Origin of the sequence: Raineyella sp. LH-20, from assembly GCF_033110965.1 — a bacterium.
GTDB lineage: Bacteria > Actinomycetota > Actinomycetes > Propionibacteriales > Propionibacteriaceae > Raineyella.
The window spans coordinates 3166798-3224468 of record NZ_CP137003.1; the positions used below are offsets into that span (position 1 = coordinate 3166798).

Below are 57671 nucleotides of genomic sequence, written 5' to 3' on the forward strand. Positions count from 1 at the left end.
GTCCTCGCACACCTCGGCGTGGATCACCAGCCCCGCGACGTCCTCGGCGGCGAACAGCAGGTCGGGACCGATCGGCACCGTACGGCCGGCCAGCGTCAGCTCGCCCCGGATGTCGTCGCCCGGGGCGAAGTGCCGCCGCTCGTAGAACTCCCGGTAAGTGGGGACGTACGCCTTGGGCACCAGGCCGAGCAACTCACCGCGGTGCACCACCGCCGCGACGTTGAGCAGCCGATGGCGGTGGCGCACCGGCAGACCCACCATCAGCACCGGCAACAGGTCCCGGCTCGCCTCGACCAGGTCGGCCAGTGCCTGCTCGGCGGCGTCCTGCAGCGGGCTCTGCAGCAGCAGATCCTCCAGCGAGTAGCCGGTGAGACACAGCTCGGGAAACACGGCCAGCCCGACGCCGCGCCGGGACAGCTCCTCGGCCGCCTCGAGGACGGCCGCCAGGTTGCGGTCCGGCTCGGCGGCACTGACCGGGACGGTGACCGCGGCGACCCGGACGAACCCCTGGTCGTACGCCGATGCGAACTGCACTCCGGACTCCTCGGGTCGATAGCTGCTGCGGAGACCAGCCTAACGACCGACGGACGCCCCAGCGGCCCGCCACCCGGACCTGGGCGACGGGCCACCGTGGACCGCGCGTAGGAACCCCCGGCCGACCCGCCGAAGACATCCCGCTGCGTTCGCTGCCGCCCTAGGATGGCCATCACCATCGGATCAACCACCGGGAGGACGCGATGAGCACCGACGACGACGGCATCTCCGAGGTCGACCGCGCCGACAGCGTCGAGACGGATCCGTACGATCCTGACGCCCGCGAGGCCTTCACCGACGAGCGTGAGGAACCGATCGAGGACGACGACAGCGAGGGGGCCGACGAGGCGGATCCTCGGGGCGACGAGCCACCGCAGGTGGACTGACCCTCGACGCGACACTCCGGCGCGCTCCGGGCACCCGGCGTGACCGGTGTGCACAATGGAGCCAAGGACCACCACGGTGACCTCGAACGACAAGGGTCCGGCTCCCGGGGCCGGGCCCTTTCGTCTGCCCTCACCCGGTCCTCCGCACACGAGACGGGAGTCACGGCATGCCCACGGCCTCAGATGAGCCCGACACCACCACCATCGAGGTCACCCGCAAGCAGGCGAGGACCGACAAGGCCGCCGTCGATCTGGCCCGGACGGTCTATCTGGCGATGACCGGCCGGCCGGCGCCCGCCACTGTCGACGTGGTCGCCCACAAGGACCGGTGGGACGTCACCTTCACCGAATGAGACCGGTCTGCTCCGGTCGGATCACTCCCCGGTGAGGGCCCGCCGGCTCACCGGCTCGCCCAAGGAGACCCGACGTCATCGAGCGACGCCGCTCTCCCCCACCGCCTCACAGTTCCAGTTCGGCGCCCATCACGACCGTACGGTCCGGCGGCAGGTGGAAGACCTCGGTCCGCGACGCGGCGTTGTTCGCCAGCAGCACGTAGAGCCGCTTGCGCCACCCGGCCATCTTCGCGTCCCCGGACGGCCGCAACGTCAGCACGGACAGGAAGTAGCGCACCTGTTGCGGCTCGACGTCCAGCTCGGAGCTGCGGCCGACGGCCAGCGCCAGGCCGCGGGGGATGTCCTGGGAATCGTTGAAGCCGACGTGCACGCTGATGTGCACGATCCCGTCGGACGGATCGCCCAGGTCGTGCACGTGCACCCGTTCCTTGTGGCGGATGTGCGGCACGTTCTCGTTGACGATCTCGACCAGGATGACGTGCTCGAACATCGCGTGGGTGAACATCACCAGGGTGCGCAGCGCCAGCGGCGCGGTGGTGCTGTTCGGGTGCGGGAAGACCGCGATCCCCGGGATCCGTGGCAGCTCGGAGTTGTGCACCGCTTCGATGAACTCGTCCAGCGGCCCCTCGAGCTCCTGGCGGCGACGCGACACCAGGAGGAAGCCCCGCCGCCAGGTGGTCATCACCAGGATGACCAGCACCGCGATCAGCAGCGGCAGCCAGCCACCGCTGATGATCTTCGCCAGATTGGCGGCGAAAAAGAAGATCTCGACGAGCAGCACCGTGACGCCGTACACCACGATCTTCCAGGTCGGCTCGTGCCAGCTCATGTGGGCCAGCAGGATGAACAGCAGGCTGGTGAGCAGCAGTGTGCCGGTCACCGCCAGACCGTACGCCGAGGCGAGGTTGGCCGAGCTGCCGAAGATCGCGATCAGGGCGAGCACGCCCAGGAAGAGGGCCCAGTTGACCAGCGGGACGAAGATCTGGCCGCCCTCCTCCTTCGAGGTGTGCTTGACCAGCAGGCGGGGCAGCAGGCCGAGGCGTACGGCCTGCCGGGACACCGAGAACGCCCCGGAGATGACCGCCTGCGAGGCGATCACCGTCGCCATCGTGGCCAGCGCGACGAGCGGCAGCCGCGACCAGTCCGGCGCCATCTGGAAGAAGGGGTTGGCGATGGTGGCCGGATCGTTGAGGATCATCGCGCCCTGCCCGAGGTAGTTGAGCGCCAGGGCGGGGAACACGATGGCGAACCAGGACAGCTTGATCGGCTGCGGGCCGAAGTGCCCCATGTCGGCGTACAGCGCCTCGGCACCGGTGATCGTCAGCACCACCGCACCCATCGCGATGAACGCGGTGAGCGGATGCTCGACGACGAACACCACGGCGTACGTGGGCGAGATCGCCCGCAGGATGCCGGGGTGCTGGATGATGTGCGGCACGCCGAGCAGGCCGACGACGACGAACCAGACCGTCATCACCGGGCCGAAAGCGCGGCCGACCGCCGCGGTCCCCCACCGCTGAATGAGGAACAGGGCCGAGAGGATCACCACCGACACCGGCAGGACGAGCTGCTCGAAGGTCGGGTTGACCACGGTGAGACCCTCGATCGCCGACATCACCGAGATGGCCGGGGTGATCACCGAGTCGCCGTAGAAGAGCGCCGCGCCGAGCATGCCGAGAGCGAGGACGACGGCGGTGCGCCGGTTCTGCTGCAGCTTGTCGACCAGCAGGTGGGTGAGGGCGAGGATGCCGCCCTCACCGTCGTTGTCGGCCCGCATGACGAGCACCACGTACTTGAAGGTGACGATCAGGGTGATCGACCACAGCACCATCGAGATGACGCCGTAGACGTCGACCGGGATCGGCTTCACATTGTTGTGGTCGATGCTGAACACGGTCTGCAGCGCGTACAGCGGGCTGGTGCCGATGTCGCCGAAGACCACGCCCAGCGCGGCCAGCGCCAGCCCGGGAAGCTTCGACCGGCCGTGGACCGGTGTGATCGTCGTGGTGTCGAGATCCCTGCCCTGCCCCGCGCGGGAACCGTCAGGGTCCCCACCCTTGAGTGGACGCATACGCTTCATCCTCGGTTCGTGACCTGCCCGACGGGTGATCCCGGCGGGTCAGATCTCCATCTCGGCACCCATCACCGCCGTACGGTCCGGCGGCAGATGGAACACATCGGCGCGCGACGCCGCATTGTTGGCCAGCAGGACGAAGACCCGCTTGCGCAACGTGGACATCCGTGAGCGTCCGGTCGGCTGCAACGTCAGCACCGAGAGGAAATAGTGCGCGTCCCCGGGGCGGATGTCCAGTTCCGGGGTGCGACCGACCGCCAGCGCGAGCCCCTTCGGGATGTCCTGGGAATCGCTGAAGCCCACGTGGACACTGATGTGGACGATGCCGTCGTCCTCGAATCCGAGGTCGTTGACCTGCACCCGGTCCACATGGCGGATATGCGGGACGTTCTCGTTGACGATCTCGATCAGGATGACGTGCTCGTGCACGACGTGGTTGAAGTACACGTTCGACCGCAGCGCCAACGGAGTCGTCTCACGATTGGGGTGCGGATAGACCGCCACACCCGGGACCCGAGGGATGTCGCTGTCCCGCAGGGCCTCGACGAACTCGTCCAGCGGGCCCTCCAGCTCCCGGCGATGAGCGGTCACCAGTGCATACCCCTTGCGCCAAGTGGTCATCACCGCCAGGACCAAGGTGGCGATCAGCAGTGGCAGCCAGCCGCCACTGACCACCTTGGCCAGGTTGGCGCCGAAGAAGGCCAGCTCGACACCGATCACCACGACGATGTAGACGACGATCTTCCAGGTCGCCTCCTTCCAGACCATGTGGGCCAGGGAGAGGAAGAGCAGACTCTCCAGCATCAGGGTGCCGGTCACGGCCAGACCGTACGCAGAGGCGAGGTTGGTCGAGCTGCGGAAAATGACGATCAGGGTGAGCACGCCGAGGAAGAGGATCCAGTTCACCGCCGGCAGGTAGATCTGGCCGCCGGCGAACTTGGAGGTGTGGCGCACCAGCAGGCGGGGGAACAGGCCGAGGCGTACGGACTGGCGGGCCACCGAGAACGCGCCCGAGATGACCGCCTGGGAGGCGATCACGGTCGCCGAGGTGGCCAGCACGACCAGCGGCAGGGTGGCCCAGTCGGGGGCGAGGTTGAAGAAGGGATTGGTGATCGTGGTGGGATCCTCCAGGATCATCGCCCCCTGACCGAAGTAGTTGAGGGCGAGACAGGGGAAGACCAGCACGAACCAGGCCAGCCGGATCGGACCCTTGCCGAAGTGACCCATGTCGGCGTACAGCGCCTCGGCACCGGTGATGGTGAGGACCACCGCGCCCATCGCGATGAAGGCGATCAGCGGATGAGCGAGGACGAAGCCGAGGGCGTAGTGCGGGGAGACCGCTCCGAGGATCTGCGGGTGGCTGATGATGTGCGGGATGCCGAGTGCCGCCACGGTGAGGAACCACAGCGTCATGATCGGGCCGAAGAACCCGCCGACGGCGGCGGTGCCGAGCTTCTGGACCAGGAACAGGCCAGAGAGGATGACCACCGCGGCCGGGGCCACCCACTGTTCCAGGCCGGGGTTGACCACCGTGAGGCCCTCGACCGCCGACATCACCGAGATCGCCGGGGTGATCACCGAGTCACCGAAGAACAACGCCGCACCGGTCATCCCGAGGCCGGTGACGATCGCGATCCGGCGCCCGGAGGTCACCTTGTCCCGCAGCAGTGCGGTGAGCGACAGGATGCCACCCTCGCCCTCGTTGTCGGCCCGCATGACGAGCGAGATGTACTTGAACGACACGATGATGGTGAGCGTCCACAGCACCATCGAGATGACCCCGTAGACGTCCTCAGGGGTGGGCTTCACGCCGTTGTGATGGGTCGCGAAGACGGTCTGCATCGCGTACAGCGGGCTGGTGCCGATGTCGCCGAAGACGACCCCCAGGGCGGCGAGGGCGAGTCCCGCCATCGGGCTCCTCGTGTGGCCGTGGCCCTCCCGGACGGTGGGGATCATGGTGAGGGTGACGTCCGTCGGTCGGCCCGATCTCCCCAAGGAGCGGGCACGATGTCGGCCTTCGGGTGCGCGCATGATGCCAGTCTCCCCCTGAGAGGACTCTTGGTGCCAATGGTCCGGAACAGTCGCGTCAGAGGCGGGGCAGCAGGCGGATCGTACGGCGGCGTCGGGCCGCGAGGCGTACGGCGGCGTCGGGCCGCGAGGCGACGATCGGGATGCAGAATGCCCGGTCATCCTGTGGATGACCGGGCATTCATGCGGTAGCCCCGACGGGATTCGAACCCGCGCTACCGCCTTGAGAGGGCGGCGTGCTAGGCCGCTACACAACGGGGCCCTAGCTGTCCCCGTCGACCCGGGAACCTGCGGAAGCTTAGCAGGTGACCCCTCGACTGCTCAACTCGGCGGCGGACGCCAAGGTCGACTCCGGCCGTCGTCGACACCGGAACACGTTCAACCCCAACCAGCGTCGACACCTGGCACGTTCGACTCCGCGGCAGCTTGGCGGCGTACCGCGATGATCTCCAACGCGTCGCCGCCGGTCGGTCACAGCCGGATTTCTCACGCGTGGCGGGTTCCTCCCGCCTGCTCCACTGCGTACGGCCGCTCCTTGTCAAGGAACTTCGGCTCCGACCGCAAACTCGTTCCATCCAGCGGCCCCGCTTTCGTGCAGCCGCCTCCCTTCCATGCAGCCGCTCCCCTTCCATTCAGCCGCCTCGCTTCCATGCGGCCGCCTCGCTTCCATGCAGCCGCTCCCCTTCCATGCACCCGCCTCACTTTCAGTCATCTGCGCCCCGCCGACGCGCGGCGGATGACTGAAAGCGGAGCGGCTGGCGGAAACCGCGGCGAATGCGGCTGAGAGAACGTGGCCACTGGCTTCGAGGACCGTCTGGACACGGGACCTCGGGACACGGGACCTCGGGACGGGGGACACTCAGCGGCTCCACTCCGACACCTCGTCCGGCAGACGCCGGACCGCGCCGCTACGTGGGCACGGCTCGTCCCCATGGGAACCGCTTTTCTCGAACTGCGCCACCGGCCTCATTCACCCGTGAGCTCATCGATCCCAGGAAGGAAAAGGAGCGCCTCGGGACCCGAGGAATAGATAAAATCCCCCCGTCATCGACGGAGGGATTTCTCTCAGTAGCCCCGACGGGATTCGAACCCGCGCTACCGCCTTGAGAGGGCGGCGTGCTAGGCCGCTACACAACGGGGCCCTAGCCGATTTCCAGTCCTGCCGGAAATCTATGAAAGCCTCTCAGAAATCATGCATTCCGAAAAGCTTCCGTGGTTGGGGTACAAGGACTCGAACCTTGACTAAGTGAACCAGAATCACTCGTGCTGCCAATTACACCATACCCCAAGGGTTTGCCGCCCCGGGGGGCAACGACGTGTAACTCTAGCGCACCAATCCCGTACAACACAAATCCGCTGAGTGCTGTCCGCAGCGGTCGGCCCCTGCCGCCAAAAGGCCCGTCCCGGCGCACTCCCGGACCCCTCAGGCACGCCCGGCAGCCACCGTGATCGGGCCTCGGACTGGAGCATGAGAGCGCCCCGCCCCGCCCCGCCCCGTCGAGCGGACACGGCGGTGACACGAGCATCTCGATCCAGCCGACGTCAGGCCCGCCCCGACCAGCCGACGTCAGGCCCGCCCCGGGACGGCCGCCGGGACGGTCGTGGTGGTGCCGATCCGCATGGCCCGCGCGATCCCCCAGGCGGCCAACGCGTAGACCGCGTAGCCGCCCACCCCGATCAGGGACCCGAGCCAACTGGTCTCGGTGACCGTACGCGAGGCGGCGATCCCGACCGTCAGGCCGGCCCAGACGTACGCGAAGACGTTGTTGACCACGTGGCCGGCGATACCGGCCTCCAATCCCCCGGTCAGCCACACGAGCAGTGCGGCGACCAGCCCGAACGCCAGTCGGTTGAGGAAGAGCGGCACGTTCTGCGAACCGTGCATCACGGCGAAGATCAGCGCCGAGGTGATCACGCCGAACCAGGGGGTACGGGTGAGAGATCCGAGGGCCTGCATCAGATAGCCACGGAAGAAGTACTCCTCCCCCGTCGCCTGCACCCAGGTCGTGGTCAGGATCACCACCAGGAATCCCCAGAAGCCCTGCTGCGGCACCAAATGCACGGCGGTGCCGTCGATCAGCCAGGTGACGACCTGCATGGCATTGAGCACCACCACGGCGACGATCGCGCAGACCGCCAGGTAGCGCCAGCGGATCCGCGGCCCGACGGACGCCAGCCAGCGCGGCGCGGTCCGGTGGATGCCCGCCACCATCAGCCAGGACACCGGGATCAGGCAGCCGATGGCGAGGTTCATCGCCAGCATGCCGGCGGGATTGAGGTAGGCGGCCGCGTCCCGGGCGAACTGCTGATAGGCCTGTCCCCGTCCGGCCACCAGCCAGGCGACGCCGATCACGAGGCCGGGCAGTGCCGACATCACGCTGAGATAGAACACGAATCCGGCGACCACGCCGATCACGGTCCGCCAGCCCTCCGTGCCCGGGCGGCGCAACACCCCCGGGTACGCCACTCCGGGCTGCGGGTCCTCGTACCCCCCGACGAACGTCTCGAAGCGTCCGCGGCCCGCCGGCACCGGAGTGCGCGCCACCTCAGCCCCTCGGGATCGTCGCCAGCGCCCGGTCGATGCGCACCAGGCACGACGCGCGGCCCAGCAGCTCCATCGACTCGAACAGCGGCGGGGAGACCTTGCTGCCGGTCACGGCGGTCCGCACCGGGCCGAACGCCTTGCGCGGCTTGAGACCCATCCCGTCGACGAGGGCGCCCCGCAGGGTCGCCTCGATCGCGGCGTGGTCCCAGTCGATCTCGGCGAGGGCGTCGCGGGAGGCGCGCAGCACCTGCCCCTCTTCGGCCTTGAGCGCCGCGCCGGCCTCGATCTCCAGCTCCTGGTCCGGGGTGAAGAGGAAGGCGAGCTTGTCGACGGCCTCGGACAGACTGGTGAGTCGCTCCTGGATCAGCGGGGCGGCACCGACCAGCAGCCGCTGCTCGTCCGCGGTCACCGGGGTCGCCACGTACTGCGCAGCCTGGAGGAACGGGGTGATCTGCGTCGCCAGGTCCTCGGCACTGAGCAGCCGGATGTGGGCGGCGTTGATCGCCTCGCACTTCTTGTGGTCGAAGCGTGCGGCGTTCGCGTTCACCCGACGGATGTCGAAGGCCTCGGCCATCTCCGTCATGCTGAACACGTCCCGGTCGTCGCTGATCGACCAGCCGAGCAGGGCGAGGTAGTTCATCAGCCCCTCGGGGAGGAATCCACGCTCGCGATACTCCTCCAGGCCCGATCCCTTGTCACGCTTGGAGAGCCGCTTGTTGCCCTCGCCCATGACGATCGGCAGGTGTCCGAAACGGGGGGTGATCCCGGAGCCGACGCCGATCTCGGCCAGCGCCCGGTAGAGGACGATCTGGCGCGGGGTCGAGGAGAGCAGGTCCTCACCGCGCAGCACGTGGGTGATCCGCATCAACGCGTCGTCGACCGGATTGACCAGGGTGTAGAGCGGCTCGCCGTTGGAGCGGACGATGGCGTAGTCCGGCACGTTGCGGGTGTCGAAGACCACGTGGCCGCGCACCAGGTCGTCGAACGCGATCTCCCCTTCGGGCATCCGCATCCGCAACACGTGCGTACGTCCCTCGGCCTCGTACGCCGCGACCTGATCCGCGCTGAGGTCGCGGCAGTGGCCGTCGTAGCCGATGGTGTCGCCGCCGCGCAGCTTCTCGCGCTCCTCCAGCTCCTCGCGGGTGCAGTAGCACGGGTAGGCGGCGCCGGATGCCACCAGCTTCTCGATCACGTCGCGGTAGATCTCGGTGCGCTCCGACTGGCGGTAGGGGGCGTACGGGCCACCGATGTCGGGGCCCTCGTCCCAGGTGATGCCGAGCCAGTTCAGCGAGTCGATGACGTTGTCGTACGACTCCTGGGTGGACCGGGCCAGGTCGGTGTCCTCGATCCGCAGCACCAGGGTGCCCCCGTAATGACGGGCGAACGCGTAGTTGAAGAGTGCGGAGCGTACGTTGCCGACGTGCAGGTTGCCGGTCGGCGACGGTGGGAAGCGCACCCGGACGTCTTCCGGGGCGATGTCGCCCAGGACGTCCACATCGGTCCTGCCGTGCTGGTCGGTGCTGGTGTCACTCACTTCGCGTTGTCTCCGCTGGTCGAGATGGTGTCCGTCACGGATGTGGGGACGAGGGTGTTGGTCAGGGTGCCGATGCCATCGATGGTGACAGCTACCTCCTGGCCCGGTTCGAGCCGGCCGACGCCCGCCGGGGTGCCGGTGAGGATGACGTCGCCCGGAAGCAGGGTGGTGAAGCTGGTGATGTAGGCGATCAGCTCGGCGATCGGCCGGATCATCAGCGCCGTCGAGCCGTGCTGGCGCTGCTCCCCCGCGACGGTCGTGGTGATCATCAGGTCGGATGCCTCGGCCAGGGTGAGGTGGGTCGCGATCCACGGCCCGAGCGGGCAGGAGGTGTCGAAGCCCTTGGCCCGCGACCACTGCTTGTCGGGTTCCTGCAGGTCGCGCAGGGTGATGTCGTTGGCGACGGTGTAGCCGAAGATGACCTCCTCGGCGCGGTCCACCGGGACGTCCTTGCAGATCCGTCCGATCACCACCGCGAGCTCGCCCTCGTAGCTGATGAAGGACGACGCCGCGGGCGGCACGATGATCTCGTCGGGACCGATCACCGCCGTGTTGGGCTTGTAGAAGCACAGCGGCGTGGCGGGCACCTCGTTGCCCAACTCGGCCGCGTGGGCGGCGAAGTTGCGCCCGACGCCGACGATCTTCGACCGTGGGATGACCGGAGCGAGGAGGCGTACGTCGCTCAGCCGGTGTCGCGCGCCGGTGTACTGGACCGGACCAGCCAGCGGATCCCCGGTGAGCGTGCTCACACTGTCGGGATGTGCACCGCCGTCCTCGGCCAGTTCGACCACGCCGAACTCTGGGTCCTGGCCGGCGGTCGAGTAGCGTGCAATTCGCATTGCCTCACCCTATCGCGATCGTACGCACTGCCGGTTTCGCAGCCGAGGCACGGGCCGAGGCGACGGGGCGCCGTCGGCGGGGCGGGGCCGACGAGGCTCCGGATCGAAGGGGCGGCAGAGGCACCGGACCGAGGAGGCACCACACCGGTCCCCGCCGACGAGGCACCACTCTGGGTCGGGAGCGCCGTCAGCGAGGCCGCGGACCCGGCTATGCGTTGTGCTGATGCGTTGGTGCGGAAAGACACGCATCAACCCATCAACGCAATGCATGACCGATAGAGACGCATGACCGATAGACGGGCCGCACCGCCCCGGCGAAGACGCCGGTCGGTCCGCCCACACCCGAGATCAGGCCGCGGAACGGCTCCGTTCACGATGCCGGGTGATCCAACCGAGGGTGCGCCCGACCAGCTCGGCATCGTGGCCGGTGTGACGCACGGCGTCCTCGATGTCATCCAGAACAGCCGGCCTCACCACGGACGTCTGCCACTCGCACCTGCCCGCCGGCCCCGACGCCACGGCATAATCGGCCCCATGAGCCGACCCTTCGACCCGCAGCGGTTCGCCGTCGTCGACCTGATCCGCCGCAAGCGGGACGGTGGCAGCTGGTCCGCCGACGAGGCCCGCTGGATCATCGAGGCCTACACCGCCGGGTTCGTCGCCGACGAGCAGATGTCTGCCCTCGCCATGGCGGTGTTCTTCCGCGGCATGTCCGCCGAGGAACTCGACCCGTGGACGCGGGCGATGATCGACAGCGGCGTACGACTCGACTACTCCGGTCTCGGCCGCCCGACCGTCGACAAGCACTCCACTGGTGGTGTCGGCGACAAGATCACCCTCATCCTCACCCCGCTGGTCGCGGCCTGCGGGGTGGCCGTCCCCCAGCTGTCCGGGCGCGGACTCGGCCACACCGGCGGCACGCTCGACAAGCTCGAGTCGATCCTCGGCTGGCGTGGGGACCTGAGTGCCGATGAGGTCCGGCGCCAGCTCGTCGAGGTGGGTGGGGCGATCGTCGCCGCCGGCCCCGAGCTGGCCCCCGCCGACCGCAAGCTCTACGCGCTGCGCGACGTCACCGGCACCGTCGAGTCGATCCCGCTGATCGCCTCCTCGATCATGTCCAAGAAGATCGCCGAAGGCACCGGGGCCCTGGTGCTGGACGTCAAGGTCGGCTCCGGGGCCTTCATGAAGGACACCGTCGACGCCCGCGAGCTGGCCCGCACCATGGTGCGGATCGGGACCGGCGCCGGCGTGCGGACCGTCGCGCTGCTGTCCGACATGTCGACCCCGTTGGGATGGACCGCCGGCAACGCGCTGGAGGTGGCCGAAGCCGTGGAGGTGCTGGCCGGCGGGGGGCCGGCCGACGTGGTCGACCTGACGCTCGCCCTGGCCCGCGAGATGCTCGCCACGGTGGGCATCGACGCGGACCCGGCCGAGGCGCTCGCCTCCGGGCGGGCGATGGATCGATGGCGCCGGATCATCCGCGCTCAGGGCGGCGACCCGGAAGCCCCGCTGCCCACCGCACTGGAGACCGAAGTGGTCACCGCCCCCGCCGACGGGATCGTCGAGCGCCTCGACGCGATGGCGGTGGGCCTGGCGGCGTGGCACCTCGGCGCAGGACGCGTACGCAAGGAGGACGACGTGCAGGCGGCCGCTGGTGTCGAGTTGCACGCGAAGCCGGGCGACGTGGTCCGGGCCGGGCAACCTCTGCTCACCTTGCACACCGACACGCCGGAACGGTTCGCGGCAGCGCGCGGCGCGCTGGAGGGTGGCATTGGGATCGCACCGCCCGGCACCACCGTGGTCACCACCCCGCTGATCCTCGGTCGGGTGGCCTGACGCCGGTCCCCGCCCTACCACCGGTCCGGACCGAACGCCCCACCGCCCCAGCCGGTCGGCGCCCAGGGCCGCCGCGGACCCGAGTGATCGGCGATCCAGCCGGCCGCGCCGGCCGGCGTCCCACGCAGTTCCCGCATGATCTTGGTGAGCCGCTGGCTGAGCGGCCACGGGTCGATCAGGTCCTCGGCGGACCACTCGACGACCACCCAGCCGAGCGACCGCAGGAAACGACGTGGACCGTCGACCCAGCTCGCGCGGTCCCCCGGCCACCCGGCGGGGACACCGTCCTCGTCGACCGGCCGGTCCACCACGACGCCGAGCACACCGACGTCCGGCCAACTGAACGGCACGCTGACGGTGCCCGGCGCCGCAGTGGGAGGACGGTCGGGTACGGCGTCGGCCGGCCGGAAAAGCTCCAGCGCGGCCTCCCACATCCAGAGGGGTTCGGTCTCGGCGGATCGCTGCGGCGCCCAGCGGCCGAGACCGCCGAGCGGGCCGTCCGGCTCGTCGGCCTCGCTCCACCCGTCCGACCGTCCCGTCTGCTCCCACAGGTAGGTGACGTCCAGCAGCGGCGCTGGGATCCCCAGGTGCTGGAGCAGCACCCGGCTCATCGTCTCGACCGGACCGGCCGCGTGCGGCGTCGCCTCCCGCAGCACCCGCCGGGTCTGGGCCAGACCGGTGCAGCCGCGCAGGTCGGCAAGCACCGTCTCGCAGGCCCGGCGCAGGGCCGCGGGATCCGGGGACGTGCGGAGGGCGGAGTCGGCCACCACCAGGCCGGTCAGCCCGCCGGGGTGCTCCCGCCTGGTGATGTCGACCACCGTACGGGCCACCGTGCTCACCGATAGCCCGTCGATCTCGCAGACGTGGGAGGCCGGCAGCCGGGTGGTGAGCACGTCGAGATCGGCGGTCGGCCCGCCGCCGCTCGGCCTCAGCACGGTGGCCGTCGCCGGCAGCCTCGCCAGGCCGGTCTGCAGGCCGTGCAGCAGGGCCGCGGAGATCCCGCCGATCGCGCCGGTGTGTCCCGGCCGAGCGCAGACGGCCCGGACGAGTTGGAGATGTCGCTCCACCTCATCGGCGGGCCGGCGCCGGGCGAAGACGCCGCGGCACACCCGGACGGCATCGCCCCGGCGTAGCGAGCGCTCGAGCAGCAACCGGTCGCCGCTGTAGTGGAGGACGTCGTCGGCGGTGAACAACTCGGTATCCGGCAACGCGACCGGCTTCGGGCGAACTGTGGTCATGCCCCCTATCCCAGGCCCGATCCGCATCGCCCTCAAGAGCGGCAGCGTTCCGCACAACACCGGGACAACACCCGGCGACGCGGACGACCCCGGTTCAGGCCTCCAGGGCCCGCAGACGTCGACGCTGGCGACGCCTTAGCAGCCACCGGTCGATGACGTTCGCCGGCCGGGCGACCAACCCGCCGAGGGTGACACTGCCGGTCAGTTCCAGCAGTGGTGCGCCGGGGGCCGGCCGGTCGGGCACCTTGATGTGGACCCCGCCGAGGCCCCTGGAGACCCTGTCCGCCCGGACCGCCCACCCTGCGGGGAGGATCAACCGGATGTCACCCGCGCCACCGGAGACCTCGATCTGGATCACCCGGGTCTCCGCCTTCGCCTCCAGACAGACCAGGGTCGCGTCGCCCAGGCCGGTCGACACCCTGATGTACGGCGGCAGTGACCACTCCCCCACCCGGCGGTCGTCGTCGAAGGGCGCCGAGATGATCAGCGGGTCCTCGGGGCGCCAGCCGGGCAGGGCGGACTCCCCCGGCAGGGCGACCTGGTCCAGCGGTCGGTTGAAGGGATGCAGGGCGGTGACGTCGTCGGCCATCGACGGGAGCACGGGCGTCAGATCGGCCACCAACTTGTCCAGGTCCCCGTACGTCCGGGCAGTGAGCGCCTGCTCCAGCCGCTCCCGCCCCTCCGGCATCGTCAGCCGGCCGTCGCCCACCGCATGCTGGAGCAGGTCGACGACCTGGTCACGCTCGGCGTCGCCGACGCGCATCGCGTCACGTTCAGTCACATCCCCGAGTCTACGGAGCCGCCGGCCCCCACGGTCTCCTCGACCTCATCGGCCCCGACGGTCTCCTCGACGTCAGCGGTCCCGACGCGGTTCTCGAACAGGTGGATCAACCCGTAGCGGTACGCGTCGCACAGCGCCTCCCAGGAGGCCTCGATGACGTTGGAGCCGACGCCGACGGTCGTCCACGTACGTTCCCCGTTGGTGGTGTCGATCAGCACCCGCACCAGGGCCTCGGTGCCCGAGGAACCGTCCAGGATCCGCACCCGGTAGTCCTGCAGGTCGTAGCCGGCGACGGCCGGATAGACCGGGATGAGCGCGCGGCGCAGCGCCATGTCGAGGGCGTTGACCGGGCCGTTGCCCTCGCCGACGAAGTACTGGGTCCGCCCCTGGGCGACGAGCTTGACGACGGCCTCGCTGACCGGGTCGTTGTCGCCGTTGGCGAACGAGGTGGTGGTCCAGTGCGCGACGGTGAACACCTCGGGCAGCCGGTCCAGCTGGTCGCGCAGCAGCAGCTCGAAGGAGGCGTCGGCGGCGTCGTACGTGTAGCCCTGCAGCTCCTTGGACTTCACCCGCTCGGTGACGGCGGCGGCCACCGTACGGTCCGAGAGGTCGAAGCCGAGCTGCTCGCCCTTGATCTGGATGTTCGCCCGGCCGGCCATGTCGGACACCAGCATCCGCATGTCGTTGCCGACCCGGGCCGGGTCGACATGCTGGTAGAGGTTCGGGTCGACCTTGATCGCCGAGGCGTGCAGCCCGGCCTTGTGGGCGAACGCCGAGGTGCCGACGTACGCCCGCCGCGGGCCGGCCGGCACATTGGTGATCTCGGCGATCGCCTGGGCCGTACGGGTCGCCTCCGCCAGGCTGCCCTCGGGCAGCACCTGCCAGCCGTACTTGACCTCCAGGTTGGCGACCACGCTGATGATGTCGGCGTTGCCGGTCCGCTCCCCGTAGCCGTTGACGCAGCCCTGGACGTGGCTGGCGCCGGCGTCGACGGCCGCCAGGGTGTTGGCCACCGCGCAGCCGGAGTCGTTGTGGCAGTGGATGCCGATCGGCGCGCCGACCTCGACCGCGGTCGACACGATCTCGCCCATCCAGCTCGGCAGCATGCCGCCGTTCGTGTCGCACAGGACGACCGCCTCGGCACCCGCCTCCGCGGCGGTGCGGACCACTTCCAGGGCGTACGCCCGGTCGAGGCGGAACCCGTCGAAGAAGTGCTCGGCGTCGATGAAGACCCGCATCCCCTCCGAGCGCAGATGGGTCACCGAGTCGCGCAGCATCTCGAGGTTCTCCGCCAGGGTGGTCCGCAGCGCCTCCTGGACATGTCCGACATGGCTCTTCGCGACCAGGGTCGCCACCCGGGCGCCGGAGTCGCGCAGTGCGCCGATCAACGGATCGTCGGCTGCCTTCACCCCGACCCGGCGGGTCATCCCGAACGCCACCAGCTCGGCGTTGTGCAACGCCAGCTCACCGGAGGTCGCCCGCCGGAAGAACTCGGAGTCCTTCGGGTTCGATCCCGGCCAGCCACCCTCGATGAACCCGACCCCGAAGTCGTCCAGGTAGGCGGCGATCCGGAGCTTGTCGTTGACGGACAGCTGCATGCCCTCCTGCTGCGAGCCGTCCCGCAGGGTGACGTCGTAGACGTGGAAGGTGGGCGGTGGGGTGGGAGTCGTGACCATGGACTCGGTCCTCTGTTCGATGGGTCGTACGCCCCTCGCGATGGCGATGGCGGACGGAGATGCGGTGGGATGGGCAACAAAAAACCTCCTGTACAGGGACAGGAGGTGGAGCGCGTCGGGGCCGGGGAGGGCTCAGACGCGCTCGGGAATAATGACCGTGCGACGTGTCATGCCGACCATCCTGCCCGCAGCCGTCCAGCCGCGCCACCCCCTTTCTCACGAAATGAGATCCGGACGGCGCCGATCGCCGGGATCGGCCCGCTCCGGACCCACGGACAGTGCGGGGGCGCCGCGGAGCGGCACGATCCGCGGACCGTACGCGCACGTGCCGTGAGGTCCCTGTCCCCGTGCGACGCACCGGCCGGTCCCCATCGGCCACTCCCGCAGACGAGGCACGGGGCGGGCCCCAGATCTGTGGGGTCCGCCCCGTGGCGGGAGCAGTGTGCGCCGCGACTCAGCAGACCTTGCGCATCCAGCCGTGGGGGTCGGCGACCCGGCCGTACTGGATGTCCAGCAGCGTCTGGCGGAAGCCCATGGTGACGGGACCGGAGGTGCCGTCACCCACCACATACTCCTCGTCGCCGTCCTTGAACGCCCGCACCGGGGCGACCACGGCGGCGGTGCCACAGGCAAAGGCCTCGGTGATCTCGCCGCTGCGGACCCGGGCGAGCATGTCATCGACCTCGATGTGTTCCTCCACCGGGTCCAGGCCGCGTTCGCGGGCCAGTTCGAGGATGGAGCGGCGAGTGACGCCCGGCAGGATCGTGCCGGTGAGCTCGGGGGTGTGCAGCCGGCCGTCGCGGGTCACCAGGAAGCAGTTCATCCCGCCGAACTCCTCGATGTAGCGCAACTGCGCCGCGTCGAGGAACAGCACCTGCGGACAGCCGTGGGCGTACGCCTCCTCCTGGCCGGCCAGGCTGGCGGCGTAGTTGCCGCCGCACTTGGCCGCGCCGGTGCCGCCGGGGGCGGCCCGGGTGTAGTGGCGCGAGACCCAGAAGTCGACCGGCTCGGCGCCGCCGGCGAAGTACGGGCCGGACGGCGAGGCGATGCAGTAGTAGCGGACGGTCCGGGCCGGGCGCACCCCGAGGAAGTCCTCGTGGGCGATGGTGAACGGCCGGATGTAGAGGCTGTCCTCGCCGCCGCCGGCAGGCACCCAGGCGGTGTCCTGACGGACCAGTGCCTCGATCGAGGCGACGAAGTCCTCGACCGGCAGCGTCGGCAGCGCCAGCCGTTCGGCCGAGTCGATCATCCGCTGGGCATTGGCCTCGGGGCGGAACAGCCAGATCGAGTCGTCGGCGTGACGGTAGGCCTTCAGCCCCTCGAAGACCTCCTGCGCGTAGTGGAAGACCGCGGAGGCCGGGTGGAAGGACTCGGCACCGTACGGTACGACCTTCGCGTCTCCCCAGCCGTCCTCAACGGTCCACGTGGCGACGGCCATGTGGTCGGTGAAGTGACGGCCGAACCCGGGCGCGGCCAGTACGGCAGCGCGCTCCTCGGCGGTCGCCGGGGACGGATCAGGGTGCACGTCGAAGCTCAAGCTCATGGAGGAGAATGTTAGTCCTCCCCCGCCTCCCCCGAGGCAGGTGAGACCCCTTCATCGGCCCGATCCCCGGACGGAACCCGGGGTTCGTGAGATCCGGCCCATCCGGCGGCGCCCGCCGATAGCCTGACGCCGTGTCTACTCAGAACTCTGCTGATCGCCCGTCCATCGCCGTGATCGCCGGCGACGGCATCGGTCCCGAGGTCGTCGCCGAGGGCCTCAAGGTCCTCGACGCCGTGGCCGGACCGGACGCCTTCGACAAGGTCCACTACGACCTGGGCGCCGACCGCTGGCTGCGCACCGGGGAGGTGCTGCCCGAAGCCGAGATGGAGTCCCTCGCCCAGCACGACGCCATCCTGCTGGGTGCGGTCGGCGCGGCCCCCGGGGACACCCGGATCCCGTCGGGCATCCTCGAGCGGGGCCTGCTGCTGAAGCTGCGTTTCGCCTTCGACCACTACGTCAACCTCCGCCCGTCGAAGCTCTACCCCGGTGTGCCCACCCCGCTGGCCCCGCATGTGACCGAGGGCAAGGAGATCGACTTCGTCGTCGTCCGTGAGGGCACCGAGGGCCTGTACGCCGGCAACGGCGGCCGGGTGCGCGCCGGCACCGTGCACGAGATCGCCACCGAGGTGTCGGTCAACACCGCGTACGGCGTGGAGCGGGTCGTCCGGTTCGCGTTCGCGCACGCGACGAAGCGGCGCAACAAGGTGACCCTGGTGCACAAGCACAACGTGCTGGTCAACGCCGGCGGACTGTGGCGCCGGATCTTCGAGGCCGTCGCGGCCGAGTACCCGCAGGTCGAGACCGACTACCTGCACATCGACGCCGCCACCATCTTCATGGCGACCGACCCCGCCCGCTTCGACGTGCTGGTCACCGACAACCTGTTCGGCGACATCATCACCGACCTGGCCGGCGCGGTGACCGGCGGCATCGGCCTGGCCGCCTCCGGCAACCTCAACCCATCCGGCGCCTACCCGTCGATGTTCGAGCCGGTGCACGGTTCCGCGCCCGATATCGCCGGCCAGCAGAAGGCCGATCCGACCGCCGCGATCCTCTCCGTCGCGATGATGCTGGACCACCTGGGCCGCACCGACGAGGCGGCCCGGATCGTCGCCGCCGTCGACGCCGACGTCCTCAGCCGGGGCACCGCGGTGCGCACCACCGCCGAGATCGGCGACGCGATCGCCGCCCGCCTGTCCTGATCCGGCGCTGTCCTGATCCGGCTCGAGCGCGCCGCGTCGTGAGTCTGTCCGCCTCCCCCTGGGACGTTCCCGACCTGGTCGGCAGCGCCCTGCGGGAATCGCTGCGGATCGGCTATCTCGATTCGACGCGCTCGGAGACCGGCCGGCTGCTGGCCACCCTGGCGGCCTCCCGGACCGGCACGATCGCCGATCTGGGCACCGGCTGCGGGGTGGGCGCGGCCTGGCTGCGCACCGGCGCCCCCGCAGGCACCCGGGTCGTCACGGTCGAGCGGGACCCGGGACTGGCCCGCAGCGCCGCCCGACTGTTCGCCGGCACGGGGGTCGAGGTGCTGGCCGGCGACTGGAGCACGATGGACTGGGCGGAGCATGACGTCACGACGCTCTCCCTGGTCACCGTGGACATGGAGACCGCCCGCGACCAGCGGGACCGGCTGGTTGACCTGCTCGCACCGGGCGCCTTCCTCGTCCTCGAGGATCCGCGTCCCTGGCAGGATCTCGGCACACCGCGCGACGGGGTGGCCCTGCAGGCATGGCTGCACGACCAGCGGCTGCTGTGCTGCGAGGTCTCCGTCGCTCCGGACGCCGGGCTGCTGCTCTGCACCCGGATCTGACCGTACGACACGATCCGGCCACCGGCGGTGAACGTCAGCTGCCATTGGGCTGGCCGGGACCTCCTTGACGAGGGCGGGACCGAACGTCGGCCAGAAGGTCCTTCATCGCAACACGCGACTTCGGACCGATGACCCGAGGTCCGGCGACGTAGTCACCGAACCACATCGCGGGGTGCCTCCGACCTTCTGGGAGACGCCCTTTGGACGTGAGCACCGGGCAGGCACTGCCCCGCTCATCTCGCCCGTGCGAATGTGCTCGTCATTCAACACATTCGCACGGGCGAAGCGATGAGCTCTACGTTTCGACCATGCCGCCCGCGTTCCCATCGCCGCGGTCGGTGCAAACCCCGCGGGCCGGCATCACCGTTGCGCTGAACGACGCACAGGCTGAACGATGCACAGAGGGCCGGGGATAACCCCCGGCCCTCTTCAGCACATCGTCGGACTCGGCTCAGTGACCCTGGGCCCTCGGGCTCAGGTCAGTGGGTCGAGCGCCACCGATCAACGCCCGGCCTGGCCCTCGACGTAGTCCTCGGTGCCCTTGGTGTCGACCCACGCCATCAGACCGCGCAGCTCCCGCCCGACGCTCTCGATCGGGTGCTCCTCGCCGGCCTTGCGGAAGGCGGTGAACTTCGGCTTGCCGTTGCGCTGGTCGTTCATGAAGTCGTTGGCGAAGGCCCCCGACTGGATGTCGGCCAGCAGGCTCTTCATTGCGGCGCGCGACTCCGGACCGATGACCCGGGGCCCGGCGATGTAGTCGCCGTACTCCGCGGTGTCGGAGATGGACCAGCGCATCTTGGCGATGCCGCCCTCGTACATCAGGTCGACGAGCAGCTTCAGCTCGTGCAGGCACTCGAAGTAGGCGATCTCCGGCTGGTAGCCGGCCTCGACCAGGGTCTCCCACCCGGCGGTGACCAGGTGCGACATGCCGCCGCAGAGGACGGCCTGCTCGCCGAACAGATCGGTCTCGGTCTCTTCGGTGAAGGTGGTCTTGATGACCCCGGCGCGGGCGGCGCCGATGCCGGCGGCCCAGGAGAGCGCCAGCGCCTCACCGTTGCCCTGCGGGTCCTGCTCGACGGCGATCAGCGCCGGGACGCCACGGCCGTTCTCGAACTCACGGCGGACCAGGTGGCCGGGGCCCTTGGGGGCGACCATCGCCACGGTGACACCGGCCGGGGGCTTGATGAAGCCGAAGCGGATGTTGAAGCCGTGGGCGAAGAACAGCGCGTCGCCGTCCTTCAGGTTCGGGGCGATCTCGGCGTTGTAGAGATCCGCCTGGACCTGGTCGGGCGCGAGGATCATGATGACGTCGGCCTCGGCAGCGGCCTCCGCCGGGGTGAGGACCCGCAGGCCCTGCTCCTCGGCACGGGCCCGGGAACGGCTGCCGGGCTGCAGGCCGATCCGGACGTCCACGCCCGAGTCACGCAGGTTGAGCGAGTGGGCGTGCCCCTGCGAGCCATAGCCGATGACGGCGACCTTGCGACCCTGGATGATCGAGAGGTCGGCGTCCTTGTCGTAGAACATTTCAGCTGCCACTGAGGTAACTCCTTGTGTTGTGAGGTGGGTAGTCCGGCACCCGGCCCCGTACGTGCCACCCTAGAGGAGAGGGGACGTACGGGGCCCGGCGGTTTCACCCGTTGGGTCTGATTCAGCACCGGGTCTGCTGGTTCAGCGCTGGGTCTGCTGGGCCCGCTCCCTGCGGGTCTTCTCGCTGATCGACTTGGACCCTCGACCGAGGGCGACCAGGCCGGACTGGGCGAGTTCGCGGATGCCGTACGGCTCCAGCATGGCCAGCAGCGAGTCGAGCTTGTCCGGGTTGCCGGTGACGACCATGGTGATCGACTCGGGGGTGACGTCGACCGTCCTGGCCTTGAACAGCTGGACGATGTCGAGGATCTCGCTGCGGGTGTTCGCGTCGCAGCGGACCTTGACCACCTGGAGCTCGCGACGGATCGCGTCCGGCTCCAGTTCGACGATCTTGAGCACCTCGATCAGCTTGTTGAGCTGCTTGGTGATCTGCTCGAGGACGAGATCGTCGACGTCGACGACGACCGTCATCCGGGAGATGCCTTCGTTCTCGGTCGGGCCGACGGCCAACGACTCGATGTTGTATCCGCGGCGGGAGAAGAGCGCGGCGACACGGGTGAGGACACCCGGCTTGTCCGCGACGAGGACGCTCAGCGTACGGTGACTGCTCACAGTTCTTCCTCTTCCCACTTCGGCGCCATGTCGCGCGCGATCCTGATGTCGTCGTTGCTGAGGCCGGCGGCCACCATCGGCCACACCATGGCGTCCTTGTGCACCACGAATTCCACCACCACAGGGCGGTCGTTGATCGCCATCGCCTGCTCGATCACCGCATCGACCTCCTCGGCGGTCTCGGCCCGCAGTCCGACGCAGCCCATCGCCTCGGCGAGCTTCGGGAAGTCCGGGATGCGATAGGAGTGCAGGTCGGTGTTGGAGTAGCGGGCGTTGTAGAACAGCGTCTGCCACTGGCGCACCATGCCGAGCGACTCGTTGTTGATCACCGCGATCTTGATCGGGATGCCCTCCAGGGCGCAGGTGACCAGCTCCTGGTTGGTCATCTGGAAACAACCGTCACCGTCGATGCCCCAGACCACCGCGTCGGGCTGGCCGACCTTGGCGCCCATCGCGGCGGGCACGCAGTAGCCCATGGTGCCGAGGCCGCCGGAGTTGAGCCAGTGACCCGGCTTCTCGAACGGCAGGAAGTGCGCCGACCACATCTGGTGCTGCCCCACGCCGGTGACGTAGTAGGCATCCGGGCCGGCGATCTGGCCGATGCGCTGGATCACCTGCTGCGGGGAGAGCCGGTCCAGCCCCTCCTCCCAGCCGAGCGGGTACTTGGCGGCCATCTCGGTGAGGTAGCCGGTCCAGGCGCTGTAGTCGGGCATCGACGACTCGGCCCGCAGCGTCTGGTTGAGGTCGATCAGCACCTCGCGGACGTCGCCGACGATCGGGACGTCGGCGATCCGGTTCTTCGAGATCTCGGCCGGGTCGATGTCGGCGTGGATGACCTTCGCCCCGGGGGCGAAGGAGTCCAGCCGTCCGGTGACCCGGTCGTCGAAGCGGGTGCCCAGCGCGATCAGCAGGTCGGACTGCTGCAGCGCGCCCACCGCCGCGACCGTACCGTGCATGCCGGGCATGCCGAAGTTGAGCGGATGGGAGTCCGGGAAGGCGCCGCGGGCCATCAACGTGGTCACCACCGGGATCCCGGTGAGCTCGACCAACTCGGCCAGTTCCGCGGCGGCCTGTGCCTTGATCACGCCGCCGCCGACGTAGAGCACCGGGCGGCGGGCCTCGGTGATCAGCCGCGCGGCCTCCTTGACCTGGCGGTGGTGCGGCCGGGTGGTCGGGTGGTAGCCGGGCAGGTCGATCTCGTCGGGCCAGACGAACGCTGCGGTGCCCTGCAAGGCGTCCTTGGTGATGTCCACCAGCACCGGTCCGGGGCGACCGGACGAGGCGATGTAGAAGGCCTCCTTGATCGCCAGCGGGATGTCCTCGGCCTTCGTCACCAGGAAGCTGTGCTTGGTCACCGGCATCGTGATGCCGCGGATGTCGGCCTCCTGGAAGGCGTCGGTGCCGATCATCGACGAGCCGACCTGCCCCGTGATCGCGACCATCGGGACCGAGTCCATCATCGCGTCGGTGATCGGGGTGACCAGGTTGGTGGCACCCGGCCCGGAGGTCGCCATGCAGACGCCGACCCGGCCGGTCGTCATCGCGTAGCCCTGGGCGGCGTGGCCGGCCCCCTGCTCGTGACGGCAGAGGATGTGCCGGATCTGCGTGGAGTCCAGCAGCGGGTCGTACGCCGGCAGGATGGCACCGCCGGGGAGGCCGAAAATGACGTCTACCCCGACGTGCTCCAACGACCGGACCAGCGCCTGCGCGCCGGTCAGCATCGGTGTGGTGGACGTAGCGGTTGTGTCCTCCATGGCCTCTCTACTTCCTCTGGACGGATGGGTCGTCGGTGATCCTGCAACAAAAAACCCCCGCCGCCACGTGGCGTGCGAGGGAAGCGTGTCCGGTCGGGGCAAGCCCGAGGGACACGCTAGGAGACTACGAGAATCAAGCCGAGCACGGAAAGAACACTCCCGCACCGGCGATGATCCTGTCAACCGATCCGCAAGGATTCCCAGCATGTGGATGTGATGTTGGTCACGGCGACGGTGACCGGGCAGTCCGGACGTCCGGGCACGGCGGCTGCCCTAGGGTGGCGGCATGCCCTTCACCGCCACGCTGCGCGATACGTACGCCGACCTGTTCGAGGCGTTCTGGGCCCATCCGTTCTTCCGGGGGCTGCTCGACGCCACGGCCGCGAAGGAGGCGGTGGTGCACTACGTCGGCCAGGACGTGCAGTACCTGCGGTCGTTCCTGCGGTGCTACGGACTCGGGATGGCGATGGCGCCGGACACCGACTGGACCGCCTTCTTCCTCGACGGCGCACGGCTGATGCTCGAGGAGGAGCCGGACGCGCACCGGGCACTGGTCGAGCACTTCGGCGTCGACTACGAAGCCTGCCAGGCGTCCCGGCTGACGCCGACGTCCCAGGCGTACGCCGACCACATGGAGCTGGCCGGCCACGACACCCTCGGGGTGCTGATGGCCGCCCTGCTGCCCTGCCAGTGGACGTACACCTGGGCGGCGCTGCGCGCCTTCCGCGAGCAGGCGCCGGGGCCGGACCACCCGTTCCGGGCCTGGTTCGACTTCTACGCCTCCGAGGACTGCCAGGCCCTGGTGGCCGACTACCGCGACCGGATCGACGCGCTCGCCGCGGCGGCCGGCCCGGAGGAACGGACCCGGATGGAGCGTGCCTTCGCCGACTCGATGTACCACGAGGTCGCGTTCTGGCAGATGGCCGCCTCCGGGGAGACCTGGGAGCGGCTGCCGGCCCGCATCCTGCAGCCGCGGGACGCCGGCTGACTCCCGCCGGGCGATCAGGCGGCGATCAGCGGGCGATCAGCCGACCGGAGCCACCGTCTCCGATCGATCCGCCTCCTCGACCGCCCGGGCGTACGCCGCGGCTTCACCGCGCGGCCGGCGGAGCAGTGCGACGAACAGGCCGACGTACAGCACCAGGCCGACCAGTGGCGTGACGTTGGCGAGCAGATCCTGGCCGAAGGTATAGTGCGCCGCGGCGTCGAAGGTGTACGGCAGGACGGTCAGTGGCAGCTGGATGCTGATCCACACCCCCCAGGCCAGCCCGATCCGGCGGACCCAGGTCGGCAGGCCGGTGTCGGTGATCACCGCGACGAGCAGCGGCAGCACCCAGACGAAGTGGTGGGTCCAGGCGAGCGGCGAGGCAAGGTTCGTGGCAAGGCCCACCAGGGCCAGCGCGAAGACCCGGTGGCCGGTCAGCCACCAGTACCGAGCCACGACGATCGCCAGCAGGGCGACCAGCACCCCGAGCAGCACACCGGCCGCCCGGCCGGGCAGGTCGAGCCCGAAGAACCGGGTGGCCAGGCCCGACATCGACTGGTTGCCGACGTACTGGGGCCCGGAGGTGCCGGCCGGGATGTCACCGGTCCAGAACCGCAGGCTCTCCCTCGGCAGGACCAGGACACCGAGCAGGGTGGCCACCGCGAACGCCGCCGCACTGGTCCAGGCGATCCGAGCCCGCCGGGCGAACAGGGCGAAGACACCGAACAGGGCTGGGGTGAGCTTGATCGCGGCGGCGACGCCGATGCCGACGCCCCGCGGCCAGCGGCGGCGTCGGTCGGGCAGCAGGTCGAGCACCACCAGGGCCATCAGCAGAGTGTTCACCTGGCCGTAGCCGAGGGTGGTCCGCAACGGTTCGACAGCCACCAGGGCGGTGGCGCCGACCAGGCCGAGGACCCCGCCGCGCGGCACGCCGCAGCGGCGCAGCACCGACTGCTGGGCCCACACCAGCAGGGCGATCCACAGCAGGCGCCACAGCCACACCGGGCCGACTGCCAGCGGCAGCATGATGATCGCCGCGAACGGCGGATAGATGTACGCCAGGTTCCAGCCCGGGCTCAACACGTCGTAGATGCCCTGACCCGACAGCAACGACTGGACACCGAACCGGTAGACGTCGAGGTCGATCATCGCCGGCGCCCACGGCCACGGGCGACCACCGCTGATGATGAACGGCACCAGGATCACGGCCACCGCGAACGGCAGTCCGTACTCCACCAGGAAACGTACGACCCGGCCGGCGGGCCGGCCCTCGAGCCCCGGCCGTCCGGACGGCCGCTCCGCCACCGACTCCCCCACCGGTCCGGACTCCCCCGACCCAGACTGCTCCGCCGGCACACGCTGCTCCGCCGGCACACGCTGCTCCGCCCGCACAGGCGGCTCCACCGGCACCGGCCGTTCCGCCGGTGCCGTCTCCCCCGCCGGCGTCACAGAACGTTCCTCAACGGCTCCCCGGCGGCCCAGCGACGGAGCTGGGCGCCGATCAGCGCGTCGGCCCGCGGCTGGAAAGCGTCGGACCAGCCACCGACGTGCGGGGTGATGGTCACCCCCGGAGTAGTCCACAGCGGATGGTCGGCCGGCAGCGGCTCCGGGTCGGTGACGTCGAGGGCGGCGCGCAGCCGACCGCTCGCACACTCGGCGAGCAACGCCTCGGTGTCGACGATCCGACCGCGGGCGACGTTGACGACCAGCGCGCCGTCCGGCAGCAGAGCGAGGGCCTCGGCGTCCAGCAGGTGTTCGGTCTGCTCGGTGAGCGGGGCGATGACGAAGAGCACGTCGGTGACCGGCAGCAACTCCGGCAGGTGCTCGAACGGATGCACGTACGGTTCGCCGCCGGCCAGGTCGCCGACGCGTTCCCGCCGGGCGACCAGGGTGATCCCGGCGGTCTCGAAGCCCTCCAGCCGACGCCGGATCGCGTGACCGATCCGCCCATAGCCGAGGATCAGGGCCCGTCGGTCGGCCAGCGAGCGGCCGAACGCGCGACTCCACCGTCGCGCGGGGTCGGCGCCGTTGCGGGCATGGACGTCGATCGCCCGCAGGTTGGCCAGGGCCAGTCCGAGGGCGAGTTCGGCGGTGGAGGTGTCGTGGATGCCGGCACCGGTGCACAACGTCACGCCGTCCGGGACGAGCGGCACCAGGTCCTCGTAGCCGGCCAGCAGTGACTGGACGACCTTCAGCCGAGGCATCTCGGCGGCGCGGGACAGCCCCAGGGAGCCGGTCAGGTAGGGCAGCACCAGGAACTCCACCTCGCCGAGCGTGTCGGGCCAGCGAATCGCGTCACCGGCGCAGTCCTCGGTGGTGAAGAAATCCACGTCGACGCCCTCGGGAAGCGACCCGAGGTGAGCCTCCGCCTCCTCCCGATCCGCGTACGGCAGCCATGCCAGCCCCATCTCACGCCCTCCTGACGGTGTGGCCCGCCGCGGCGAGCGCGTCCTTGACCTCACCGACGGTGAGTGTCCCGAAGTGGAACACGCTCGCCGCGAGGACGGCGTCCGCCCCCGCATCGGCGGCTTCCACGAAGTGCTGCACGGTGCCGGCGCCGCCCGAGGCGATCAACGGGACGTCGATCACCCGCCGGACGTCCGCAAGCATCTGCAGGTCGAAACCGGAGGTGGTGCCGTCCGCGTCCATCGAGTTGAGCAGGATCTCCCCCGCCCCCAGCTCCACCCCGCGGCAAGCCCACTCCAGCGCATCGAGGCCGGCTGAGGTGGTGCCGCCGTGGGTGGTGACGCCGTACCCGGACGGCATCCCCGGCTCGCGACGGGCGTCCACCGACAGCACCAGCACCTGGTTGCCGAAGCGCTCGGTGATCTCGCGGATCACCTCGGGGCGCCGGATGGCCGCGGTGTTGATCGACACTTTGTCGGCACCGGTCCGCAGCAGCGCGTCGACATCGTCGGGTGAGGAGACGCCACCGCCGACCGTCAGCGGGATGAACACCGTCTCGGCGGTCCGTCGGACGACGTCGCGGGTGGTCTCCCGGCCCTCACGGGAAGCGGAGATGTCGAGGAAGGTCACCTCGTCGGCCCCCTCCCGCCCGTACAGGGCGGCGAGCTCGACCGGGTCACCGGCGTCGCGCAGGTTGCGGAAATTGACCCCCTTGACGACGCGTCCGTCGTGCACATCCAGGCACGGGATGACGCGGATGGCAACACTCATGGGGGTCAGCCTAGTCGTCCTCGCCCTCCTCCTCGGGGGCCGAGACCGCCGCCGCGACGACGCCGCGCTGCATCCGGCGCCGCACCTCGTGGCAGGTCTCCCGCAGGTCCCCCGGGCCGGCGCCGGTGGCGACCTGGTCGGCCAGGTCGACGACCAGCCGGGCCCAGCGGACGAAGTCGCCGGCGCTCATCTCCTCCCGCTCCAGCACCGCGGCCAGCGGCTCCCCGGCGCACCAGTCGAACGCCGCCCGGGCGAACCCCGGCGGGAGCTCCAGATTCGCCTCGAGCCGGGCGTCGCGCTCGACCAGGGCGATCCGACGGGCGATCCGCCCGGCGTGCTCGAAGGCCTCGTGGCTGGGCAGGTCGGGCAGCCGCTGGGAGCGGTGCTCGTCCCCCTTACGGGGCTGGTAGGTGAAGACCGACAGCACCGCCGCGAGCTGCGGGGCGGACAGCCCGTCGAACACACCGTCGCGGATGCACTCGGCGACCACCAGGTCGGCCTCGGAGTAGATCTGGGCGAGCGTACGGCCCTCGGCGGTCACCTCCAGGTCATCCGAGCCGACGGAGCGTACGTAGCCCAGGGAGCCGAGGACGGTGCAGATCTTGTCGAACCGGTCGGCGATCGATCGGGTGCGCCGCGCCACCTGGTGCTCCAGCGCACGGGCGTCCCGCTCGGCCCGCAGCGCCTTCTCCGCCCACCGGGCATGGGTCTCCCGGTCGGGACAGGCGTGGCACGGATGGTCGGCGAGCTCCTCACGGAGGGCAGCGATCCGGGACCGTTCCTTCTCGTTCAGCGATCCCGCGGCCCGCACCGGCCGCGGCGCGGTGTCCAGTTCGTCCAGCCGCTGGCGCAGCGCCGCGCCGAGACTGTGTCGGTGGGAGGGGTCCCGCGACTGGAAGTGCTTGGGGATCCGCACCGTGCCGGCCACCTGTGGCGGCGCGGGGAAGTCGGTCAGTGACAGTCGGCGCACCTGCCGGTCCGGCGTCATCACCGTCGGGCGCGGGCCCTGCTGCGGGTCCAGGTGGGCGTTGTCGAGCACGACCACCCAGCCCTGGCTGCGGCCGCTCGGCACCCGGACGATGTCGCCGGGGCGCAGGCCGGCCACCCGGTGCTCGGTCTCCTCACGACGCTGCATCTTGTCCTGTTTGACCGCCGCGGTCTCGATCCGGTGGATCTCGTCGCGCAGCCGCGCGTACGTCATGAAGTCGCCGAGCTCGCACGCCGCCTGGCCGGCCAGGTCGTCGTAGTCCCCGCTGCTGCGGGCCAGCTTGCGGGCCAGGCCGACCACCGACCGGTCGGTCTGGAACTGGGCGAAGGACAGCTCGAGGACCGTACGCACCTGGCTGCGCGGCATCCGGTTGAGCATGTTGACGGCCATGTTGTACGTCGGCCGGAACGCGGAACGCAGCGGGTAGGTCCGCCTGCTCGCCAGGCCGGCCACCGCCCGCGGGTCCATCCCGGGCTGCCACACCACCACGGCGTGGCCCTCGACGTCGATGCCGCGCCGGCCGGCCCGGCCGGTGAGCTGGGTGTACTCCCCCGGGGTGATCTCGACGTGGGCCTCACCGTTGTACTTGACCAGCTTCTCGATCAGCACCGAGCGGGCGGGCATGTTGATGCCGAGGGCGAGCGTCTCGGTGGCGAAGACCACCTTGATCAGCCCCTGCTCGAAACACTCCTCGACGCACTCCTTGAGGGCCGGCAGGACGCCCGCGTGGTGGGCGGCGACGCCCCGCAGCAGGCCGTCCAGGAACAGCTCGTAGCCCAGCGCCTGCAGGTCTTCGGGGCTGAATCCCTCGACGTGGCGCTGGGCGATGGCGAGGATCGCCGCCTCCTCGTCGGGGCGGGTGAGGTGGACGTGGGCGGACTGCAGTTGGCGCACTGCGGCGTCGCAGCCCTGCCGGGAGAAGATGAAGACGATCGCCGGCAGCAGGTCGGCCCGGTCGAGGACCCGGACCACCTCGGCCCGGTGGGCCGGTCGGTAGCGGGACCGCTCCTGGTGCTCGCGCGCCGCCCCGCCGCCGTAGCGGGTCGCCCCGGCCGAGGACCGCTTGCCCTTGCCGGACCGTCCGCGGGGGCGGCGCGAATCGTCGCGGACCACCCGGGACTCCTCCCTGGCGATCCGCACCAGCGCCGGGTTCACGTCGTACGTCGTCGCCTGGTCGGCCAGGTCGGCGGTCGGTGCCAGGTCGGCGAAGAGGTCCATCAACCTGTTGCCGACCAGGACGTGCTGGTAGAGCGGCACCGGGCGTCGCTCGGAGACGACCACCTCCATCTCGCCCCGGACCTCGGCCAGCCAGTTACCGAACTCCTCGGCGTTGGAGACCGTCGCGGACAGGCAGACCAGCTGGACGGAGTCCGGCAGGCCGATGATGATCTCCTCCCACACCGGGCCGCGGAATCGGTCGGCGAGGTAGTGCACCTCGTCCATCACGACGAACCCGAGGCCGCGCAGGGTCGACGAGCCGGCGTACATCATGTTGCGGAGCACCTCGGTGGTCATCACCACCACTGGTGCGTCCCCGTTGATCGAGGAGTCGCCGGTGAGCAGGCCGACCTTCTCGGCGCCGTACCGGTCGACCAGGTCGTTGTACTTCTGGTTGGACAGCGCCTTCAGCGGGGTGGTGTAGAACGCCTTGCGTCCCTGGGCCAGCGCGAGGTGGACGGCGAACTCGCCGACGATCGTCTTGCCGGCACCGGTCGGGGCGGCGACGAGCACCCCGGAGCCGCCCTCGACCGCCTGGCAGGCCTCGACCTGGTAGTGGTCGAAGTCGAAGCTGTAGTCACGGGAGAAGTCCCGCAGCTCCGGAAAGGCCTGCTGGTGCCGGAAACGCGCGAACGCCTCGGCCGGGGAGAGGTCCTCAGCTTCTGCCATGCCCCGAAGATAGCGCGCGGGGGGCGGGGGTGAAGATGGTCAGCGCGTCGGGCTCGGCGGTGACGGTCAGCGGCACCGGGCCCAGTTCGTCGCCGTCGGCCATGCCGTAGAGGCCGTCGCCGTCGATGACCACCTCGCGGGCCCGTAGCTGCTCCACCGCGGGATCGCGGACGAAGGCGCCGGTGAACAGCGCCGGCAGCAGCCGGATGAATGTGCCGCGGCTGACCGGGTGGACGATCGTCAGGTCGAGCATGCCGTCGGAGACGTCCGCATCGGGACAGATCGCCATCCCGCCACCGACGTAGCCGGCGTTGCCGACGGCGACCAGGATGGCCGGGATGTCACGGCGTTCCCCGTCGATCACCAGTCGGTACGGCAGCGGCTCGAACTGGGCGAGCTGGACGGTGGCCGACCAGGCGTAGCGCAGCCGCCCCCGCGGGAAGGTCGTCCGGTTGGCCCGCAGGTTGACCAGGGCGTCGAAGCCGCTCGAGACGACGGAGAGGACCCGCTCGGTGCCGTGATCCGCCAGGCCGTGGTCGACGAGGTCGCCGGTCACCCGGGCGAGGTCGATCCGCCGGGTGGCGCCCCGGACGACGAGTCGGGCGGCCGCCACCGGGTTGGCCGGCGGCAGGCCGAGGCCGCGACAGGAGTCGTTGCCGGTGCCGGCGGGGATCAGGCCCAGGGGCACCGCACTGCCGGCGCAGGCGTTGGCCCCCAGGTGCATCATCCCGTCGCCGCCCATCACCAGCAGCGCGTCGGCCCGCCGGTCGTCCTCCGCCGGCCGCGCGTCGGCGACGGCGCGGCGACAGTGCGCGGCGGCCTCCGGGAAGCTCGCAGCGAGGTGGACCCGTACGTCGACGCCCGGCAGGGAGGTCACCAGTTCGGTGACCACCCTGGGGAGCAGTGTGCGAGCGCGCCCGAGCCCGGCACTGGGGTTGACCACCAGTGTCAGGACGGCTGCGTCAGTCACTGACCGCCCCGGCCCGGGATGCCAGGTCGGCAGCCTCCTCAGCCGCGAGCCGGACCCGCCGACGCCGGTCGTTGACACGACAGATGACCTCGGCGATCACGTAGAGCACTGTCATCGGGACCGCCAACGCCAGCATGGAGATCGGGTCGGTCGACGGTGAGGCGACGGCGGCGAAGATGAAGATCCCGACGATGGCGTACGACCGTACGGCGCCGAGCTGGGCACCGGTCACCACCCCGGCGAGATCCAGCGCCACGATCACCACGGGGAGCAGGAAGGCCACGCCGAAGACGAGCATGATCTGGATCATGAAGGTCAGGAACGGCACCATCTCGACCATGTTCGCGACCGGCGAGTTCTGCGGTGTGAAGCTCAACAACACCACCAGGCCCTTGGGCAGCACCCAGTAGCCCAGTGCCACGCCGGCCAGGAACAGCGGCACCCCGGCCCCGATGAACGCCAGCGCCCAGCGCCGCTCCTTGACCAGCAGACCGGGAGCGATGAAGGCCCAGATCTGGTACAGCCAGATGGGGCTGGTGAGGACGGTGCCGGCGATGGCGACGATCTTGATCGCCAGGGTCATCGGCGCGGCAACACCCGCGTTGACGACCATCACCTGCTGGTCGGGACGGCTCTGGTTGATCTGCTCCAGAGCCCGCTGGTACGGCTGGAGCAGCAACTCGTACAGGTCGTTGTAGAAGAAGGCGGTGAGCGCCATCCCGATGAGGACGACGATGACGATCACGATCACCCGGTAGCGCAGCTCCCGGAAGTGGTCGAACAGCGTCATCCGGCCGTCCTCGGAGATCGCCGGTGGTCGGAGCCAGGCGAGTCGCCGCTTCTTCGGTGCGACCGACGGCGGAGCCGATCCGTCCGGTCCGACAGCCGTCTCCGGCTCCGCCCCGTCGGGTCCGACAGCGTCGACCGAGGCGGACCCTGCGGGGTCGAGCGAATCGGCCACGGGACTCAGCGGTCCTTCTTGTGCTCCGGGTCGACGATCTCGGCGTCGTGGACCTCAGCGGTCCCGGACACCTCGTCGGCGGCAGGCTTCACATCGGCGCTGCCGACGGCCTTGGTCTCGCCGCGGACACCCTTGGTCTCTTCCTTGAACTCACGGATGGCACGGCCGGTGCTCTTGCCGAGGCCGGCCAGGCGGGTGCCACCGAACAGCAGCAGCACGATCGCCAGGATGATGAGGAGCTCGGGGCCGCCGAGCCCGGCCAGAGCGAGGGAGTACATAGGAACCTCTGTTTCGTTCAGTGACGGTGGATGACGTGTCGCGGCGCGAATCCCCTGAAGTCGGGATCGAACTCCAGATCCGCCTGACCCGATGGTACGCGTTCCGCAACGTCAACAGGCGCTGCCTCATGCCGGGCACCGGGACCCTCGCTGGCGAGGGGCGTCACCTCGTCGATGAGGCTGAGAATCTCCTCAGCCTGGCGCCCCACCATGTCGACCTCGCTGAGCAGGTCCTGGATCTTGTGCCACATCCAGACCGCGTACGAGGCCAGACCGATGAGTCCGAGGACGGCGACACCGACGACCACGAGGACCCAGATCATGCGGCCGAGCCTACCCGACCCGCGCGCCAGGATCGTCCGTCGGACAAGCCCGTGGACCGCTGGTCCCGGACCTCCCGGAGCCCTCGGCGTCGCGGTAGAGAGCGAGGGCCGCGCGGGCCCGTTCCAACGCCCCTTCCCGAGCTTCGCGGGGGTCCAGCAGGACCACCTCGGCGCCGAACCGCAACAGCAGCCCGGTGAGCCAGCTCGGGTCCAGTACGCCGAGGGCGACGACCAGGTCCCCCTCCGCGAGGGGACGCCCCGCCCGGGTGGCGTCCTCGGCGGTCGCCGGCCGGATCAGCGTGGTCGGGTAGTACTCGACCAGCCAGGCGGCGGGGCTGCCCACCCACAAGGTGATCTGGTCGGCCTGTTCGAGTCGTCGGGTCCAACTCGGCACCCGCTCGACGTCGCCGTGGTCGAGGGCCGCGCGGGCGAGCACTGCCGCGGTGCGGATCCGGTCCATCCGGAACGACCGCCGGTCGGCCCGGTCCAGGTCCCACGCCTCCAGGTAGTGGTAGCCGTCGACCACCCGGGTGGTGAGTCCGTCGACCGTACGCTGCGTGACGCGGCCCTGGGCGTCCACGTACTCGAGGGTCAGGCTGCGCCGCTCCGCCAGAGCCTGCGCCACCGCCTCGCGGACGTCGGGAGCGCCGGAGGCGACGGCGAGGTGGAAGCGGTCGGCCATCGCCGCATGCTCCCCCGCCGCCGCGGCGATCTTCGCCCGGGCGGACTCGATCACGGCGGCGGTCCGGTCGGCCGAGGTCTCGGCGAGCACCCGCAACCCGACCAGCAGGGTGACGGCCTCGTCCGGACTGAACCGGGCCGGCCGGGTCGGCGCATTGTCCACGGAGGGCCGGATCACGCCGTCCTCGAACGCGTCGAAGTCCACGTCGAGGAGATAGAAGCCGAGCTGGCCGGGGATCTCGCACATCGTCAGCAGCCGGACGTCGTCGCGGGCCTGCTCGGTGCTCACCCCGAACTCCCGGGCGACCTCCTCCACCGTCGTCTCCATCTGGCCACGCAGCCAGGTGCTCAGGGCGAGCAGTCGCGGGACCTGCTCAGCGGCGGTGCTCATCATCGTCTCCTTCCGCCAACAGGGCGGTGAGGTGCTCGACCAGCTGCGTACGCAGCGCGGGCGGAGACAGCACCATGACGTCGGTGCCGAGCATCGCCAGCTCACCGACGAAGCCCTGCCGGTAGGCGTACGACACCCGCCAGGCGCGATACCCGGGCGGCGCCGACGTATCGGCGACAGTCAGCGGCCGGTGCAGCGCGGCCTCCCGGCCGACCCGGACGGCGACCACGGCCTCGTCCTCCGTACGCTGTGAGGAGACCTCGCTGGCGAGCTGACGCACCGCCTCCGGATCGGGCTCGGGGAAGGCGAAGTTGGCCTTCCCGGGCTTCACCGTGCCGCGGATCCGGGCCAGTTTGAACCGGCGGGTGGCGTGGCGGTCGAGGTCGGCCCCGACCATGTACCACTGGCCGTGGGCCATCGCCAGGCCCCACGGCTCGACGTGGCGGGTGCCGCGGCCGGTGTAGTCGAAACTGACCCGGCGCCGGTTGGTGATCGCGTCGCGCAGCACCGCCAGTCCCTGGGTGGCGGCCGGCCGGGTGTCGGCGACGTCGCTCGGGGCGAAGAGCGACGCGAGCGCTTCGGTGTCCGGCTCGACGCCGATCGAACGCAGCTTCATCAGGGCACGCTGCGAGGAGGCGGCCATCCCGGCCTCGCGCCAGGTGCGCGCCGCGAGGGCGACCGCGGCAGCCTCCTCCGCAGTGAGATCGACAGGAGCCAGGGCGAAGTCGCCGACCGTGAGGCGGTAGCCCTCGTCCTCCCCGATGCCGCTGGTCTCGATCGGCAGGCCCATCTCCACCCGCAACGCCCGCTTGTCGCGCTCGAACGCCTGGTTGAACGCCGCGTCCGACAGGCCGGCATAACCGTCGACGAGCTGACGGATCCGCGCCTTGGTCAGCGGTTGCGGAGCACCGAGCAGGAGCATCGTCAGCACGACCCGGCGTTCGGCGTTGTTCGGCGCCATCCTCGCTCCCCTGTCCCCCCGGTCTACCCTTCACTGCGAGACTAACAGCCCGCCTGCGACCACCGGAGGAGCTTCCCGTGACCACGCCGACACCGTCCGATCCCGGCGTGACGGGACGCCCATGGCCCGGGGCCGGACGGTTCGCGCCGAGCCCGACCTCGGACCTGCACGTCGGCAACCTGCGTACCGCGCTGCTCGCCTGGCTGTTCGCCCGGCACAGCGGCCGACGGTTCCTGGTGCGGATCGAGGACCTGGACACCGCTCGGGTGGCCCACGACCCCGCGGTGGCCGAGCGCCAGCTGACGGATCTGCACGCCCTGGGTCTGGACTGGGACGGCGAGGTGGTCCGGCAGTCGCAGCGGCTGGAAGCGTACGCCGCAGCGGTCGCCCGGCTGTCCGAGAGCCCCGGCAGCTATCCCTGTTTCTGCAGCCGTCGCGAGATCGCCGAGGCGGTGAGTGCGCCGCACGCCCCGCCCGGCGCCTACCCCGGCACCTGCCGGCGGCTCACCGCCATCGAACAGTCGGAGCGGGCGGCCCGGCGTCCCGCCGCGCTGCGGGTGCGGGGCGGCGACGTCACCGTCGAGGTGGTCGACACGCTCGCCGGACGGTTCGGCGGGCCGGTGGACGACTTCGTCCTGCGGCGCAACGACGGGGCGTACGCCTACAACCTCGCCGTGGTCGTCGACGATCTCGCGCAGGGTGTCGACCAGGTGGTGCGGGGCGACGACCTGCTGTCGTCCGCCCCGCGCCAGGCGTGGCTCACCGAGCAGTTGGGCGGCCGGACACCGACGTACGCGCACGTTCCGCTGGTGGTGAACCGTCACGGCCAGCGGCTGGCCAAGCGCGACGGGGCGGTGACGCTGAGCCGCCTGGCGACCCGTGGGATCGGAGCCGACGCGGTGCGATCCATGCTCGGCGCCTCGCTCGGGCTGGCCGAGGCCGGCGAGCCCGTCACGGCCGCCGAGCTGCTGGCTCGGTTCGATCCGGCGGCCCTTCCCCGTGCGCCCTGGGTGTGGGACCTGGACGCCTGAGTCGCCGGCCCCGGTCAGGACGCCTGCAGGATGTCCACCACGTAGACGAGGGTGGCACCGGCCGGGATGCCCAGCTCCGGAGCACCGTCCGGGTAGGCCTCCGAGGCGGGGGCGACGATCAGGATCCGGCTGCCGACCGTCTGGCCGGCCAGCGCGGTCTGCCAGCCCTTGATCAGGGTGGACAGCTGCCCGGACTGGGGCGCCGCGGGCACCTGCTGACCGTTCACCGTCGTCGGGGCGTACGAGTCGTCGACCTGCTTGGCGCCGTCCCACAGCCAGGCCCGGTAGTTGACCGTGACGGTCGAGTCGGCGGTCACCTTGTCGCCCTTGCCCTTGATCAGCGGCTGGACGAGGAGCTGGCCCGGGGCGGCGCCGGAGGGGATGGAGATCTTCGGATCGTTCACCGGTCCGCTGACCGTGGGCTGGCCGGAGGGCTGGCTCACCGTGTCGCCCTGCGGGCCGCTGAGCGGCACGCTGACGATGTCGACCACGAAGACGAGGGTGTCGCCGGCCTGGATGCCCGCCTGCGGGTTGCCGCCGCTGGAGTCGTAGCCGTCCTTGCCGGGGATGGCGAGCAGCACCCGGGACCCCTGCTTCTTGCCGACCAGGCCCTTGGAGAATCCGGGGATCACGCCGTTGAGCGGGAACGCGGTCGGCTTGCCGTTCGCGTACGACGCGTCGAAGACCTCACCGGTGCGGCCGTTGAGTCCCTGGTAATGGACGGTGACGGTCATGTCGGCGGTCACCTCCGGTCCGGTGCCGTCGCTCAGCACCTTCGACAGGGTGTCGCCGACGGTGAACGGGGTGAACGTGACCGTCGGGGACTCGCCGAACGTGCCACCGACGGAGACGCCGTCCAGGGTGGTCACCTGAGCCGGCTCGGGCGCCGCGGAGGCGGACGCGCTGGGCGAGGCGGTCGGGGAGTTCGCCCCGGACCCCTGCGAACAGCCGGCCAGACCGAGGCCGAGGGCCAGGACGGCGGCGAGCAGAGCCGTGCGGGCAGGGCGGGGGCGGAGGAAGTCCATCACGTCGGGCAGCCTACCGTCCCCTCCGCGTCACCAGGACGGGTCGGTCAGCGACGCGATCAGGGCGTCGACGCGCTCGTCGGTCTCCCGGAACGGGTCGCGCAGGGTCAGCGCGCGGGTCTGGTTGCCGCGGTTGACCCGCAGATGCATCCAGTCGGCGAGGTAGTCGACCTCCGCGGCCCGGGCGGCGTCGATGAAGGCGCCACGCAGCCGCGCCCGGGTGGCGGGAGGCGTGGTCAGCGCCCGCTCGACAGCGGCGTCATCGACGACCCGGCTCACCTCACCATGGGCATCGAGGAGGCGGAACAGGCCGCGTCCCTCGGCGATGTCGTGGTAGGCGACGTCCAGCTGTGCCAGCCGGGGGCTGTCCAGCGCCAGGCCGTGACGATCCGCGTAGCGGGTGATCAACTTGTACTTGATCGCCCAGTCGATGTCCCGTGACAGGGTGTCCAGGTCGCCCGCGTCGACGGCGTCGAGCGTCCTTCGCCACAGCCCGAGGGCCTGCTCCAGCGCCGGTGAGAAGGCACCGAGCCGGTCGCGGTGGTCGAGGACCGCCTGCAGGTAGGCCCGCTGCAGGTCGAGCGCGGTGACCGTCCGCCCGGAGGCGAGGGCGACCGGCGTACGACCGGTCAGGTCGCGGGAGATCTGGCGGATGGCGAGATTGGGGTTGTCGAGGGTCAGATCGGGCAACGCCACCCGCGCCTCGACGAGCCGCAGCACCAGCTCGGTCGCCCCCACCTTGAGCAGCGTGGTGGTCTGTGACATCGACGAGTCACCGACGATGACGTGCAGCCGGCGGTAGAGCTCCGGATCGCCGTGCGGCTCGTCGCGGGTGTTGATCATCGGCCGTGACCGGGTGGTGGCCGAGGAGACGGTGTCCCACATCTGGTCGGCCCGCTGGCTGAGCTGGAACGTCGTCGGGTGGTGCGCCCCCGGCGCGTGGTCGGGGCGCTCGTAGAGCTGGGTCCGGGACAGGTGGCCGGCGCCGGCGATCAGCTGCCGGCTGACCAGGAACGGCAGGATGATCCGGTAGTAGCGGTTGATGTCCACCGCCCGGTCGACGAGGTAGTTCTCGTGACAGCCGTACGAGTTGCCGGCGGAGTCGACGTTGTTCTTGAACAGGAAGATGTCGACCGGGGTGCCGTCGGCGGCGAGCTGGTCGGCGGCCAGCCGGCGCAGGTCCTCGACCAGCCGGTTGCCGACCGCGTCGTGGGCGACCAGGTCGTACAGGTCGTCGCACTCGGCGGTCGCGTACTCGGGGTGCGACCCGACGTCGAGGTAGATCCGCGCCCCGTTCCCGAGGAACACGTTGCTGGACCTGCCCCAGGCGATCATCCCGCGGAACATCTGCCGGGCGACCTCCTCCGGCCCGACCCGTCGGGAACCGCGGGGCCGGCTGGTCAGCCCGTACTCCGTCTCCAGCCCGTAGATCCGCCGGGTCCGCGCCTCGCCGGGCGTCGGTGTCATCTCCGGGCCCTCGTCACATCCCGACCAGGTCGAGCAGCTTGCCCAGTTCCTCGCGGGTCAGGTCACGCATCTCACCGGGCTGCAGCCGGCCGAGTCGCACCGGCCCGATCGCGATCCGGGTGAGCTTCAGCACCGGGTGGCCGAAGGCCTCCATCATCCGCCGGACCACCCGGTTGCGGCCCTCGTGCAGAGTGATCTGCAGCAGGGTCGCGTCCGGCTGGGTCTGCATCAGCTTGACCTTGTCGGGGCGCACCGGTCCGTCCTCGAGGGTGATGCCCCGCTGGATCCGCTTCAACGTGTGCGCCGAGACCTGGCCGAGCACCTGGGCGACGTACGTCTTCGGTACCTCGTACGAGGGGTGGGCCAGCCGGTGGGCGAACTCCCCGTCGTTGGTGAGGATGATCAGGCCCTCGGTCTCGGTGTCGAGCCGTCCGACATGGAAGAGGCGTACGTTGCGCCGGTCGATGTAGTCGCTGAGGGTCTCGCGGCCCTCCGGGTCGTCCATCGTCGAGACGACACCGCGCGGCTTGTTGAGCACGGTGTAGACGTGGCGGCGGGCGGTCGGGATGCGGGACCCGTCGACGCGGATCTCGTCCTTCTCCGGGTCGACGCGTCGGCCCTGTTCGGTGACCAGCTCGCCGTTCACCTCGACCCGGCCGTCGGCGATCAACTGTTCGCTGGCTCGGCGGGACGCGATGCCGGCCTGGGCGAGGACCTTCTGGAGACGGATGCCGCCCTGCTCGTCGTCGGTGTCGTCGGTGTCGGTCATCGCTCTCCTCGGATGGGGGTTCGGGCTCGGTCGCGGCCGGCCGGTGTGCCGGCGGTGCCGTGGTGCCGTACGGACACGGGTGGGCGCCGTTCGGCGGAGATTCGGGGACGATCAGCAGCGGTGGGCGGTCGGGTGGCGGACAGGCCGGCGATCACCGCTCAGGACCCGAGGCGGGCCAGCACCTCCCGGGCGAGGGACCGATAGGCCTCGGCGCCGGGCGAGCTGGACGCGTACGTCGTGATCGGCTCCCCCGCCACGGTGGTCTCGGGGAACTTGACCGTACGGCGGATGACGGTGTGGAAGACCTCGTCACCGAAGGCGTCGACGACGGTCTGCAGCACCTCGCGGGCGTGCAGCGTACGGCCGTCGTACATCGTGCCGAGCAGACCGAGCACGGTCAGCCGCGGGTTGAGCCGGTCCTGGATCTTGGCGATGGTGTCGGTCAGCAGCGCCACACCGCGCAGCGCGAAGAACTCGCACTCCAGCGGGATCACCACGGTGTCGGCGGCGGTGAGCGCGTTGACGGTGAGCAGGCCCAGCGAGGGGGCGCAGTCGATCAGGATCACGTCGTACTCGGCGCGCAGCGGCTCGAGCACCCGGGACAGGGTCAGCTCGCGGGCCACCTCGGCGACCAGCTGGATCTCGGCGGCCGACAGGTCGATGTTGCTGGGGAGGATGTCCATCCCCTCCACCGGCGACTCGGCGATGACGTCCTCGGACGTCACCCCGGAGCCGAGCAGGAGGTTGTAGACGCTCAGTTCGAGGGTGTGCGGATTGATCCCCAGGCCGACCGACAGCGACCCCTGCGGGTCGAGGTCGACCAGCAGGACCTTGCGGCCGGTCTCCACCAGCGCGGCGCCCAGATTGATGGTCGTCGTGGTCTTGCCGACGCCGCCCTTCTGATTGCACATCGCGATGATGGTGGCATGCTTCGGGCCGTCGCCGGGCAGGGTCGGGATCGGCAGGTCGGGCCACGGCCGACCGGTCGGCCCGTTGCCGGATTCGTCGGTGTCGAGCGCGTCGACGTCGAACAGTGCGGTGTCCTCATCGCGCGTCTCACCGAACCGGTCCACGGAACCCCCTCGAGCTGTCTGGGTCAACAGTACCTACCCTTATCGGGCACTGGGGGGAAAGTCTAGCGTCACCGCGCACGGGGATGGGATTCCGCGTACACCTCGCGCAGGTGATCGACCGTCACCAGGGTGTAGATCTGGGTCGTCGTCACCGACGCATGCCCCAGCAGCTCCTGCACCACCCGGACGTCCGCACCGCCGTCGAGCAGGTGCGTGGCGTACGAATGACGCAACGTGTGCGGAGAGATCTCCACCTCCAGCCCGGCGCCGTCCGCGGCCCGGCGGATCACCTCCCAGGCACTCTGCCGCGACAGCCGGGTGCCCCGACTGTTCAGCAGCAGCGCGGGATCGCCGCCGCCACGGGACGCCATCGCAGGTCGGCCGCGGACCAGCCAGGCCTCGACGGCGCGGGCGGCGTACGACCCGAACGGCACCAGCCGCTCCTTGGAGCCCTTGCCGAACAGCCGCAGCGCGGCGGGCCCGTCGGCGAGCGCCCGGAGCACCGCGGTGAGGTCGTCCACGTCGAGTCGGACGACCTCGGAGACCCGCGCGCCTGTGCCGTACAGCAGTTCCAGCAGGGCGGCATCCCGTAGTCCCACCGGCGTGTCGCGGTCCGGCGCGGCGAGCAGGGCCTCGACCTGGGCGACGGTCAGCGCCTTCGGCAGGTGTCGGCCGGTCGACGGCGGGTGGACGTCGGCGGCCGGGTCGGCACCGATCAGCCCTTCCCGGGCGGCGAAGCGGTGGAAGGAGCGTACGGCGACGACCGCCCGGGCCACCGAGGATGCAGCCAGCGGCGGGTGGCCCGGGTCCCCCGCCGACAGTTGCGCCGGAAAGCCACCGACGACGGCCTCGGTGATCGCCGCGGGATCGGTGATGCCCCGCCCCGCCAGGTAGCCGCGGTAGCGGTCCAGGTCGCGACGGTAGTTGCTCAGTGTGTTGCCGGACAGACCGCGCTCGACACCGAGGTGGGCCAGGAACGTCGCCACCAGGTCACCGATCCGGTCGTGCCGGCCGGCGCCACCGTCCGCGTCCTGCTCCATGCCGCTCATCGGGCCCGGCCCGGGGTCCGCCGGGGTCGGTCGGCCCGGACCCCGCTCGTCGTCACGTGGTGGTCCCGGGGCTCAGGCGAACGGGGCTCGGGCGAGGAACTCGGTGCGCAGCCCGCGGGCCGGCCAGGGTGCGTCGGCGGCACGCAGCCGGTCCCAGCCGCCGGGCCGTGCCGCGGCGGCAGCCATCACTCCGGCGACGAGCACCGGATTCTGCAGCCGACCGGCGAGGACCGCCTCGACGACGTCGCCGAGGTCGGCCCGGACGATGTCCATCTGGGCCTCCTCGCCGTCCGCCACGAAACCGTCCGGGCGGGACTCGCTGTGCAGACCCCGGGCGAGATAGATCCGGATGCTCTCCTGGCTGGCGCCCGGGGAGGTGAACATGTCGACGAGCACCCGCCAGTCGTCGGCCCGCAGGCCGACCTCCTCGGCGAGCTCGCGCTGCGCGGCGGCGACGTAGTCCTCCCCGTCGACGTCGAGCAGGCCGGCCGGCGGTTCGACCAGCCGCAGCGCGGCGGGGTGGCGGTACTGCCGGACCAGGACCACCCGGTCCTCGTCGTCCAGCGCGATCACGCCGACCGCACCGGGGTGGCGGATCCACTCGCGGCGCAGTTCGGCCCCGGTCGGGTCGACCACCTGGTCTCGGACCAGGTCGAAGATCGCGCCCTCCCCGACCAGCCGTCGGGAACGGACCGGCCAGGCCATCGCGACGTCGCCCAGTTCGGCCGCGGTGAGGATGTCGGCAGCGAGGCCGTCGAGCACGTCAGGCCTCGTCCTCGACCGGCAGCCGGTCGCTGTCCCGACGCTTCAGTGCCGCCCCGACGAGCCCGGCGAACAGCGGGTGCGGGCGGGTCGGGCGGGACTTGAACTCCGGGTGGGCCTGGGTCGCGACGAAGAACGGGTGGAGGTCGTCCTTGAGCTCGATGAACTCCACCAGGTTGCGGTCCGGGGAGGTGCCGCAGATCACCAGACCGGCCTGCTCGAGGCGGGCCCGGTAGGCGTTGTTCACCTCGTAGCGGTGCCGGTGACGCTCGGAGACGTGCACGGAGCCGTAGAGGCGGGCCACCTGCGAGTCGCGCTCCAGGGTCGCGTCGTACGCCCCGAGGCGCATCGAGCCGCCCAGGTCGCCCTCACCGGAGACGATCGCCTGCTGCTCGGCCATCGTGGCGATCACCGGATCGGCGGTGTCCGGGTTGAACTCCGAGGAGTCGGCGCCCTCGATGCCGGCCAGGTGGCGGGCGACCTCGACCACCATCACCTGCAGGCCGAGGCACAGCCCGAGGATCGGGATGCGGTGTTCCCGGGCGAAGCGTACGGCGCCGATCTTGCCCTCGACACCACGGATGCCGAACCCGCCGGGCACGCAGATGCCGTCGACATCGCCGAGCTGCTCGGCGGCGCCCTCCGGGGTCTCGCAGGTGTCGGAGGCGACCCACTTGACCTTCACCTTGGCCCAGTTCGCGAAGCCGCCGGCGCGCAGCGCCTCGGTGACCGACAGGTAGGCGTCGGGCAGGTCGATGTACTTGCCGACCAGGGCGATGGTGACCTCTTCGCGCGGCGCGTGGACCCGCTCGAGCAGGTCGTTCCACTTGCTCCACTCCACGTCGCGGAACGGCAGGTTGAGGCGCCGTACGACGAAGACGTCGAGACCCTCGGCGTGCAGCACCTTCGGGATGTCGTAGATCGAGGGTGCGTCGGGGCAGGAGACGACCGCCTCCTCGTCGACGTCGCAGAACAGCGCGATCTTGTGCTTGATGCCGCCGGGGATCTCGCGGTCGGAGCGGCAGACGATGGCGTCGGGCTGGATGCCGCCCTGGCGCAGCGCGGCGACCGAGTGCTGGGTCGGCTTGGTCTTCAGCTCTCCGGACGGGCCGAGGTAGGGCACCAGGGAGACATGCAGGAAGAACGAGTTGTCCCGGCCGACCTCCCGGCGCACCTGGCGGGCGGCCTCGAGGAAGGGCAGCGACTCGATGTCGCCGACGGTGCCGCCGATCTCGTGGATGACGACGTCGACCTCGTCGCCGCCCATCCGCAGCATCTCGTCCTTGATCTCGTTGGTGATGTGCGGGATCACCTGGACGGTGTCGCCGAGGTACTCACCGCGCCGCTCCTTGGCGATCACCGAGGCGTAGACCTTGCCGGTGGTGACGTTGGCGTCGGCGTTGAGGTGGCGGTCGAGGAAGCGCTCGTAGTGGCCGATGTCGAGGTCGGTCTCGGCGCCGTCCTCGGTGACGAAGACCTCACCGTGCTGGAACGGGTTCATCGTGCCGGGATCGACGTTGATGTACGGATCCAGCTTCTGCATCGTGACCCGCAGCCCGCGGGCGACCAGCAGGCTGCCCAGGCTCGAGGCGGTCAGTCCCTTGCCGAGCGACGAGGCGACACCTCCGGTGACGAAGATGTGCTTGGTCTCGACGTGATGCTGATTCAGATTCGCGTGGCCCACGGGCCTCCACCCTATCGCTCGGAGGGCTTCGGGACCAACGAACCGTCCATCGCGTCGGTCGCCACCGCGAGCAGCTCCTCCGCGTGAGCCAGTGCGGTGTCGGTGGCATCGATGCCGGCCATCATCCGGGCGAGCTCGCCGGCCCGGTCGGCCTGGGCCACCTCGCGTACGCCGCTGGTGGTGATCCGGCCGTCATCGGCCTTCACCACGACGAAATGCCGATCGGCGAAGGCAGCCACTTGGGCGAGGTGGGTGACCACCACGACCTGGGACCGCTCGGCGAGCCGCTTCAGCCGCCGGCCGATCTCCACCGCGACAGCCCCACCGACACCGGAGTCGACCTCGTCGAAGACCAGCGTCTGGCCCGGCGCGTCGGCGACGGTGACCTCGAGGGCGAGGCGGACCCGGGACAACTCACCGCCGGAGGCGACCTTGCCCAGCGGTCCGGGCGGGGAGCCGGGATTGGCGGCGAACAGGAACTCGATCGTCTCCCCGCCCCACGGCCCGGGGTCGGTGGGCTGCAGCAGCACGGTCAGCCGGGCCCGGGGCATCGCCAGGGCGGCGAGCTCCTCGCGCACCGCCTCCTCGAGGCGTCGCGCCGCGGCGGTGCGGGCGGCGGTGAGGTCGGCCGCCAGCCGCTCCAATCGGGTGCGGAGGCGAGCGACGTCGGCGGCCAGTGCGCCGATCCGGTCGTCGGTGCCGACCAGGTCGTCGAGGCGGGTCCGGGAGGCGTCGGCCCAGGCCAGCACCGCGTCGGTCGTCTCGCCGTACTTGCGGTGCAGCGCGGCCAGCGCGGCACGTCGCCCGGTGATTTCCTCGAGCCGGGCGGGGTCGGCCTCGAGTCCGGCGAGATAGCCGGCCAGGTCGGCGCCCAGGTCGTTGAGCTGGTAGACGAGTTCGCGGGTCCGGCCGGCCAGGGCGGAGGCGGCCGGGTCGGCTTCGGCGATCGCGTCCAGGGCGTGCCGGGCCACTCCGACGAGGGCGGCCGCGCCGGGCGAGGTGTCGAAGTCGACCTCGTCGCCATTGAGTGCCAGCGCGGCCCGGCCGGCGGCGACCCGCAGGTCGTCGACCGCCTGCAGCCGGACGGTCTCCGCGGCCAGTTCCTCGTCCTCGCCCGGCTTCGGGTCGACGCCGGCGATCTCGTCGAGGGAATGCCGGAGCATGTCGACCTCGCGGGCCCGTTCTCGGGCCGCGGCGCGCAGCGTTTCCAGTTCCACCGAGGCCGACCGCCAGTCCTGCCAGGTGGCGCGGTAGTCGGTCAGGATCGCGGACAGCGTCTCGCCGCCGAACCGGTCGAGCATGTCGCGCTGGGTCTCCGGCAGGGCGAGCCGGATCTGGCCCGACTGTCCGTGGATGGTGATCAGATCCTCGCTCACCGTGGACAGTGAGGCGACCGGCACCTGCGCTCCCCCGACGTACGCCCGGGAACGTCCGGCGGCGCCGACGGTCCGGGCCAGCACGAGTTCCGGATCGTCCGCCGGCTCGTCGAGGGCCCCGCCGAGGTCCTCGACCCGGGAGCGGACCGGCACCGGCAGCCGGTCGAACCGGCCCTCCACCCGGGCCGTACGTTCGGTGCCCGCCGCATCGCGGCGGACGATGCCCCGGGCGGCACGCTGGCCGAGCAGCAGGCCGAGGCCACTGACGATCATCGTCTTGCCGGCGCCGGTCTCACCGGTGACGGCGGTGAAGCCCGGTGCCAGGTCGAGGGTCGCCTCGGCGATGACACCCAGGTCGCTGATCCGCAGTTCGGTGATCATGCCCCGCTCCGTCCCTGGGCTCCGTGCCGTTCCGTGCTCCCGCGCCGATCGTGGACGCCGGCCGGCGCCGGGGCGTCGCGTCGTTCCGCGGTCCCCCGCCAGCCCTGGATGTTCAGGCCGAACTTGCGCACCAGTCGACCGGTGAAGTCGTCGGGGGCGATCCGAGCCAGTTGCAGCCGGTGCACGCCGCGGGTGACGTCGAGGACGTTGCCCGGGGCCAGGTCGAACGAGCGGCGACCGTCCAGCCACACGACCGCGTTGTTCTGCTCGGCGCGCACCACCTGGACGTGGACGTGGGCGTCGGCCGGCACGACGACCGGCCGGTTGAACAGGGCGTGCGCGCTCAGCGGGACGATGAGCATCGCGTCGACACCGGGCCAGGTCACCGGCCCACCCGCGGAGAAGGCGTACGCCGTGGAGCCGGTCGGGGTGGAGACGAGGATGCCGTCGCAGCTCCACCGCGACAGCGGCTGGTCGTTGACGGCCACCACGGCCTCCAGCATCCGCTGCCGGGAGGCCTTCTCCAGGGAGGCCTCGTTCACCGCGAACGACTCCCACAGCACGTCGCCGCCGGGCCCGGACAGGACGCGTACCCGGGCAGTGAACCTGGTCTCGGTGTGGTAGCTGCGGTGGCTGACGGCGGCCACCACCTGATCGATCTGGGAGGACTCGGCCTCGGCGAGGAAGCCGACGTGGCCGAGGTTGACACCGAGGATCGGCAGGTCGACCGACAACGCCCACTCGACCCCGCGCAGGATCGTCCCGTCGCCGCCGAAGACGACGGCGAGCTCGCAGCCGTTGGTCCCGGCTTCGTCGATCAGGTCGGTCCGCAGGCCGGCACCGTCCAGGAAGGAGGCCATCTCCTTCGCGTCCGCACGCGGCAGCACGCAGGTGATGCCCTGGGCGGCCACCTCGTGCATGAACTGCACGGCGGCCCGCACCGCTTCGGGCCGATGGGTGTGGGTGATCACCGCGACCCGCCGATCTCCGGCATCCTTCGCCGGATCGGAGGCGCTGACGAGGGGGCCGGGTTGGGTGCTCACCGGGCCAGCCTAAACGCTGGGTGTGACGGCGGGGCGCAAGCCCACCCAGGCGGCCACCATGGCCAGGGCCACGGCCAGCGCACAGAACGCCGACACCGCCGGCCATCCGGCGACGGCGAACAGATAGCCGCCGGCCCAGCCCATCACGGACGACCCGGCGTAGTAGAAGAAGTTGTAGAGAGCGGTCGCCTGGGCTCGGCCCTCGGTGGCCAGGATGCCGCCCAGCGCCGCGGCGATGGCGTGCCCGGCGAAGAACCCGGTGGTGAGCACCACCAGCCCGACGATGATGACGACGATCCCGGGGATCCAGGTGAGGGCCAGCCCTGCCAGCATCAGCCCGCCGGACCCGAGCAGCACCGTACGCCGCCCGAACCGCACCGCGACCCGGGTCGCCCGCTGCGACGACCAGGTGCCGGCCAGATAGGACAGGAAGAGCAGCGAGGTGATGGTCGGCGACAGCCCGAACGGCGGCGCTTCCAGCCGGAAGCCGAGGTAGTTGTACACCGTGACGAAGGCACCCATCAGGCAGAAGCCCTGGGTGAAGACGGCCAGCATCCGCGGGCTGCGCAGGTGCGCTCCTGCCCGCCGGGAGACGTCGAGCAGGGACGTACGCCGGGGGGTGAATCGTCGTGCCGGCGGGACCAGTACGGCGAACAGCACGGCAGCGAGCACGCTGAGCGCGATCACCGCGCCGACGCCGGCCCGCCACGAACCGGTCAGGTCGGTGACCGGGCCGGAGACGAGTCGCCCGGACAGGCCGCCGAGGGAAGTGCCGGAGACGTAGAGGCCGGTCGCGGCGGCCATCGAGCCGGCGTGGGTCTCCTCGGTGATGTAGGCGACCGCCACCCCGGCCACGCCACCGAGGCAGGCACCCTCCAGGAACCGCAGGACGACCATCAGCGGCAGCCAGGAGGTGAACGCGAAGGCGGCGCCGATGACGGTGGCCAGGATGATCGCGGTCATCATGGTCCGGACCCGCCCGCTGCGGTCGGCGAGCCAGGACCACAACAGCACCGAGACGGCCAAGCCGCCGGTGGCGGCGGAGACCAGCAGCGCCGACTCGGCCGGGGCGACCTGCAGCCCGGTGCTGATCGCCGGGAGCACGGCCTGCGGGGCGTAGAGCTGCGCGAAGGTCGCCACACCGGCGAAGAACATCGCCGCCAGCAGCCTGGTGAACTCTCGGGTGCCCCGCCGGTGACCGGCCCAGGGTGCCGCTTTCTCAGCCCTCGACTTGTCCTGTGGTCCGCCCGATCCTCCCGATCCTCCCGATCCCTCTGATCCGGTTGATCCGTCTGATCCGTCTGCAACGTGCTCGCTCGTGCTGCTCACCTTCCGTTCCACGCCAGGCGCAGGAAGTACTCGACATTGCCGGCGGGGCCCGACAGCCTGCTCGGGGCACGCCCCGTCACCGCCCAGCCGAGATCCTCGGCCACGGCCGCGACGTCGTCCACCGCGGCCAGTCGTGCACGTTCCTCCCGCACCACACCACGGCCGTCCAGCCCCTCGCGCCCCACCTCGAATTGGGGCTTGACCATGAGCAGAGCGTACGCCTGGCGGCCGACCACCCCGGTGATCGCCGGAAGCAGGTGGGTCAGCGAGATGAACGAGACGTCGGCGACGACCAGGTCGACCGGCCGGCCGTCCAGGTCGGCGAGGGTCAGTTCCTTGGCGTTGAGCCCTTCGCGGACGTGCACTCGCGGGTCGTCGGCCACGGTCGGGGCGAGCTGTCCGTGGCCGACATCGACCGCGTACACCTCGGCGCAGCCCCGGGCCAGCAGGACCTGGGTGAAACCGCCGGTGGAGGCACCGACATCGAGGGTCCGGGCGGGAACGGGGACCGGCAGGTCCTCGAGGGCGCCGAGCAGTTTGTGGGCGGCGCGGCCGACCCATTCCTCGCCGTCGACCTCGAGGTCGGCGTCCTCGGCAACGGTGGTGGCGGGGCGGGTGACGGTCCGGCCCGCGAGCCGGACACGCCCGGAGCGGATCAGTTCCTGCGCATGGCTGCGGGAGCGGGCCAGGCCCAGTTCCGCCAGGGCGCGATCCAGCCTCCGGGCGGTCGAGGTCACCGGGCCAGCTCCGTGGCCACCGCCTGTTCGACCGACGACGGATCGGCGGGACGGCCGGCGTCCCGGGCGGACCAGACGAGGGCGGCGGTGGCGCGGACCAGGTCGAGCGCGTCGCCGGCGGCCACGATGGCGACGGCCCCGTCCACGAGACGTACGTACGCCTCGCCGCAGCGGGCCTCGTCACCGTTCAGGGCCACCGAGGCGGCCGGCGCGAGCAGGTCGCGCAGGTCACGGCCGATGTGGCTCGGACGGTGCGCAGGGTCGGCGGCGAAGAGTTCGGGGGCCCGATGCGTGCCGGAGAAGACGAGCATGGTGTCCATCTCGGCGTTGCGGCCGCCCGCGACGTCGGTGTCGAGCCGGTCACCGACGAAGATCGGCCGCGTGGCACCGAGCCGCGCCGACGCGGCCTGCATCAGCGGCCTCTCCGGCTTGCCGGCAGCCTGAGGGTCGCCGCCGACGACCATCCGTACGACGCCGATCTGGGCGCCGGCCCCCGGTTCCAGGCCTCGGTGGGTCGGCCGGGTCGGGTCGGTGTTGGTGGCGAACCAGCGGGCGCCCCGCTGCACCGCCAGCGCGGCCTCGGTGAGGGTGGCCCACGGCAGGTCGGGTTCGTAGCCCTGGATGACGGCATCGGGGGCGTCGTCCGCCGAGACGGTCACCGTGAAGCCTGCCGCGGTGACCTGGTCGATGAGCGCCCGCGATCCGCAGACGAGGATCTTCGCCCCCGGCTGCAGTTCCTGGATGAGCATCTGCACGCCGGCCTGGCCGGCGGTGATGACCTCGTCCTCGGTGCACGGGATGCCGAGGCCGACCAGCTGGTCGACCACCGTTTCGGGTGCCCGCGCGGCGTTGTTCGTCACGAAGCAGACCGGCACCGACCGCTCCCGCAGGGCGGCGATCCCCTCGGGTGCGCCCGGGACCGCTTCGGGCCCGAGGTAGACCACACCGTCCAGGTCGAACAGCGCGGCATCGTACGCAGCGATCAACTCACTCATCAGTGGCGTCATCATCCTCGGTCGCGTCCTTCTCGGCGACAGCACTGTCAGACTCGTCCGTCGACTCGTCCTCGTCCAGGATCGGCTCGGCTGCCTCCGCCTCATCGTCGGCGTCCGTCAGGTCCTCGGGCCCCGGCACGTCCTCGTCCTCGACCCCGGACTCGGGCAGTTCCTCAGACTCGGGCAGGTCCTCGACCCCGGAATCGGTCTCCTCGTCCGCGCCCTCGGACTCCTCGCCTTCTTCGTCCTCATCCTCGAAGTCGAACTCGAGGTCCACGCCGTCCAGCAGCTCGATCTGGTCGGCAGCGTCCAGTTCGCGCGCCGTGTCGAGTTCGTCCGCGGTGACGAACCACTCGCGGGCCTCCTCCGGCAGGTCATGCCGGAGCAGCATCGCTGCGTACGCGTACGCCAGGCGGGCGTGTGCCTCGTGCGGGATGTCCTTCGACACGTGGCTGAGGAAGGCCTTCAGCACACGCAGACCTTCCTTCACCTGGCCGAGGTCCTCCCGCGCGCCGGCCTCGATGATCACCAGCTCCACCCTGCTGCGCTGGGTCATCTCGACCAGCTTGGCCTCGCGGACCAGGCGCAGTGCCTCCTCCGGGCGGCCGAGCGCACGCTCACAGTCGGCCATCACCGGCAGGTAGGCCGAGTCGCCGGTGAGACGGCGCAGCGCGCGGTACTCCGTCAGTGCCACGGCGAAGTCCTCCGCCGCGTACGCCGTCTCGGCCACGGCCTCACGGACCAGCGGGAGCCGCGCACCGCGCCGCTTCGCCGCCTGGGCGTGCCGCAACGCCAGAGCCGGGTCCTCGTCGATCAAGTCACCGGCTGCCACGAGATGGGCGCTCACGAACTCTGCTGCTTCGGCCGACAGGCTGCGCAGTTCGGCGCGGACCTGCCGCGGCAGACGCGAGAGATCCGCGTCCTTCGGCATCGGCGGCTCGTCGGCCGCGCGCTCGAGGCCGGGCGGCAGCGGCTCACGCTCCCGCTCCGGACGCCCACCCTGTCCGCGGTCACGCTCCGGACCACGTCCGCGATCGGACGGTCCGCGCCGGGCGAAGCCGGGCCTGTCACCGCCGCGGTCACGGTCGCCGCCTCGGCGCTCACGCGACTCCTGCCACGTGCGGCCCCCCTGGCCCGCGTCGCGTCCGCGGTCGGGACGTCCGCCCTGGCGCATCTCGCCGCCATGATCGCCCTCGCTACGACGCATGTCCTCGGGGCGCCGGTAACCACGGCCCCCCTGCGCGGCACCGCCGGAGCGGCGCTCGTCACCGCCGCGGCCACGTCCCTCGCCGGCAGCCCGTTGGGGCCGGCCTCCGCCGCGCTTCCAGCCCGTACGGTCCTCACGGCCCTCTCCGCTCGGCCGTCCGCCGGAACGCTGTCCGCGGTAGCCACCGGAACGCTCATCGCCAGCACGGTCGCCCCGGTAGCCACCGGAACGGCCGCCCTCCGCGCGACCGCCTTCGGAACGCTCGCCCCGGTAGCCGCCGGAACGACCGCCTTCCGACCGCGGTCCACGGTAGCCACCGGAACGCTCATCTCCGCCACGCTCGCCGCGGTAGCCACCAGACGCCTGATCTCGGCCCCGATATCCGCCGGAACGCTCATCGCCACCTCGTCCACCGCGGTAACCGGCCGACCGCTCGTCCCCGGGGCGCCCCTGGTATCCGCCGGATCGCTCCCCTTCGGAGCGCTCGCCACGGTAGCCACCGGACCGGCCGCCCGACGGACGCCCACCTTCCGGACGACGCCCGCTGCGATCTCCGCCCCGACCGAACTCGCCACTCTCGCGGCCGCGGTCGCCGCCCGGGCGACCCCCTCGGCCACCGCCGTAGCTGCTCCGCTCGCCACCGCCGGAACGTCCGCCGCGGCCACCCTGGCCGCCACGACCGCCCTGCCCGCCGTGGCCACCGCTACCGCGACCACCGCGACCGGAACCCCCCTGGGGTCCCTTGTTCTCGTCGCCCATGGCGAGTCCTTTCAAAGAGTCCATAACGCAGCTGAGGCCGGCACCACGCAGGTGCCGGCCTCCAGCCGTTCCACCCGTAAGGGGTGGTGTGTGTTGTCCGGCGATGTCCTAGTCTCCCACACACTCCCGTGTGCAGTACCATCGGCGCTGGAAGGCTTGACTTCCGGGTTCGGAATGTGACCGGGTATTTCCCTTCCGCCATGATCACCGTAACACTGTCGAAACAGCAACAACACTATTCAACTGTCCCCCACCCGCCCAGACGGGCCGGGGTGGGGTTCGGGAACCGTGTTTGTGTTCCGGGAACAACATAGTGGACGCGAACATACTCAGCAGAATAGTTTCTTGTGTGTTTGGGTAAGCCCTCGGCCTATTAGTATCGGTCAGCTCCACCCATTACTAGGCTTCCACATCCGACCTATCAACCCAGTCGTCTACTGGGGGCCTTACCAAAACAGTGGGAGTCCTCATCTTGAAGCGTGCTTCCCGCTTAGATGCTTTCAGCGGTTATCACTTCCCAACGTAGCCAACCAGCCATGCCCTTGGCAGGACAACTGGCACACCAGAGGTTGGTCCGTCCCGGTCCTCTCGTACTAAGGACAGCCCTTCTCAAGACTCCTACGCGCACAGCGGATAGGGACCGAACTGTCTCACGACGTTCTGAACCCAGCTCGCGTGCCGCTTTAATGGGCGAACAGCCCAACCCTTGGGACCGACTCCAGCCCCAGGATGCGACGAGCCGACATCGAGGTGCCAAACCATGCCGTCGCTATGGACGCTCGGGCAAGATCAGCCTGTTATCCCCGGGGTACCTTTTATCCGTTGAGTGACGGCGCTTCCACACGCCACCGTCAGATCACTAGTCCCGACTTTCGTCCCTGCTCGACCCGTCGGTCTCACAGTCAAGCTCCCTTGTGCACTTACACTCGACACCTGATTGCCAACCAGGCTGAGGGAACCTTTGGGCGCCTCCGTTACTCTTTGGGAGGCGACCGCCCCAGTCAAACTACCCATCAGGCACTGTCCCTGAACCAGATCATGGTCCGAGGTTAGATAACCAGAACAACCAGAGTGGTATTTCAACAATGACTCCACAACCACTGGCGTGACTGCTTCAACGTCTCCCACCTATCCTACACAAGCTGTACCGATCACCAATACCAAACTATAGTAAAGGTCCCGGGGTCTTTCCGTCCTGCTGCGCGTAACGAGCATCTTTACTCGTATTGCAATTTCACCGAGTTCGTGGTTGAGACAGTGCCCGAGTCGTTACTCCATTCGTGCAGGTCGGAACTTACCCGACAAGGAATTTCGCTACCTTAGGATGGTTATAGTTACCACCGCCGTTTACTGGGGCTTAAGTTCAGTGCTTCACCGAAGTTGACACGTCCCCTTAACCTTCCAGCACCGGGCAGGAGTCAGTCCGTATACATCGTCTTACGACTTCGCACGGACCTGTGTTTTTGATAAACAGTCGCTTGGGCCTGGTCTCTGCGGCCATCAACGCTCACCACGTAAAGTGTTCACGCATCCGGCCCCCCTTATCCCGAAGTTACGGGGGTATTTTGCCGAGTTCCTTAACCACGATTCTCTCGATCGCCTTAGTATTCTCTACTCATCCACCTGTGTCGGTTTAGGGTACGGGCGGCTCATGACATCGCTCACGAAGCTTTTCTCGGCAGCAGAGGATCACCCACACCACCACCCGAAGGTGACAGTGGCATCAGGTCTCAGACACACAGGGCACGGATTTACCTACACCCCGTCCTACACCTTTACCCTGGGACAACCACCGCCCAGGATGGGCTACCTTCCTGCGTCACTCCGTAGCTTGCCTACTACACGTCTGGGTCGCAGAGTCACCACACCCAGAACCCCGAAGGGCCCACAGATGCAGCTTCCGTGCTCAGCATCGCGCGCCTCAGCATGGTCGCCATTACACCGGTACGGGAATATCAACCCGTTGTCCATCGACTACGCCTGTCGGCCTCGCCTTAGGTCCCGACTTACCCAGGGCAGATTAGCTTGACCCTGGAACCCTTGGATATTCGGCGGACGGGTTTCTCACCCGTCATTCGCTACTCATGCCTGCATTCTCACTCGCACACACTCCACAACACGGTCACCCGGCTGCTTCACCACGTGCACGACGCTCCCCTACCCATCCAACAAAAATTGAATGCCACAGCTTCGGCGGACTACTTAGCCCCGCTGAATTGTCGGCGCAGAATCACTTGACCAGTGAGCTATTACGCACTCTTTCAAGGGTGGCTGCTTCCAAGCCAACCTCCTGGTTGTCACCGCAACTCCACATCCTTTTCCACTCAGTAGCCGCTTAGGGGCCTTAGCTGATGATCTGGGCTGTTTCCCTCTCGACAATGAAGCTTATCCCCCACTGTCTCACTGCCACGCTCTGGCTTCACCGGCATTCGGAGTTTGGCTGATTTCGGTAAGCTTGTAGGCCCCCTAGACCATCCAGTGCTCTACCTCCGGGAAGAAACACGTGACGCTGCACCTAAATGCATTTCGGGGAGAACCAGCTATCACGTAGTTTGATTGGCCTTTCACCCCTATCCACAGCTCATCCCCCCAGTTTTCAACCTAGGTGGGTTCGGTCCTCCACGACGTCTTACCGACGCTTCAACCTGGCCATGGATAGATCACTACGCTTCGGGTCTAGAGCATGCGACTCAACGCCCTTATCGGACTCGCTTTCGCTACGACTACCCCACACGGGTTAACCTCGCCACACACCACTAACTCGCAGGCTCATTTTTCAATAGGCACGCCGTCACCCTCACGGGCTCCGACGGCTTGTAGGCGACCGGTTTCAGGTACTATTTCACTCCCCTCCCGGGGTACTTTTCACCATTCCCTCACGGTACTGATCCGCTATCGGTCACCAAGGAGTATTCAGGCTTAGCGGGTGGTCCCGCCAGATTCACACGAAATTCCAGGAGTCCCGTGCTACTTGGGAACCCGACAATGGAGTGCGCAGTTTACGTCTACAGGGGTATTACCTGCTCTGCCGGACCTTCCCAGAATCCTTCGACTTCACCACACATTTCTGACTCCACGACCCGTCAACAGCCAGATCAAGTCGAGCCCCACAACCCCACGCATGCAACACCTGTCAGCTATCACACACACGCAGTTTGGCCTCATCCGCGTTCGCTCGCCACTACTTACGGAATCACTATTGTTTTCTCTTCCTATGGGTACTGAGATGTTTCACTTCCCCACGTTCCCTCCAACTACCCTATACATTCAGGTAGAGGTCGCTCCACATGACTGGAGACATTCAAGGTTTCCCTATTCGGACATCCCCGGATCACAGCTCGTTTACCAACTCCCCGGGGCTTATCGCAGGTTACAACGTCCTTCATCGGCTCTTGGTGCCAAGGCATCCACCGATCGCCCTTAGTAGCTTTCCCAACACAAATATCAAGAAAAAATCTACAAAGATGCTCGCGTCCACTATGAAGTTCTCAAAACACAAACAACACCACAACCAACCATCCCTGATCAGCCGTGATCCCGTCAAAGACCCACCACCACCAGACACCCCCACACGAGGAGAAGCCCGACGACAGCACCACACGTCACGCATGGCCGAGGTCTCAGGACCCAACAGTGCACCCCACCCACCAGACAACAATCCAGTGACCCCCACCCGCCCCACGACAACCGCGAGACGACCAGAGGCAGTCAATGTTCCACCCAGAAAACCCACCGGCACCCGCCGGCCACCACAACAGCGACCGATCCGACCGGCAAACCACCCACAACCCCCAACCAACAGGCCGAAGCATTACGAGCGTCTTGTTTTGGGCTCCTTAGAAAGGAGGTGATCCAGCCGCACCTTCCGGTACGGCTACCTTGTTACGACTTAGTCCTAATTACCAGCCCCACCTTCGACGACTCCCTCCCCACAGGGTTGGGCCGCCGGCTTCGGGTGTTGCCGACTTTCATGACTTGACGGGCGGTGTGTACAAGGCCCGGGAACGTATTCACCGCAGCGTTGCTGATCTGCGATTACTAGCGACTCCGACTTCATGGGGTCGAGTTGCAGACCCCAATCCGAACTGAGACCGGCTTTTTGAGATTCGCTCACCCTCACAGGCTCGCAGCTCTTTGTACCGGCCATTGTAGCATGCGTGAAGCCCTGGACATAAGGGGCATGATGACTTGACGTCATCCCCACCTTCCTCCGAGTTGACCCCGGCAGTCTCCTATGAGTCCCCAACCGAATTGCTGGCAACATAGGACAAGGGTTGCGCTCGTTGCGGGACTTAACCCAACATCTCACGACACGAGCTGACGACAGCCATGCACCACCTGTAAACCGGCCCAAAGGGAGGCCACATCTCTGCAGCTTTCCGGCATATGTCAAACCCAGGTAAGGTTCTTCGCGTTGCATCGAATTAATCCGCATGCTCCGCCGCTTGTGCGGGCCCCCGTCAATTCCTTTGAGTTTTAGCCTTGCGGCCGTACTCCCCAGGCGGGGCACTTAATGCGTTAGCTACGGCACGGATCACGTGGAATGTGACCCACACCTAGTGCCCACCGTTTACGGCGTGGACTACCAGGGTATCTAAGCCTGTTTGCTCCCCACGCTTTCGCTTCTCAGCGTCAGGAAAGGTCCAGAGAACCGCCTTCGCCACTGGTGTTCCTCCTGATATCTGCGCATTCCACCGCTCCACCAGGAATTCCATTCTCCCCTACCTTCCTCTAGTCAGCCCGTATCGAAAGCAAGCTCAGGATTAAGGCCCGAGTTTTCACTTTCGACGCGACAAACCGCCTACAAGCTCTTTACGCCCAATAATTCCGGACAACGCTCGCACCCTACGTATCACCGCGGCTGCTGGCACGTAGTTGGCCGGTGCTTCTTCTGCAGGTACCGTCACAAAAGCTTCGTCCCTGCTGAAAGCGGTTTACAACCCGAAGGCCGTCATCCCGCACGCGGCGTTGCTGCGTCAGGCTTCCGCCCATTGCGCAATATTCCCCACTGCTGCCTCCCGTAGGAGTCTGGGCCGTATCTCAGTCCCAATGTGGCCGGTCACCCTCTCAGGCCGGCTACCCGTCGAAGCCTTGGTGAGCCACTACCTCACCAACAAGCTGATAGGCCGCGAGTCCATCCCCCACCGCCGGAGCTTTCCACCCCCACCCATGCAGGCAAGAGTCATATCCGGTATTAGCCACCATTTCTGGAAGTTATCCCAAAGTAAAGGGCAGGTTACTCACGTGTTACTCACCCGTTCGCCACTCGTGTACCCCGAAGGGCCTTACCGTTCGACTTGCATGTGTTAAGCACGCCGCCAGCGTTCGTCCTGAGCCAGGATCAAACTCTCCATCGAAAAAATATCGCCACACCCCCACAAAAAAGGGGCGAAAAGCGTCACAATGAAAAGAGACCCGACATACCAGACATAAACTGGTCAATCAACATCTCAAAGAAATTCCAGACCCCAACAAACATCGAGGCCCGGGGCACCACAAAAAAGTGATGTCATTTGGCATTGACTAAACAAAGCACACTGTTGAGTTCTCAAACATCGGACACACACCTCACCACCCCGGACGAACCGGAGCCGCTCAGGGCGACCAGATTTACTTTACTCATCGATCTTCGTGAAGTCAAATCCGACTTCCTCAGATCTCCGAGCCTTGATCACCATCCCTGATAACCAAGATCACCACTCCGGTTTCCCGGCCCGGCGACTCGAACTACTTTAGTGAGTTCATCATCCGGAGTCAAATCCGAACTTTTCCTCGCCCGATATTCCGAAAATCCGTTCCGACTTCCCCGGAAGGGTCTGCCCGAATAAATTCCGAAACACCTGGAATCGCTTATCCGGAAAAGTTCTCCTGAACATTTCCCGAGAAAAGCAACTCCCCCACCATAGAGAGGAGCTTCGCCGGAGTCAAATCCGGCTGACGTCCCCCTGGCTGTCTCCGAGCCTCATCGGCGGACCGATCAGGCTCAACAGCGCAGACCCCACTCCGTCCAGAGGATCAGAGTGGAAGGTGAAGGCCCCGGTCCCGGCCCCTCATACGAGGGCCCGTTCCCAACAGGGCTCGATGAACACTACCCGCACAGAACAAGAACGTCAAACCGGCGGTGGGTGACCTGGGTCACCCACCGCCGGTCGGGATCTCGGCTCAGCCGCGTTGCACCTCGACCCCACCGATGGTCTTCTTTCCTCGTCGGGCGACGACGTACGACCCGTGCAGCAGATCGGCAGAGGT

Annotated in this window: 44 protein-coding genes, 3 tRNA genes and 3 rRNA genes (2 of these 50 only partly in view); 7 read left to right on the plus strand and 43 right to left on the minus strand. The window is 69.3% G+C overall.

Annotated features, from left to right (window positions below):
• A protein-coding gene (locus tag R0146_RS13980; protein WP_317690467.1) for an NAD(+) synthase crosses the window boundary here: on the minus strand, nt 1–534 show its beginning. The gene continues 1506 nt to the left of window position 1, outside the view; only the first 534 of its 2040 coding nucleotides appear in the window; its start codon is at nt 532–534; the stop codon falls past the left edge of the window.
• 203 nt (nt 535–737) lie between these two features.
• On the opposite strand from R0146_RS13980, the gene R0146_RS13985 reads away from it, so the two are divergent.
• Nucleotides 738–920, plus strand: a complete 183-nt coding sequence (locus R0146_RS13985) for a hypothetical protein (protein WP_317690468.1) — start codon at nt 738–740, stop codon at nt 918–920.
• Between the two features lie 167 nt (nt 921–1087).
• The gene (locus tag R0146_RS13990) at nt 1088–1273 is read left to right on the plus strand and encodes a hypothetical protein (protein WP_317690469.1); all 186 of its coding nucleotides are present in this window, start codon (nt 1088–1090) and stop codon (nt 1271–1273) included.
• 106 nt (nt 1274–1379) lie between these two features.
• Here the strand turns inward: R0146_RS13990 and R0146_RS13995 are convergent, their stop codons facing one another.
• The 8 genes from R0146_RS13995 to R0146_RS14030 all read right to left on the minus strand — a co-directional run bounded on the left by R0146_RS13995 (nt 1380) and on the right by R0146_RS14030 (nt 10293).
• Nucleotides 1380–3344 carry a potassium transporter Kup gene (locus R0146_RS13995; RefSeq protein WP_317690470.1) on the minus strand — a complete coding sequence of 655 codons (1965 nt, stop codon included), beginning with the start codon at nt 3342–3344 and terminating at the stop codon, nt 1380–1382.
• 48 nt (nt 3345–3392) lie between these two features.
• Nucleotides 3393–5258 carry a potassium transporter Kup gene (locus tag R0146_RS14000; protein ID WP_317690471.1) on the minus strand — a complete coding sequence of 622 codons (1866 nt, stop codon included), beginning with the start codon at nt 5256–5258 and terminating at the stop codon, nt 3393–3395.
• Between the two features lie 306 nt (nt 5259–5564).
• A tRNA-Glu gene (locus R0146_RS14005) sits at nt 5565–5637 on the minus strand.
• Between the two features lie 807 nt (nt 5638–6444).
• A tRNA-Glu gene (locus R0146_RS14010) sits at nt 6445–6517 on the minus strand.
• A 71-nt stretch (nt 6518–6588) separates the two neighbouring features.
• Nucleotides 6589–6663, minus strand: a tRNA-Gln gene (locus tag R0146_RS14015).
• A 279-nt stretch (nt 6664–6942) separates the two neighbouring features.
• Nucleotides 6943–7920 carry a CPBP family intramembrane glutamic endopeptidase gene (locus R0146_RS14020; protein ID WP_317690472.1) on the minus strand — a complete coding sequence of 326 codons (978 nt, stop codon included), beginning with the start codon at nt 7918–7920 and terminating at the stop codon, nt 6943–6945.
• Between the two features lies 1 nt (nt 7921).
• A complete protein-coding gene (gene gltX / locus R0146_RS14025; protein WP_411567208.1) occupies nt 7922–9406 on the minus strand; it encodes a glutamate--tRNA ligase in 1485 nt (494 codons plus the stop codon).
• Nucleotides 9407–9450: 44 nt separating this feature from the next.
• The gene (locus R0146_RS14030) at nt 9451–10293 is read right to left on the minus strand and encodes a fumarylacetoacetate hydrolase family protein (RefSeq protein WP_317690473.1); all 843 of its coding nucleotides are present in this window, start codon (nt 10291–10293) and stop codon (nt 9451–9453) included.
• 534 nt (nt 10294–10827) lie between these two features.
• Between R0146_RS14030 and R0146_RS14035 the strand changes: the two genes are divergently transcribed.
• On the plus strand, nt 10828–12129 hold the full coding sequence (locus R0146_RS14035; RefSeq protein ID WP_317690474.1) for a thymidine phosphorylase: 1302 nt from the start codon (nt 10828–10830) through the stop codon (nt 12127–12129).
• Between the two features lie 14 nt (nt 12130–12143).
• Here R0146_RS14035 and R0146_RS14040 read toward each other — a convergent pair whose 3' ends face one another.
• The 4 genes from R0146_RS14040 to R0146_RS14055 all read right to left on the minus strand — a co-directional run bounded on the left by R0146_RS14040 (nt 12144) and on the right by R0146_RS14055 (nt 17367).
• Nucleotides 12144–13367, minus strand: a complete 1224-nt coding sequence (locus R0146_RS14040) for a hypothetical protein (protein WP_317690475.1) — start codon at nt 13365–13367, stop codon at nt 12144–12146.
• Between the two features lie 94 nt (nt 13368–13461).
• Complete coding sequence (locus R0146_RS14045; protein ID WP_317690476.1) at nt 13462–14148, minus strand: DUF1707 SHOCT-like domain-containing protein; 687 nt, start codon at nt 14146–14148, stop codon at nt 13462–13464.
• Nucleotides 14145–15824 (minus strand): citramalate synthase, encoded by a 1680-nt coding sequence (gene cimA, locus R0146_RS14050; RefSeq protein WP_317690477.1) that lies wholly within the window; start codon nt 15822–15824, stop codon nt 14145–14147. The genes R0146_RS14045 and cimA overlap by 4 nt, the downstream gene beginning before the upstream one ends.
• A 454-nt stretch (nt 15825–16278) precedes the next feature.
• Nucleotides 16279–17367: a branched-chain amino acid aminotransferase gene (locus R0146_RS14055; protein WP_317690478.1), complete on the minus strand. Its 1089-nt coding sequence runs from the start codon at nt 17365–17367 to the stop codon at nt 16279–16281.
• A gap of 131 nt (nt 17368–17498) precedes the next feature.
• On the opposite strand from R0146_RS14055, the gene R0146_RS14060 reads away from it, so the two are divergent.
• Both R0146_RS14060 and R0146_RS14065 read left to right on the plus strand, forming a co-directional pair.
• Nucleotides 17499–18569 (plus strand): 3-isopropylmalate dehydrogenase, encoded by a 1071-nt coding sequence (locus R0146_RS14060; protein ID WP_317690479.1) that lies wholly within the window; start codon nt 17499–17501, stop codon nt 18567–18569.
• Between the two features lie 38 nt (nt 18570–18607).
• On the plus strand, nt 18608–19180 hold the full coding sequence (locus tag R0146_RS14065; protein WP_317690480.1) for an O-methyltransferase: 573 nt from the start codon (nt 18608–18610) through the stop codon (nt 19178–19180).
• 501 nt (nt 19181–19681) lie between these two features.
• Here the strand turns inward: R0146_RS14065 and ilvC are convergent.
• The 3 genes from ilvC to R0146_RS14080 form a co-directional block, all read right to left on the minus strand.
• Entirely contained in the window at nt 19682–20716 is a 1035-nt protein-coding gene (gene ilvC, locus R0146_RS14070) for a ketol-acid reductoisomerase (protein WP_317690481.1), read from the minus strand.
• 132 nt (nt 20717–20848) lie between these two features.
• On the minus strand, nt 20849–21379 hold the full coding sequence (gene ilvN / locus R0146_RS14075) for an acetolactate synthase small subunit (protein WP_317690482.1): 531 nt from the start codon (nt 21377–21379) through the stop codon (nt 20849–20851).
• On the minus strand, nt 21376–23133 hold the full coding sequence (locus R0146_RS14080) for an acetolactate synthase large subunit (RefSeq protein ID WP_317690484.1): 1758 nt from the start codon (nt 23131–23133) through the stop codon (nt 21376–21378). Before R0146_RS14080 ends, ilvN begins: the two co-directional genes overlap by 4 nt.
• A gap of 286 nt (nt 23134–23419) precedes the next feature.
• Here R0146_RS14080 and R0146_RS14085 point away from each other — a divergent pair, with 286 nt between their 5' ends.
• Nucleotides 23420–24121, plus strand: coding sequence for a TenA family protein (locus R0146_RS14085; protein WP_317690485.1), 702 nt, complete (start codon nt 23420–23422; stop codon nt 24119–24121).
• A 36-nt stretch (nt 24122–24157) separates the two neighbouring features.
• Here R0146_RS14085 and R0146_RS14090 read toward each other — a convergent pair whose 3' ends face one another.
• The 10 genes from R0146_RS14090 to R0146_RS14135 all read right to left on the minus strand — a co-directional run bounded on the left by R0146_RS14090 (nt 24158) and on the right by R0146_RS14135 (nt 34735).
• Nucleotides 24158–25435, minus strand: coding sequence for a glycosyltransferase 87 family protein (locus R0146_RS14090; protein ID WP_317690486.1), 1278 nt, complete (start codon nt 25433–25435; stop codon nt 24158–24160).
• 128 nt (nt 25436–25563) lie between these two features.
• On the minus strand, nt 25564–26526 hold the full coding sequence (locus tag R0146_RS14095; protein ID WP_317690487.1) for an NAD(P)-dependent oxidoreductase: 963 nt from the start codon (nt 26524–26526) through the stop codon (nt 25564–25566).
• Nucleotide 26527: 1 nt separating this feature from the next.
• A complete protein-coding gene (gene hisF / locus R0146_RS14100) occupies nt 26528–27295 on the minus strand; it encodes an imidazole glycerol phosphate synthase subunit HisF (protein WP_317690488.1) in 768 nt (255 codons plus the stop codon).
• A 10-nt stretch (nt 27296–27305) separates the two neighbouring features.
• Nucleotides 27306–30170 (minus strand): DEAD/DEAH box helicase, encoded by a 2865-nt coding sequence (locus tag R0146_RS14105; protein WP_317690489.1) that lies wholly within the window; start codon nt 30168–30170, stop codon nt 27306–27308.
• A complete protein-coding gene (locus R0146_RS14110; RefSeq protein ID WP_317690491.1) occupies nt 30157–31140 on the minus strand; it encodes a diacylglycerol/lipid kinase family protein in 984 nt (327 codons plus the stop codon). Before R0146_RS14110 ends, R0146_RS14105 begins: the two co-directional genes overlap by 14 nt.
• On the minus strand, nt 31133–32101 hold the full coding sequence (tatC, locus tag R0146_RS14115; RefSeq protein WP_317690492.1) for a twin-arginine translocase subunit TatC: 969 nt from the start codon (nt 32099–32101) through the stop codon (nt 31133–31135). The genes R0146_RS14110 and tatC overlap by 8 nt, the downstream gene beginning before the upstream one ends.
• 5 nt (nt 32102–32106) lie before the next feature.
• Nucleotides 32107–32379 (minus strand): twin-arginine translocase TatA/TatE family subunit, encoded by a 273-nt coding sequence (tatA, locus tag R0146_RS14120; protein ID WP_317690493.1) that lies wholly within the window; start codon nt 32377–32379, stop codon nt 32107–32109.
• 17 nt (nt 32380–32396) lie between these two features.
• Entirely contained in the window at nt 32397–32702 is a 306-nt protein-coding gene (locus R0146_RS14125; protein ID WP_317690494.1) for a hypothetical protein, read from the minus strand.
• A gap of 10 nt (nt 32703–32712) precedes the next feature.
• Entirely contained in the window at nt 32713–33774 is a 1062-nt protein-coding gene (locus R0146_RS14130; protein WP_317690495.1) for a helix-turn-helix transcriptional regulator, read from the minus strand.
• A complete protein-coding gene (locus R0146_RS14135) occupies nt 33758–34735 on the minus strand; it encodes a helix-turn-helix transcriptional regulator (RefSeq protein WP_317690496.1) in 978 nt (325 codons plus the stop codon). Before R0146_RS14135 ends, R0146_RS14130 begins: the two co-directional genes overlap by 17 nt.
• Before the next feature lie 77 nt (nt 34736–34812).
• Here R0146_RS14135 and gluQRS point away from each other — a divergent pair, with 77 nt between their 5' ends.
• Nucleotides 34813–35766, plus strand: a complete 954-nt coding sequence (gene gluQRS / locus R0146_RS14140; RefSeq protein ID WP_317690497.1) for a tRNA glutamyl-Q(34) synthetase GluQRS — start codon at nt 34813–34815, stop codon at nt 35764–35766.
• Nucleotides 35767–35780: 14 nt separating this feature from the next.
• Here the strand turns inward: gluQRS and R0146_RS14145 are convergent, their stop codons facing one another.
• The 17 genes from R0146_RS14145 to tyrS all read right to left on the minus strand — a co-directional run.
• A complete protein-coding gene (locus R0146_RS14145; protein ID WP_317692419.1) occupies nt 35781–36791 on the minus strand; it encodes an FKBP-type peptidyl-prolyl cis-trans isomerase in 1011 nt (336 codons plus the stop codon).
• Nucleotides 36792–36821: 30 nt separating this feature from the next.
• On the minus strand, nt 36822–38258 hold the full coding sequence (gene pafA, locus R0146_RS14150) for a Pup--protein ligase (protein WP_317690498.1): 1437 nt from the start codon (nt 38256–38258) through the stop codon (nt 36822–36824).
• Between the two features lie 13 nt (nt 38259–38271).
• Nucleotides 38272–39027: a pseudouridine synthase gene (locus tag R0146_RS14155; protein ID WP_317690499.1), complete on the minus strand. Its 756-nt coding sequence runs from the start codon at nt 39025–39027 to the stop codon at nt 38272–38274.
• 158 nt (nt 39028–39185) lie between these two features.
• Nucleotides 39186–40061 carry a ParA family protein gene (locus R0146_RS14160; protein WP_411567209.1) on the minus strand — a complete coding sequence of 292 codons (876 nt, stop codon included), beginning with the start codon at nt 40059–40061 and terminating at the stop codon, nt 39186–39188.
• Nucleotides 40062–40168: 107 nt separating this feature from the next.
• A complete protein-coding gene (locus tag R0146_RS14165) occupies nt 40169–41140 on the minus strand; it encodes a site-specific tyrosine recombinase XerD (RefSeq protein WP_317690501.1) in 972 nt (323 codons plus the stop codon).
• 81 nt (nt 41141–41221) lie between these two features.
• Nucleotides 41222–41854: an NUDIX domain-containing protein gene (locus R0146_RS14170; RefSeq protein WP_317692420.1), complete on the minus strand. Its 633-nt coding sequence runs from the start codon at nt 41852–41854 to the stop codon at nt 41222–41224.
• Nucleotides 41855–41912: 58 nt separating this feature from the next.
• Nucleotides 41913–43595, minus strand: coding sequence for a CTP synthase (locus R0146_RS14175; protein WP_317690502.1), 1683 nt, complete (start codon nt 43593–43595; stop codon nt 41913–41915).
• 11 nt (nt 43596–43606) lie between these two features.
• The gene (recN, locus tag R0146_RS14180; protein ID WP_317690503.1) at nt 43607–45352 is read right to left on the minus strand and encodes a DNA repair protein RecN; all 1746 of its coding nucleotides are present in this window, start codon (nt 45350–45352) and stop codon (nt 43607–43609) included.
• The gene (locus R0146_RS14185) at nt 45349–46395 is read right to left on the minus strand and encodes an NAD kinase (protein ID WP_317690504.1); all 1047 of its coding nucleotides are present in this window, start codon (nt 46393–46395) and stop codon (nt 45349–45351) included. Before R0146_RS14185 ends, recN begins: the two co-directional genes overlap by 4 nt.
• 9 nt (nt 46396–46404) lie before the next feature.
• Nucleotides 46405–47550: an MFS transporter gene (locus tag R0146_RS14190; protein WP_317690505.1), complete on the minus strand. Its 1146-nt coding sequence runs from the start codon at nt 47548–47550 to the stop codon at nt 46405–46407.
• 170 nt (nt 47551–47720) lie between these two features.
• Nucleotides 47721–48461, minus strand: a complete 741-nt coding sequence (locus R0146_RS14195) for a TlyA family RNA methyltransferase (protein WP_317690507.1) — start codon at nt 48459–48461, stop codon at nt 47721–47723.
• Nucleotides 48458–49456, minus strand: coding sequence for an HAD-IIA family hydrolase (locus tag R0146_RS14200; protein WP_317690508.1), 999 nt, complete (start codon nt 49454–49456; stop codon nt 48458–48460). Before R0146_RS14200 ends, R0146_RS14195 begins: the two co-directional genes overlap by 4 nt.
• Nucleotides 49449–50387 carry a tetratricopeptide repeat protein gene (locus tag R0146_RS14205; protein ID WP_317690509.1) on the minus strand — a complete coding sequence of 313 codons (939 nt, stop codon included), beginning with the start codon at nt 50385–50387 and terminating at the stop codon, nt 49449–49451. The genes R0146_RS14200 and R0146_RS14205 overlap by 8 nt, the downstream gene beginning before the upstream one ends.
• 1130 nt (nt 50388–51517) lie before the next feature.
• A 5S ribosomal RNA gene (gene rrf, locus R0146_RS14210) occupies nt 51518–51634 on the minus strand.
• A gap of 141 nt (nt 51635–51775) precedes the next feature.
• Nucleotides 51776–54856 (minus strand): 23S ribosomal RNA (locus tag R0146_RS14215).
• Between the two features lie 406 nt (nt 54857–55262).
• Nucleotides 55263–56779 (minus strand): 16S ribosomal RNA (locus tag R0146_RS14220).
• The 16S, 23S and 5S rRNA genes sit together here, the layout of an rRNA operon.
• An 805-nt stretch (nt 56780–57584) precedes the next feature.
• Nucleotides 57585–57671 carry the final stretch of a tyrosine--tRNA ligase gene (gene tyrS, locus R0146_RS14225; RefSeq protein WP_317690510.1) on the minus strand. The gene runs 1182 nt beyond the window's last position, so 87 of the gene's 1269 nt are visible here — the last part of the coding sequence; the start codon falls outside the window, past its right edge — the gene reads right to left on this strand; its stop codon occupies nt 57585–57587.

Bases quoted from the DNA above. Each gene is read 5' to 3' on its own strand.
- R0146_RS13985 (WP_317690468.1), top strand. From the start codon at position 738: ATGAGCACCGACGACGACGGCATCTCCGAGGTCGACCGCGCCGACAGC.
- R0146_RS13990 (WP_317690469.1), top strand. From the start codon at position 1,088: ATGCCCACGGCCTCAGATGAGCCCGACACCACCACCATCGAGGTCACC.
- R0146_RS13995 (WP_317690470.1), bottom strand. From the start codon at position 3,344: ATGCGTCCACTCAAGGGTGGGGACCCTGACGGTTCCCGCGCGGGGCAG.
- R0146_RS14000 (WP_317690471.1), bottom strand. From the start codon at position 5,258: ATGGCGGGACTCGCCCTCGCCGCCCTGGGGGTCGTCTTCGGCGACATC.
- R0146_RS14030 (WP_317690473.1), bottom strand. From the start codon at position 10,293: ATGCGAATTGCACGCTACTCGACCGCCGGCCAGGACCCAGAGTTCGGC.
- R0146_RS14035 (WP_317690474.1), top strand. From the start codon at position 10,828: ATGAGCCGACCCTTCGACCCGCAGCGGTTCGCCGTCGTCGACCTGATC.
- R0146_RS14040 (WP_317690475.1), bottom strand. From the start codon at position 13,367: ATGACCACAGTTCGCCCGAAGCCGGTCGCGTTGCCGGATACCGAGTTG.
- cimA (WP_317690477.1), bottom strand. From the start codon at position 15,824: ATGGTCACGACTCCCACCCCACCGCCCACCTTCCACGTCTACGACGTC.
- R0146_RS14055 (WP_317690478.1), bottom strand. From the start codon at position 17,367: ATGAGCTTGAGCTTCGACGTGCACCCTGATCCGTCCCCGGCGACCGCC.
- R0146_RS14080 (WP_317690484.1), bottom strand. From the start codon at position 23,133: ATGGAGGACACAACCGCTACGTCCACCACACCGATGCTGACCGGCGCG.
- R0146_RS14085 (WP_317690485.1), top strand. From the start codon at position 23,420: ATGCCCTTCACCGCCACGCTGCGCGATACGTACGCCGACCTGTTCGAG.
- R0146_RS14095 (WP_317690487.1), bottom strand. From the start codon at position 26,526: ATGGGGCTGGCATGGCTGCCGTACGCGGATCGGGAGGAGGCGGAGGCT.
- hisF (WP_317690488.1), bottom strand. From the start codon at position 27,295: ATGAGTGTTGCCATCCGCGTCATCCCGTGCCTGGATGTGCACGACGGA.
- R0146_RS14105 (WP_317690489.1), bottom strand. From the start codon at position 30,170: ATGGCAGAAGCTGAGGACCTCTCCCCGGCCGAGGCGTTCGCGCGTTTC.
- tatA (WP_317690493.1), bottom strand. From the start codon at position 32,379: ATGTACTCCCTCGCTCTGGCCGGGCTCGGCGGCCCCGAGCTCCTCATC.
- R0146_RS14125 (WP_317690494.1), bottom strand. From the start codon at position 32,702: ATGATCTGGGTCCTCGTGGTCGTCGGTGTCGCCGTCCTCGGACTCATC.
- R0146_RS14130 (WP_317690495.1), bottom strand. From the start codon at position 33,774: ATGAGCACCGCCGCTGAGCAGGTCCCGCGACTGCTCGCCCTGAGCACC.
- R0146_RS14135 (WP_317690496.1), bottom strand. From the start codon at position 34,735: ATGGCGCCGAACAACGCCGAACGCCGGGTCGTGCTGACGATGCTCCTG.
- R0146_RS14145 (WP_317692419.1), bottom strand. From the start codon at position 36,791: ATGGACTTCCTCCGCCCCCGCCCTGCCCGCACGGCTCTGCTCGCCGCC.
- pafA (WP_317690498.1), bottom strand. From the start codon at position 38,258: ATGACACCGACGCCCGGCGAGGCGCGGACCCGGCGGATCTACGGGCTG.
- R0146_RS14155 (WP_317690499.1), bottom strand. From the start codon at position 39,027: ATGACCGACACCGACGACACCGACGACGAGCAGGGCGGCATCCGTCTC.
- R0146_RS14165 (WP_317690501.1), bottom strand. From the start codon at position 41,140: ATGGAGCAGGACGCGGACGGTGGCGCCGGCCGGCACGACCGGATCGGT.
- R0146_RS14170 (WP_317692420.1), bottom strand. From the start codon at position 41,854: ATGGCCTGGCCGGTCCGTTCCCGACGGCTGGTCGGGGAGGGCGCGATC.
- recN (WP_317690503.1), bottom strand. From the start codon at position 45,352: ATGATCACCGAACTGCGGATCAGCGACCTGGGTGTCATCGCCGAGGCG.
- R0146_RS14190 (WP_317690505.1), bottom strand. From the start codon at position 47,550: ATGTTCTTCGCCGGTGTGGCGACCTTCGCGCAGCTCTACGCCCCGCAG.
- R0146_RS14200 (WP_317690508.1), bottom strand. From the start codon at position 49,456: ATGAGTGAGTTGATCGCTGCGTACGATGCCGCGCTGTTCGACCTGGAC.
- R0146_RS14205 (WP_317690509.1), bottom strand. From the start codon at position 50,387: ATGCCGAAGGACGCGGATCTCTCGCGTCTGCCGCGGCAGGTCCGCGCC.